Consider the following 57,671-nt stretch of genomic DNA (forward strand, 5'->3'; position numbering starts at 1 on the left):
GTAGCAGCGGGTAAAATTATCGGCGGGGAAGGACTTTAACAGTTCAATCCCGACCATTCGACAGCTTAACAGCCAAGGTTTGTCAGTTACTGTCGATCATTTAGGCGAGTTTGTGAACAGCGCCGAGGTCGCACGGGAGCGTACGGAAGAGTGCATTCAAACCATTGCGACCATCGCAGATCAGGAGCTGAACTCACACGTTTCTTTAAAAATGACGTCTTTAGGTTTGGATATAGATATGGATTTGGTGTATGAAAATATGACAAAAATCCTTCAGACGGCCGAGAAACATAAAATCATGGTCACCATTGACATGGAGGACGAAGTCAGATGCCAGAAAACGCTTGATATTTTCAAAGATTTCAGAAAGAAATACGAGCATGTGAGCACAGTGCTGCAAGCCTATCTGTACCGGACGGAAAAAGACATTGACGATTTGGATTCTTTAAACCCGTTCCTTCGCCTTGTAAAAGGAGCTTATAAAGAATCAGAAAAAGTAGCTTTCCCGGAGAAAAGCGATGTCGATGAAAATTACAAAAAAATCATCCGAAAGCAGCTCTTAAACGGTCACTATACAGCGATTGCCACACATGACGACAAAATGATCGACTTTACAAAGCAGCTTGCCAAGGAACATGGCATTGCCAATGACAAGTTTGAATTTCAGATGCTGTACGGCATGCGGTCGCAAACCCAGCTCAGCCTCGTAAAAGAAGGTTATAACATGAGAGTCTACCTGCCATACGGCGAGGATTGGTACGGCTACTTTATGAGACGCCTTGCAGAACGTCCGTCAAACATTGCATTTGCTTTCAAAGGAATGACAAAGAAGTAAAAAAGGAGAGATTATCATGACAACACCTTACAAACACGAGCCATTCACAAATTTCCAAGATCAAAACAACGTGGAAGCGTTTAAAAAAGCGCTTGCGACAGTAAGCGAATATTTAGGAAAAGACTATCCGCTTGTCATTAACGGCGAGAGAGTGGAAACGGAAGCGAAAATCGTTTCAATCAACCCGGCTGATAAAGAAGAAGTCGTCGGCCGAGTGTCAAAAGCGTCTCAAGAGCACGCTGAGCAAGCGATTCAAGCGGCTGCAAAAGCATTTGAAGAGTGGAGATACACGTCTCCTGAAGAGAGAGCGGCTGTCCTGTTCCGCGCTGCTGCCAAAGTCCGCAGAAGAAAACATGAATTCTCAGCTTTGCTTGTGAAAGAAGCAGGAAAGCCTTGGAACGAGGCGGATGCCGATACGGCTGAAGCGATTGACTTCATGGAGTATTATGCACGCCAAATGATCGAACTGGCAAAAGGCAAACCGGTCAACAGCCGTGAAGGCGAGAAAAACCAATATGTATACACGCCGACTGGAGTGACAGTCGTTATCCCGCCTTGGAACTTCTTGTTTGCGATCATGGCAGGCACAACAGTGGCGCCGATCGTTACTGGAAACACAGTGGTTCTGAAACCTGCGAGTGCTACACCTGTTATTGCAGCAAAATTTGTTGAGGTGCTTGAAGAGTCCGGATTGCCAAAAGGCGTAGTCAACTTTGTTCCGGGAAGCGGAGCGGAAGTAGGCGACTATCTTGTTGACCATCCGAAAACAAGCCTTATCACATTTACGGGATCAAGAGAAGTTGGTACGAGAATTTTCGAACGCGCGGCGAAGGTTCAGCCGGGCCAGCAGCATTTAAAGCGTGTCATCGCTGAAATGGGCGGTAAAGATACGGTTGTTGTTGATGAGGATGCGGACATTGAATTAGCGGCTCAATCGATCTTTACTTCAGCATTCGGCTTTGCGGGACAAAAATGCTCTGCAGGTTCACGTGCAGTAGTTCATGAAAAAGTGTATGATCAAGTATTAGAGCGTGTCATTGAAATTACGGAATCAAAAGTAACAGCTAAACCTGACAGTGCAGATGTTTATATGGGACCTGTCATTGACCAAGGTTCTTATGATAAAATTATGAGCTATATTGAGATCGGAAAACAGGAAGGGCGTTTAGTAAGCGGCGGTACTGGTGATGATTCGAAAGGATACTTCATCAAACCGACGATCTTCGCTGACCTTGATCCGAAAGCAAGACTCATGCAGGAAGAAATTTTCGGACCTGTCGTTGCATTTTGTAAAGTGTCAGACTTTGATGAAGCTTTAGAAGTGGCAAACAATACTGAATATGGTTTGACAGGCGCGGTTATCACAAACAACCGCAAGCACATCGAGCGTGCGAAACAGGAATTCCATGTCGGAAACCTATACTTCAACCGCAACTGTACAGGTGCTATCGTCGGCTACCATCCGTTTGGCGGCTTCAAAATGTCGGGAACGGATTCAAAAGCAGGCGGGCCGGATTACTTGGCTCTGCATATGCAAGCAAAAACAATCAGTGAAATGTTCTAAGCGGGACTAAATGGGCATCCTCCCTGCGGGGGTGTCCATTTCATCCATATACTATAAAAAAGAGGAGGAAGTGCCATAGAAAACACACAGCTGATTATTTCGATTTGTATTTATATGGCGGGAATGCTGCTAATCGGCTACTTTGCTTACAAGCGTACGTCGAATCTGACGGATTATATGCTGGGAGGACGCTCTTTGGGTCCGGCAGTAACCGCTCTCAGTGCCGGCGCTGCCGATATGAGCGGCTGGCTGCTAATGGGGCTTCCGGGCGCCATGTTTTCTACTGGTCTGAGCGGCGCTTGGATCGTCATCGGACTTTGCCTTGGAGCGTGGGCGAACTGGCTTTACGTCGCACCACGGCTGAGAACCTATACTGAAAAAGCGGGGAATTCTATTACAATTCCCGGATTCCTGGAAAATCGCTTCGGAGATCAAACAAAGCTTCTCAGACTGTTTTCGGGAATTGTCATTTTAGTCTTTTTCACGTTTTATGTATCGTCCGGCATGGTGTCCGGCGGCGTCTTATTCAACAGCATCTTGGGGATGGATTATCACACCGGCCTGTGGATTGTGACGGGTGTTGTTGTGGCATATACCCTGTTTGGCGGCTTTTTGGCAGTCAGCTGGACAGATTTTGTTCAGGGGATCATTATGTTTGCCGCACTCATTCTTGTGCCGATCGTTACGTTTTTCCACACGGGAGGAGCAGGTGATACAGTTGCTGAAATCCGCTCTGTAGATCCTGATATGTTTAATATTTTCAAAGGAACGAGCGTCCTTGGCATTATTTCTTTGTTTGCCTGGGGGCTGGGATACTTTGGCCAGCCGCATATTATTGTGCGTTTTATGGCGATAACGTCCGTAAAAGAGATCAAAAGAGCGCGCAGAATTGGGATGGGCTGGATGATTTTGTCTGCAGTAGGCGCAGTGCTGACCGGTTTGGGCGGAATCGCTTATTACCATCAGCGCGGCATGACACTGAAGGACCCAGAGACGATTTTTATTCAATTAGGGAATATCTTGTTCCATCCGATTATCACGGGTTTTCTGATTTCAGCGATTTTGGCCGCGATTATGAGTACAATTTCTTCCCAGCTGCTTGTGACATCAAGCTCTCTGGTAGAAGATTTGTATAAGTCGATGTTCAGACGCTCAGCTTCAGATAAAGAACTGGTGTTTTTAGGCCGACTGGCTGTTCTGGCTGTTTCAATTGTCGCGTTGGTTCTGGCTTGGGAGAAAAATAACACCATCCTTGGATTGGTCAGCTACGCGTGGGCGGGCTTCGGTGCATCATTCGGGCCAGTTGTACTGCTCAGTCTGTTTTGGAAACGAATGACCAAATGGGGGGCACTCGCCGGCATGATTGTGGGAGCAGCGACTGTAATCATTTGGGCGAATGCCGGTCTTTCGGACTTTCTGTATGAAATGATACCTGGTTTTGCTGCGAGTCTATTATCTGTCTTTTTTGTCAGCATATTGACGCAGGCTCCGTCACAAGCTGTCACAGACCAGTTCAACGACTACCAAGATACAATGTCGCAATAAAGATCGAAAGGAGGAGGAAGGGGCTGTCCCTTTTTCCTCTTTTCTCCTTTTAAGCGGCCATTTTTTTCTTTTGGAAACAAACGTATTTTTTTCTATACAAAAAGACCCCGTATGGATATGATTAAAGTAAAAAAAGTATAGGAGAAAAAGGTATGGAAGAGCTTTTAGAGAGAGTTTTTTCATTTTCAGATGTTGATAAGCTGATTGATTTTATTAGCTATGAACTGCAAAAGCCAGTGATACTGGAAAGCGCGGATTTCTTTTTGTTAGCCTATAATTCTTACTATATTAACCATTTTGATTCTGCCAACCAGCAGACTATTTTTTCGAAAAAGTGTCCGGTCCAGATTTTTGAGAGGTTTCTGAAGGACGGAATTATTGAAAAATTGAAAACAGAGCCTGAGCCTTTTCGCGTCAATAAAATTGAAAGCATTGGGTTAAACCAGAGGGTGGTCGTGAGTGCAAAGCACAAAGGGGAAGTCATGGGCTACATCTGGATTCAGGAGCTGGACCAAAATCTGACGGATGAAGAGCTCGACTTTTTGTACGAGACCTCCTTCCATGTCGGGAAAATTATTTATAAAACGAATAAATTGAAACAGGAAAAGGAAGAAAAAGCAGAGGATCTCATCAAACGGGCGATCTATCAGCAATTTACCTCTGAGAAGGAACTCAGACGGGAAGCTGAAAGGATCAACACCGTGCTGCCTTCCATGTTTTCAGTGGTTATCCTGCACGCCGCAAATGGGGATGGGGAAGCGGTAGAGGATTTAAAGGAAAATATCAGGTCGTACCTGAATTTACGGGATAAGGTCAGTCATGTCTTAACGATCGAATCAAATATTGTCATCGTCGTAGCGAGTTTTTCCCAAAAAAGCTCCGTCTCCTCAGCAGCTTCTGAGTTTATTAACAAGCTGTTAACACATTTTCACTTTCAAAAAATACCTACCCCTATTTATATCGGTATCGGAAACGAATATAATCACCTATTAAAACTTGGCAAGAGCTACACAGAAGCACTTGAAGTCATCAAAGCCGCAGAAATCACCGGCAATCAGGAAAACATTCCATATGAATATGCCAAACTCGGCATTTACCGCTATTTAGAAAGCATCGAACAGAAAAATGAATTTTTAGAATACGAGAATAAAGATTTAGCTTTATTAAAAGCAAAAGACGAAGAAAGCAGCACTGAGCTGCTCAAAACCTTGGAAATCTATCTCCTCAACAACTGCAAAACAAAACCAGCGGCAGAACAGCTGTTTATTCACCAAAATACATTGAATTACCGCATCAAACAGATTACTGAGATGACGTCGATCGATTTAAGCGATTTCAGAACGCGGTGCCAGCTCTATCTCGATTTGATGCTGATGAAAAAGAAATAAAAAAGAAACCAGTACTTGTACTGGTTTCGTCTTCACTTAAAATCCTCTGTAAACATACGGATCATCAGGTTTTTTAATGGTATTCCAGTCAGTTACTTTGACGACAGGGAGAGTTGACTTGAATGGCTGGTAATATTCTGAGGCCAGAGTGCCCTTAATGTGAATCCATTCATCATCCTTGATGTCCATGTCCTTCGGAAATTCCACAAGCATCCCGTACACGCCGGAATCAGCGATACAGTGAATGATGCCAAACCTTAATACGAACAGCTGATTTTTGTTAATTGCGTTTCCTTTGTAAGCAAATCCATGGAAATCTATCGTCCGTCCGAGAAATTCACCCGGATAGTTATAGATGGTTTCCATTCCTTTTAGGAAATCGTCATCGGTCAGAGAAATCTCTTTTTTGCTGGAATACTTATTAAACAGCTGTTTCATTTGTTTGTCATAGCTGTCTTGCGCGTAATAAAGGCTGGCATCAGGCCGCAAATACTGTGTTTGGGAGTAGTGATCTCCGCTCTCCATCGCCTTAAACGAGAACCCTTTTGTTTTGACAATGGATGAGTCAAGCGTTGCAATCGGGAAGAAGATGCCTGACACCAAAGGAAAAAGAAAAACAACATAAATCAAATAACGCTGATAAAATGGCTTGTTTTGTTCATGGTCATGCTTGTGATCATGGCCGCACCCGCAATCATGGTCATGGTGATGCCCGCTTTTTTCAGGCGACTTGATAAATATATACGCTTGGACGGCGGTCAGAATAGCCAGCAGGAAGATCGCAATAAAGGACAGATAGGAATATTTCATATTGATATATTTTGTTAGATTTCCTGAGGCATGCAGATGATAAAAGAAAAACGTAAATCCCATCAGCACCAATAAACGAAACATCCAATCACCCCTTTACCAGTAGTGATCCCGCTAAAACAATCACGACAATGTATGTAATCAGCAGGAAAACAAATCGTTTTTTGAAGGCCGCAAGCATCATCAATAGATTCTTAATATCCACCATTGCGCCAAAGACGAGAAAGGCGATTAACGATCCTAATGAAAATGTGCTGCTGAAGGAAGACGCGATGAACGCATCAACTTCTGAACAAAGCGACAGGACAAACGCCAGACCCATCATCACGAGGGAAGAGGATACATCATTCTGCCCGATCGCAAGCAGAGTGGATGTTTTGACATACGTCTGCATAGCGGCTGCGATAAAGGCGCCGATGATTAAATATTTCCCCACGGAGAAAAATTCATCAATGGCATGCCGCAAGGTCCCGCCCAGTTTTTGGAGCAAGGTGCCGTGATGATGATGGTGGTGCCCGGGTTCATCAGGCTTTAAAAGCTGGTTATCCTTAAATTGATAGGATAAGATGACCCCGATGATCAGCGAAACGGCGAGAGCCAGTCCGCCTCTGTAAAAGACAACGCTCCATCTATTCCCGAACGCAATATAAGTAGAAAATAAAACGATAGGATTAATGATAGGCGCGGTCAGCATGAAAGCAACCCCCGCATGCAGAGGAACTCCCTTTAACAGAAGCCGCCTCGTAATCGGGATGATGCCGCATTCGCAGGCGGGAAATAAAACGCCGGCCAGCGCACCGAATAAAACGGCGAGAAAACGGTTTTTCGGCATGATTCTTGCAATCATTTCTTCAGAAACAAACATTTGAATGATTCCGGAAAGTATGACGCCAATCAGAATAAACGGAATGGCTTCTATTAAAATGCTGATAAAAATAGAATTCAGCTGAAGAAAAGATGATTGTGCTGTCACAATAAAACCTCCGCTCATGTTAAGCTGCCTTTCTTATGATACCAGAAAAAAAGGCACTGCTTGTTTGACGGAGGAGGGGAAAGGATCGTTTCACTTTGGTTAGGATTCCAAAAAACCGAGTAGGATACTGTCTGTTTCTGCAGCTTCTTTTCCGAGCCAAATCAGGTGTCCCCATGAGTGAAGCAAACAGAGAACAGCGCCACGAATGTGCTCTTTTGCATGATGTGCATGTGACAAGTCAACCAATCCATCATAAACACTTTGCATAATCAGCACGGGACATATGATGGCTTGCAGGTCTTTTAAAGAGACAGCGGCGGTTTGTGACAAGTCAATCAGAAATCCTTCACCCGAGCGCTGCCGGCTGTTCATTTTCCGAAATGCTTCTATGTCTTTTTCATTCATCAAGGACTTGATTCGCTGAAACGGAAGCGTGCTGAATTGGGGGCTCATAGCTCGAAACATCAAACGCGGGAAAGCGTTATTCAAGGAAGAAATCAGCTTCCATATCCACTTTTCCACCGGCGGGCGGAAGAGAATTCTCCCCAATTTATATTCAGTGTCTTTTGGGGTGAGCCACTCTTTGGTGACCGCGGATTGCAGGGTCAATGTATTTACTCTTTCCGGATAATGTGAGGCAAAGCATATGCCGCTCGGCCCTCCTGCTGAGATGGCGATCACATGGACACTGTCGATTTGTAAATGATCTAATAATTTCACATAGAAACGGCAGGCGTTGGCAAGACTTTTTCCAATTTCTTTTGACGTTCGTCCATAGCCGGGCCTTGAAGGCGTAATGATGGAATACCCTTGCTCAATCAACGCTGTGTATCCGAATTCCTCGTAACAATTTGAATGCCCGCCATGCATGACAAGGATGGGGGCACCCTTTCCAGCCACTGAATATTCTAGTGTATGTCCTTCGAAGGTGATCGTTTCGACTCGTCTTTTCATCTGTTACTCCCATTTGTTTTTTGCCTATTATAGGGTTTTCAGCAATTGATCACAAGGTGAAGAAATGAATAAACACAGGCTCGTGAAATATGATATACTTTGTATTGATATTCATTCTCAATTAAAACTTTGATATAGATGTGAACGGGAGGCAGGACGGATGGCTGAGAATCAAGAGGTATATGACGTTACGATTATAGGCGGGGGGCCGATTGGGCTGTTTACTGCTTTTTACTGCGGGATGCGGGAGCTGAAAACAAAGGTAATCGAATTTTTGCCGAAGCTCGGAGGGAAGGTGTCTTTATTCTTTCCTGAGAAAATCATTCGCGATATCGGCGGCATACCGGGGATTGCGGGAAAGCAGCTGATCGAGCAGCTGAAGGAGCAGGCGGCAACGTTTGATCCTGATATCGTATTGAATCAGCGTGTGACCGGGTTTGAACGCCTGGATGACGGCACCATTGTTCTGACGGGTTCTGAAGGCGAAAAGCACTATACAAGAACTGTGATTTTGGCTTGCGGCATGGGTACACTTGAGGTCAATGAGTTTGACAGCGAGGATGCGGCCCGATATGCGGGCAAAAATCTTCATTACGGAGTGGAGAAGCTCGATGCGTTTAAAGATAAGCGCGTGGTGATATCAGGCGGCGGAGATACTGCGGTCGATTGGGCTAATGAGCTTGAACCGATTGCGGCGTCTGTGACTGTCGTTCATCGGCGTGAGGAATTCGGCGGAATGGAAAGCAGCGTGACGAAAATGAAGCAATCATCGGTGCGGGTGCTTACGCCTTATCGTCTGGAGCAGCTGAGCGGCAATGAGGAGCGCATCCAAAAAGTGACGATTTGCCATACGGAGACTGGCCAGAGGGAAGACATAGAAATTGATGAGCTGATCATTAATCATGGGTTCAAAATTGATCTCGGGCCGATGAAGGAGTGGGGACTGGAGATTGAAGAAGGCAGGGTGAAAGCTGACAGACATATGCGAACGAATCTTCCGGGCGTGTTTGTGGCGGGCGACGCGGCTTTTTATGAAAGCAAGCTGAGATTAATTGCCGGCGGTTTTACCGAAGGCCCGACAGCAGTCAACAGCGCTAAGGCTTATTTGGATCCTAAGGCCGAGAATATGGCGATGTATTCAACCCATCACAAAAAATTGGTACATAAATAAAACAGCCCTTGGGGGAAAGGGCTGCCAGCCATCAGCTGTGAAGGAGCTTTTTTTGCGTCTGTTGATTCTGAATGAAAGCTAGCAATTCATCCTGTTCTTGTACGGCTGTGAATCCATAAGCCCCGGCAGCTGAGTCATCGCCTATACAGACGATAGGAGGCCTGCTTGCTGACAATTCCGGCGAAATGCCAATTTGTTCGCCACCATTGATCAATTGCTGAACGGACAGCTTGTTCGGGCAAATGACCATGTGCAGAGGGGATTCACTGATGGTACGCTGAATCATGTGGGTGAACCGGTCATCTATGACGTTTTCATGAGTGATATAAAACGAACAGGATTCATGCTTTTGCATGAATTCCACTGCATGGCGGCTCCCGACAACAAGACATTTCTCTGAATCAGGCTGAATGGCGGTGACAAGAAACCCCCGTTTTTCAAGCTCCGTCTTTGCTTGTTCAGATGCTGTACTCAGTTTGGCTGTCAGCTGGCGGATGTCGATTTTCTGAGAAGCCAGTGCTCTGAAAAATTCACAAACTGCCCGGCGCGATGTGAAAAAAACGTCTTCAAAGGTGCCAATCTTTCGAAGAATGTCTTCATTGACAGGCATGTTTTCGGTCCGCCATTTCGGCCACTCGATGAGATCGGCGCCGGAATCGCGCAGCTTGTCTGCAAGCGGGTCTTCATCTTCGCCATGAGTCACAACCATCAAATGCCGTCCGATGAGCGGTTTGCTTTCAAACCAGCTGTGTGTTTGAAAGTTGACGATGTCTCCGATGACGATAATCGCAGGGTTTGTAATCTGGTGTTCCTGCACTTTTTGCTGAATGTTCTCAAGTGTTCCTTTCACACTCCGCTGGCGGCCCCACGTTCCCCATTGGATGACAATGACAGGGACAGAAGGCGATTTCCCGTATGAAATAAGCTGCTGGCAAATATAAGACAAGTTCTTGACACCCATGTAAAAAACAAGGGTTTGAACGCTTCGGGCCAGCCCTTCCCAGTCAAGGTTCGGCGTGCCTTTTAATGATTTATCATGCGCTGTAATCATGGCAAAAGACGATGCGAAATCCCGATGCGTGACGGGGATGCCCGCATATAGCGGCGCTGCAATTCCAGAGGTGATTCCCGGCACCATTTCATAGCGAATGCCGTGCTCATGAAGAGCATCTGCTTCCTCGCCGACTCTGCCGAATACGCTCGGATCTCCGCCCTTCAAGCGAACGACGGTTAACCCATTTAATGCTTTTTCAACCAGCAGGGCGTTAATTTCTTTTTGTTTCATAAAATGGCGGTTTGGCAGTTTTCCGCAATAAATAAACTGGCAGTCCGGTGATGCAAATTCGAGCAGCTTCGGGTTGGCGAGCCGGTCATATAAAATCACATCTGCTTCCTCGAGCGCCTGTTTTCCTTTGATGGTGAGCAGGCCTGGGTCGCCGGGTCCGGCTCCCACGAAATATACGATTCCGTTCTTCATGATCATGTCATCCTTCCGTCACTGTAAAAAATGAAGGACCACTAGAAAAGTGATCCGGTCTTTTGATCAATATACGAGATAAACATGTTCTCCTTCGATCAGCGTTTCATATGTTTTGACGCATCCGTGGTCAGGTTCTTGGACGATTCCGTCTTCTAAGGAAATTTTCCAGTCGTGCATCGGGCAGAAAACATATTGACCGCTGACGATGCCTTCTGCCAGGACGCCGCCTTTATGCGGACAGCGGTTTTCGATGGCGCGGATGCTTCCGTCTGAAAGCTTGAAAACCGCGAGCTCCTTATCTTCAATATACACTGTTTTGCCTAATTGTTCAGGCAATTCTTCAATTTTTCCGATACATACTTTTGTTACGTCTTTGTTTACCATGCCCATTCCTCCTCAATGATTGTTTTTGTCATTATGATGTGGTCACGACATTTTCAAATAATTCTTTCGAGGTTTGTTTATCCTCTAAAAAGTCTTTCCACGGATCCTTGTGGACAGAGAGTGTTTCATTCATTCGGTCGTTCAGCTCCTGCCGCTTTTCCGGATCGTTTAACACGAATTGGACATGGGATAAACCGACGCGCTCAAGCCATGCGGACGTACGCTCCAGATAGTTTGCGGTTTCCCTGTAATATTGCAGGTAAGCGCCTGCGTATTCTAAGACTTCTTCATTTGTTTTCACCTTCATCAGCAAATCGCCGGCACGCAAGTGGGTTCCGCCGTTTCCGCCGACATAAAGCTCCCAGCCTCCGTCGATGCCGACAACGCCAAGGTCCTTAATGCCGGATTCCGCACAGTTTCGCGGGCATGCAGACACGGCCATTTTGACTTTGTGCGGCGTGTTTAGCCCTTCGAATTTTTTCTCAAGCGCAATGCCCAGTGCCATGGAGTCTTGTGTGCCGAAGCGGCAGAATTGCTCGCCTACACATGTTTTCACTGTGCGGAGCGTTTTTCCGTACGCATAGCCCGACGGCATATCAAGATCTTCCCATACCTTCGGAAGGTCTTCTTTTTTCACGCCGATAAGATCAATTCGCTGGCCGCCTGTCATTTTCACGAGCGGGATCTCATATTTGTCAACGACATCGGCGATCTTGCGCAAATCTGTGGAGTTGGTCACGCCGCCGTACATCCGAGGAACGACTGAGTATGTTCCGTCTTTTTGAATATTGGCGTGCATTCGTTCATTAACAAAGCGGGATGTCCGGTCATCCTCGTATTTGGTTGGATTGATCATGCCTAAGTAGTAGTTCAGAGCGGGCCGGCATTTGGAACAGCCTTCTGGCGTTTTCCAGCCGAGCACATTCATGACTTCTCTTGTATGTGACAGCCCTTTGGCTTTGATTTCTTCTACGACTTCATCTCTCGACAATGTGGTGCAGCCGCAAATGGATTCTTTTTGCGCTGACGCATCAAAGTCTGATCCGAGCGTATGCTGGAGGATTTCTTCTACGAGTGGCTTACAGCCTCCGCATGAGCGGGATGCGCCGGTGCATGCTTTGATCTCGTCCGTTGACGAGCAGCCCTTTTCCTGTATGGCTTGAATAATCGCACCTTTTGACACGCCGTTACAGCCGCAGATGATTTCATCGTCGCTCATCGCTGCGGTTATGCTTGTGCCTGCTTGTTGGTCGAGAGGCTGTAAGATTGATATTTTTGAGGTTTCAGAGATATCGGCTTCTTTTTGAATCATAGAAAACAGGCGGTTGCCTTCGCTGCTGTCGCCGAATAAAACAGCACCGACTATTTGATTGCCTCTCAGGACGATTTTTTTATAGATGCCGTCCTGCTCATCGAAGACTTTAATCGCTTTTTTCTCTTCTGATTCGTTAAAGTCACCGGCAGAGAAAACCTCGACGCCTGATACCTTTAACTGTGTGGAGAGAACGGAGCCCTCATACGGTTTTGTTTCGATGCCGCAAATATGCTTCGCCAGCACTTTTGCCTGTTCATAGAGCGGTGCCACAAGCCCGTAGGCGATTCCTCGGTGCTCGGCACATTCGCCGACCGCGTAAATGTGCGGGATTTCAGTCTGCATATAATCGTTGACGATGATGCCGCGGTTAACCGGAATGCCGCTCTCGGCGCCGAGTGTTGTATTCGGACGGATGCCGACAGCCATGACGACTAAATCAGCTTCAATGCTTGTGCCATCTTTGAAGCGAAGGCCTTCGACACGGTCATCACCGACAATTTCTTCTGTTTGCTTTTCAAGTAAAAAGGTCATACCTTGTTTTTCTAACTCGTTTTGCAGCAGGCGTCCTGCCGTTGCATCAAGCTGGCGCTCCATCAGGAATGGGGCAAGGTGGATGACGGACACGTCCATGCCAAGATTCAGCAGTCCGCGAGCTGCTTCCAAACCAAGAAGTCCTCCGCCGATGACGGCAGCTTTTTTATATTGTTTTGACGCGGCGAGCATTGTGTCTGTATCTTTTATGTCCCGGAAAGCTGTGACGCCTTTTTTGTCTGCGCCCGGAATCGGAAGGATAAAAGGGACCGAGCCTGTCGCCAAGATCAATTCATCGTAAGGCTGGATTCTGTCTGCATCTGTGATGACTGTTTTGTTTTCCGTGTCCACTTTGATGACTGTTTCATTTGTATACAATTGAATGTTGTTTTCTTCGTACCAGTCCCAATCGTTTAACGTAATATCTTTAATATCTGTATCGCCTTGAAGCACTTTTGACAAAAGGATTCGGTTGTAATTGGGATGCGGTTCGGCACCGAAAATTGTGATCTGAAACTCGTCTTTAGCAACACTCAGTATCTCTTCAATGGCCCTTACCCCGGCCATTCCATTACCAACAAGAACTAGCTGTTTTTTTCCCATCAGATGATCCGCTCCTTATCAATGTTTTTTCCAGCGTAGCACAGCAAAAAGGAATATTTAAGATACATGTTATAAAATGTAACAAAATATACGAAAAGTTCTAAAAATTTTATGAAAAATTTAAATAGGTCTGATTCGGACGGCGCATACCTTAAAACCGGGCATTTTACAGGCTGGATCTAAGGCTTCCCCGATTAAATCATTCACATTTTGAGCGTCTGCCCAATGGATGGGAACAAAAACAGTATCTTTTCTGATTTGTTCTGATAATTTGCTGCGGACGGTGATGCTTCCCCGCGGCGATTCTATTTTTACCAGTACACGGTCCTCGATATTGTAGGTCGCTGCTGTTTGCGGATGGATTTCCATAAACGATTCAAAATGTCTCGCGGCAAGGGCGGCGCTTTTTCTTGTTTGGACGCCTGTTAAGTAGTGAGACATGACTCTGCCTGTCGTTAAATAAAGCGGATAATCGGCTGTCGGCTTCTCTTTTGGAACAGGTGGTTCGTTTGGAATCACACTTAATGCCGCTTTTTGATCCGGATGAGCAAATGATTCTGTAAACAAGCGCCCAGTTCCGGGATGATCAGATTCCGGACACGGCCAATGAATGCCGCCTTCACGTCTGAGCCTGTCGTATGAGATGCCTGAATAATCGGCAATCCCGCCTCGGCTCGCTTCTCTCAATTCATTAAAAATATCCTCCGCTGACGTATAAGAAAAGTAGCGGCCCTTGCCGAGAGCGGATGCGAGATCACAAATGATCTGCCAATCATGCTTTGCTTCGCCGGGGCATGGCCGGCTTGCTTCTCTTAATGTCACGCGTCCTTCTACATTTGTCATGGTGCCTTCATCTTCTAAGTAAGAGGAGGCAGGTAAAATCACATCTGCGTATTTCGCAGTCTCAGAAATAAACAAATCGATTGCAACAAAGAATGTCAGTTTCCTTAAAGCCTTTTTCACGAGATTCGCATTTGGGCTGGAGACAGCAGGATTGGAGCACATGAGGAACAATCCTTTGATGTCGCCGTCGTTGATTTTTTCCATCATTTCATAGGCTGAGACACCTTTTCGCGGCAGATCATCCTGATGGATTCCCCACACTTTCGCAACATGTGCCCGGTGTTGTTCGTTTTCAATAGATCGATAGCCCGGAAGCTGATCGGCTTTTTGGCCATGCTCTCTTGCACCTTGCCCGTTGCCTTGTCCGGTGATCGCCCCGTAACCTGAGTAAGGCTTGCCGATTTTTCCTGTGATCAGCACCATGTTTAAGAAGCCTTTCACAGCCGCTGTTCCATCGGTTTGCTGTTCAATCCCGCGGGCTGTAAACAGCATGCCGGACGTTTCCTTGGCAAACTTTACAGCCGCTTTTCTTATATCCACCAGCGGGACACTCGTCTGTTCGGCGATGTCATTCAGGTTCAACGAGTCAGTATGCTGCTTCAGCTCTTCGAATCCATTTGTTCGTGATTGAATAAAATCTTCGTTTGCGAGCTGTTCGTCGATGATGATTTTGACGAGACCGTTGGCAAGAGCGGCGTCTGTGCCGGGTTTGATTTTCAAATGAAGATCGGCGATTTTTGTTGTCGCTGTTTCACGCGGATCAATGGCAATGATGTAAGCTCCGTTTTCTTTCGCTTTTTCAAAATATGGCATAATCGTAGGCTGGCATTCCGCAATATTGGTGCCGGCCAGAATGATCACACGGGTGTGGGGAATGTCTGATAAGGGATTCGTTAAGCCTCTGTCCGCGCCGAAAGTTTGGTTGGCTGCGGTTGCTGCGGCGGACATACAAAGCCTCCCGTTGTAGTCGATGTATTTTGTCTGTAAGCCCACCCGTGCGAATTTCCCTAACAAATACGCCTCTTCATTTGTAATCGAGGCGCTTCCGTATACCGCCATAGCGTCATGGCCGTGTTCTACTTGGATCATTGTCACTTGGTCTTTAATGTAATTCAGTGCTTCTTCCCAGGAAACAGGCATAAACTCGCCGTTTTTCTTCAGCAGCGGCCGGGTGATGCGGGAGGAGTTCAGGGCATGCTGGTGGGCGTTCATGCCCTTCATGCATAGCCGACCCTGTGTTGTAGGATTATCAATCCCGATCGCAGTGTACTTTTTGCGCGTGACGATGGTTTGTTCCACGAGCTGCATTTTGCACTGCATGCTGCAAAACGGGCATTGAGTGTCATATGTTTTTTCTGATTGGACGTCTTGCTGTTTATCACGGAAATATCTAAGCAGTCGTTCAGTCAAAATGCCTCATCCTTTCTTATATGCACCCGTCTCTAGAGTCGGGTTTTGAATCAGTGACAGATCTGTTTGGAGGCTTTCCAGCAGCTGTGCCCTTAGGTTTTCTTCGAATAGCACTTCTCTGATATGAACGATCCCGAGACGGTCTATCCACTGATGAACTGCTTCTAAGTAATGAGCCGTTTCCCGATAATACTGGATCAGTCCTTTGATCATGCCGGCAGTGCTGTCTTCGTTCTCAGTCACGCAAAACAGAGCTCCTGAACGGGCATGAGTTCCCCGGACGCCGCCAATGTAAATGTCCCAGCCAGCTTGTGTCCGAATTGCGCCGACATCTTGCAGGGCGGCATCGGTGCAGTCTGTTTCACATGATAAGCTGATAGAAATGGGAGCGGGTAAGGGAAGCGTCTCAAGTTGTCTTTCGATTTGGGCTGCCAGCTGCTGAATCGATTGATTTTGCCCGCATGTACATGCTTTGATGCTTTGCAGCGCGTGTCGGTGTTCATTAGTGTAAACGGGCATCTTCAGGTCTTTTTTTATGTTCGGAAGATCCGCAGGCTTGATCCCGGAAAGCTTCAGCCTTTGGCCGTGAGTGATGGATACGTCGGGAATGCTGTATGCCTCAATGATGTTGGCGATGGTTCTTAGCTGCTCCGCGTTTGTCCGCCCGCCGTACATTTGCGGAATCAGGATGCATGTCTCTTCAGTGGCTGGCTCAGGCTGGACAAACCCGGGGTACAGCATTTCCAGATAGTATTGAATCGCAGGAACACAAGTACTGCATCCTTTTTTTGTTCTCCAGTCAAGCTGGTCCATCACTTCTGCCGGATTAGTGAATGGCCTGCGCTGAAGCTCAGCGATGATGCCGTCTTCTGTAAAATCAGTACAGCTGCAAAACGAAGGTGTGCCGGCGGGCTTCGTATATTCGCTGTTGGTCATGTGCCTCAAAAGGTCTTCAACGAGCGGTTTGCATCCTCCACAGGATCCAGTGGCTTTGGTGCAGTGCTTGACTTCCTCAACAGTTGTTAAGTTATTCGTGTGCACCGCGTCTTCAATCGCGCCTTTCGTCACTGTGTTGCATTGGCAAATCGTTTCACTGGAAGGCATGGATTCAAATAAAGGGCCGCTTGTCTCCGGTTCGATGATCTGCTTTTTGACAATGGAGATGTCTCGTTGTTTAAGCAGGCTGTCGAGAAGCCGCTGCTTGTCACGGGTGTCTCCGAATAAAATAACACCGGCCAGTTTGTCATCTACAAAAAGCGCTTTTTTATAAACGCCTGCTTGTTCGTCGTAGATTTTGATGCTCGTCGTGCGTTCATCCTCTTGGATCTTTCCTGCTGACCACACATCGATTCCAGCTATTTTTAAAGCCGCAGATGGTGCTGAGCCTTGATATTCCTCACATGGAACGCCGCAAATATGACTGGCGAGAGCTTTTCCCTGCTCATAAAGCGGTGCCACCAATCCGTACACCGTTCCGTTATGTTCGGCGCATTCACCAACGGCGTAGATATTCGGTTCGCTTGTCTGCATGAAGTCATTCACGATGATCCCGCGGTTCACTTTGATTCCAGCGGATACAGCTAATTCAATATTCGGTCTGACGCCGGCCGCCATGACAATCAAGTCTGCTTTTAATGAAGAGCCATCTTTAAAATGGATTCGGTCTGCCTTGGTGGCGCCGGAAATGGAGACGGTGTCTTTCTCCAGAAGAAAGGTTAGGCCTTTTTGTTCCAGCTCTGTTTGCAGCAGCCGCGCCGCTGTTTGATCGAGCTGTTTTTGCATAATGCCGGCGGAGTGGTGAATGACGCTGACATCCATACCGAGATGCTGTAAACCGACTGCAGCTTCCAGTCCTAATAAGCCGGCTCCGATTACCGCAGCCTTTTGAAAGTGCTGGGCCATGTTCATCAGCGCTTGGCAGTCTTCTATTGTCCGAAATCCATAGACACCTTTTTTGTCTGCCCCGGGGATAGGGAGAATATGAGGGGAGGAGCCTGTTGCCACAATGAATTTGTCATAAGACAGGATGCGCTTGCGATCCGTTATGACCTGCTGCTGATCTGTATCAATCTGAATAACCGTTTCGCCTGTGTAAAGCGTGATCCCGTGCTTGTCGTACCAATCCTTGCTGTTCAGTGTAATATCATCGAGTGACGCTTCACCCTGCAATACAGAGGATAAGAGAATGCGATTGTAATTGGGATGCGGCTCGCTTCCGAAAATGACAATCTCAAACATGTGGCGATTCAGCTTTAATACTTCTTCAATACAGCGGATTCCGGCCATGCCGTTTCCCGCTAACACCAATCTTTGTTTCTTCATGTATCAGACCTCCTTTGGCGAAGCTCGTAAGTTTTCTCCTATTAAAAATTATGTCACAATGCACTGTTAACGCATTAAACGTGTCACAAAAACTTACACATGTCTTTTCCAGAAAATAATGGTCCTATATCCTTGATTCAGAAAATGTAAAATAATGAGGGTCTAGAAAGGGGAATCTTATGAAGCTGTCGGAACTGAAAACTAGCGGTCATCCACTCACTTTGCTCTGTTCCTTTTTATACTTTGATGTCAGTTTTATGATATGGGTTATGCTTGGGGCGCTGGGTGTTTATATTTCTCAGGATTTTGGCCTGTCTCCTTTTGAGAAAGGGCTTGTCGTAGCTGTGCCGATTTTATCTGGATCAGTGTTTCGTATCATTCTTGGTATTTTAACGGACAGAATCGGACCGAAAAAAACGGCAGTGATCGGGATGCTGGTGACGATGATTCCGCTGCTTTGGGGGACATTCGGCGGCCGTTCCCTGACTGAGCTGTATGCCATCGGGATTCTGCTTGGCGTGGCGGGGGCAAGCTTTGCTGTAGCGCTGCCTATGGCCAGCCGCTGGTATCCGCCTCATTTGCAGGGACTTGCGATGGGGATTGCCGGAGCGGGGAACAGCGGCACGTTGTTTGCAACCCTGTTTGGCCCTCGTCTGGCGGAGCAGTTCGGCTGGCACATTGTCATGGGAATTGCGCTAATTCCATTATTGATCGTCTTTATTCTTTTTGTATCCATGGCAAAGGATTCCCCTGCACAGCCGTCTCCCCAGCCGCTCAAAAGCTATCTGCATGTGTTCGGGCAAAAGGAAACATGGTTTTTCTGCCTGCTGTACAGCGTCACATTTGGCGGATTTGTCGGGCTCTCAAGCTTTTTATCTATTTTCTTTGTTGATCAATACCAGCTGTCAAAAATTCACGCAGGGGACTTCGTTACATTATGTGTGGCGGCGGGGAGCTTTTTCCGGCCTGTCGGGGGCTTGATTTCGGATCGTGTCGGCGGCACGAAAGTTCTTTCTGTACTGTTTGTCATCGTGGCACTGTGTATGGCCGGAGTCAGCAGCCTGCCATCTCTTTCAATGGTTGTTGTTCTATTGTTTGTCGGAATGATGGGGCTCGGAATGGGTAACGGTGCAGTATTCCAGCTCGTGCCGCAGCGTTTTCGCAAAGAAATTGGCATGGTGACGGGAATTGTCGGTGCGGCCGGAGGAATCGGTGGGTTTTTCCTGCCGAACATCTTAGGATCTCTCAAACAGATGACAGGCACATATGCTATCGGTTTTATCACGTTTTCCTGTATCGCGCTGCTGGCATTTGCACTTGTGCTTGCCGCAGGCTATTACTGGAGAAAAAGCTGGAGCGCGGAAAGCAGACCGGCGGATGTTTAGGGTTTTGACGGACACGCGTTTGTGCGTGTCTTTTTTATTTTCTCTTGATTTTCAACAGTGAACCGATCAAAATAAATAGTAATTATTACGATTTGTTAGCGAGAGGAGTTTTCTGAATGAATCAACATACGCTGCTCCCGAAAAAAACGGAGCGTCTTCAATACTTTGGATCGGTCAGTCCGATCAAAGGCGAGAAACCAGTGGAAAAAGAGAAAATGAAGGACCTGCAAAATATCAGGAAGGATTATTTTTTTGATATTCAGCATGTAGGTGTCGCTAATGTGTCCCATCCAGTCACAATCACTTCTGCCATGATGCCTGCCGAGCAAACAACGGCTGCGAACTTTACAATGACTTGTAATTTGCCGAGAAATCAGAAGGGGATTAACATGAGCCGGTTAACAGAGCTGCTGCAAGTCTATCATCAAAATGGCTGGGTTCTCTCATTTTTCTCTCTTCAGCAATTTACGAAAGAGCTTGCAGAAAACATGGACATATCATCTGCCACAGTTGAAGTGAGGTTTCCGTGGTTTTTCGAACGGAAAAGCCCGAAGCTTGAGAAAGCGGGTTTGATGCATGCTGATATATTCATGTCTGTCACCTATCGCAAAGATCAGCCGTTTAAACAGCGTGCCGGCATCTCAGCAAAAGTAACGACTCTGTGCCCTTGCTCCAAGGAAATCAGCGAATACAGCGCTCATAATCAGAGGGGAACGGTCAGCATTTGGGCGGATATTCACCCGGCCGCATCGCTGCCAAGTGATGTTAAAGCTGATTTGCTTCACGCCGCAGAATCAAATGCTTCTGCGAGACTGCATCCGGTATTGAAGCGGCCTGATGAAAAAGCCGTGACAGAAACGGCCTATGAAAATCCGAGGTTTGTTGAGGATCTCGCTCGGCTGATTGCTGCAGATTTGTTTGAGCTTGAATGGGTGTCAGCCTTTGAGATTGAATGCCGCAATGAAGAATCGATCCATCTCCACGATGCCTATGCGAAGCTGTTTTTTTCGAAGGAAGTGGATAAAATATGAAACTCTCATTATTCATTATTGCAGTTCTTATGTCAGCCTGCCTGCTGTCAGCCTGCTCCGATCACACAGAAGAACACGCAAGTATCAATACAAAGAAAACGGTCGAAAACATAACGGACGTTCGAAAAACAGCAAAAACAAGCATTGATTGGACGAAGCCTTCGGGCGGAGAATACCCGGATATTAAACAGAAGCATGTCTGGATTGATGTGAATGTGAAGGAGCAGAAGGCTTACATCAAGGAAGGAAGCAACACCATCTATACAATGATGATCTCTTCTGGTCTTGATCAAACAAAAGATGATGCTACGCCAAAGGGCACCTTTTATGTAGAGCCTGAACGGGGAGAATGGTTTTTTTCCGAAGGATACCAGGAAGGCGCAGAATACTGGGTATCATGGAAAAATCACGGTGAATTTCTATTTCATAGTGTGCCAATGACTAAGGATCAAAAAGTCATCAAAACGGAAGCAGAAAAACTAGGAACGAAAGCATCTCACGGATGTATCAGGCTGACCATTCCAGATGCGAAATGGGTATATGAAAATATCCCTGAACATACAAAAGTGGTGATCAGCTGAATTGAAAACCGTTGACAAAAAGGAAAAAAGACCATACAATTTAAATCGTAACTATTACGTTTTGTGATAAATGGCTTATCATTGGCTGTGCATCTGTGAAAAAGCGGAAAGGCATCGATTAAGGATCTTGCTGTCGGCAAGGGCAGGGATTTGCGATGGGGAAAAGGATTAAACGCGGTTGGAGCCTTTACTGATTTATAAATCGGGCGGCAGCGAGAAATGAGCGCGAAAAGCTGCTCTACACCATTGTACATATGGCGAAGTATACAATTTAAATCGTAATCATTCTATTTTAATGGAGGCATTATTATGAAAAAAATTCCGGTTACCGTACTGAGCGGTTATCTAGGTGCGGGAAAAACAACATTGCTGAACAGCATTCTGCAAAATCGCGAAGGCTTGAAAATAGCGGTTATCGTAAACGATATGAGCGAGGTGAACATTGACGCGGGCTTGGTTAAGCAGGAAGGGGGCCTTTCCAGAACAGATGAAAAGCTTGTGGAAATGTCAAACGGCTGCATTTGCTGCACGCTTCGCGAAGACTTATTAATTGAAGTTGAGAAGCTGGCAAAAGACGGACGGTTTGATTATATCGTCATCGAATCGACAGGAATCAGCGAACCGATCCCGGTGGCCCAGACTTTCTCTTATATCGATGAAGAGATGGGAATCGATCTTACAAAATTTTGTCAGCTGGATACGATGGTGACGGTGGTTGATGCCAACCGTTTTTGGCATGATTATCAGTCAGGCGAAAGCCTTCTGGACCGCAAAGAAGCATTGGGGGAAGAGGATGAAAGAGAAATCGCCGACCTCTTGATCGATCAAATTGAGTTTTGCGATGTACTGATCTTAAATAAATGTGATTTGGTCAGCGAGCAAGAGCTCGAACAGCTTGAAAACGTTCTTCGTAAACTGCAGCCAAGAGCCAGGTTCATTCGTTCCGTCAAAGGAAATGTAAAACCGCAGGAGATTTTGCATACAGGGTTATTTAACTTCGAGGAAGCGAGCGGATCGGCCGGCTGGATTCAAGAGCTGACAGCAGGCCATGCGGAACACACCCCGGAAACAGAAGAATACGGTATCTCTTCATTTGTATATAAGAGACGTTTGCCGTTTCATTCTACACGATTTTACCGTTGGTTGGATCAAATGCCAAAGAACGTGGTACGTGCCAAAGGAATCGTCTGGTGCGCATCTCATAACAACCTTGCTTTGCTGATGTCGCAAGCAGGTCCGTCGGTTACGATTGAGCCTGTATCTTATTGGGTGGCGGCGCTGCCGAAGCTTGAGCAGGAGCAAGTCAAACAGCAGGAGCCGGAAATCCTGGAGGAGTGGGACCCGGAGTTCGGTGACCGCCTAACGCAGCTAGTTTTTATCGGAACTGACCTGGATGAAGAAACGATTACGAAAGAGCTTGATCAATGCCTGCTGACTGAATATGAATTTGATTCCGACTGGTCGCTGTTTGAGGACCCGTTTAAATGGAAGCTGAATCAATAGAAAAAAAGCCGTCCCCTGGGGAACGGCTTTTTTTAATGAAACGTTTGTTTAAACATAATGAGCGTATTTTTTCTCAAGGATATTCTGAAAGACCGCGGCAATGGAGCAGATGGCCCAATAAATGAGAGCGGTCAGAATATACATGGTCATATAATCAAACTCTCTGCCCCCGATGATTTTCGCATGCTGGAGCAATTCCGGCACTGTAATCATCGCAGCGAGAGATGATGCCTTGATTAAGTCGAGCAATACATTGGCAAGCGGAGGCAGCGCAATACGTATCGATTGCGGCAAAATGATGCCCCTCATCGTCTGCCAATAGGAAAGACCCAGCGAGGATGCGGCTTCCCACTGTCCTTTTTCGACGGATGAAATGGCTGAACGGTTAATTTCCGCAATGTAGGCGGCGCTGTTTAGGCTAAAGCCGATTAAAGCAGCCGTGACAGCGGAAAATTCAATGCCGATATAAGGAAACCCGAAATAAAGGATAAACAAAATCACCAATATCGGAACGCCCCGCATAAATGAGATATAGAGCTTCGCCGGCCATCTTAACAAAGCAAGCTTTGACATTCTGGCGAGTGATATGAACAGGCCGATCACAGTTCCCGCAAACATGCTTACAAAAGAGATGAGCAGTGTATACCCAATGCCTTTTATGACATAAGGGAACGATTCAATAGCCAGCTTTGTGTTGAAAATATATTCCCATTGAATGCTATTGATCATGGCGTCCGATTACAAATCAACGTCCTGAACGTCGGCATCAATTTTTTTTGATACATCTGCTTTATTGAAGAATTGTTTCGACAGTTTAGTCAAAGAGCCATCCTTGCTCATCTCTTTCAATGCTTCGTTCATCTTTTTCTGAAGTGCCTCATTGCTTTTTTTCATGACAAGGGCCTGTTTGTTCGGCATGTACTTGATGTCAGGATGAATTGTAATGTTGAGATCCGGGAATGCCGCGAGCGCAAGTGTCTGCAGGTAATAGTCGTTTAAAATGACGTCAGTGCGTCCGTTGGCAACATCTTTTAAATATTGCTCATTCGTCGCATTATCATAAATCACTTCTTTGGCGCCGTATTTTCTCGCGACCTCCATGTAGACGGTTGTAGCCGCGCCAGCCGCTTTCTTCCCTTTTAAATCCTTAAGCGTTTTAATCCCTGATAAATCGTCTTTTCGGACAATTGCCGTACCGTATGAATATTTATATGGAGTAGAAAATGCGAACTTCTTCTCGCGGTCCTTCGTCACATCGATGTCATTCGCGGCTGCGTCAACCTGTCCGCTGTTCACCGCTGTCAGCATCCCGTCAATGCCCATCTCCTTGAACTCAACCTTCAGTCCCAGGCGTTTTGCCGCTTCACGAACGACTTCAACCTCGTAGCCCGTCAGCTTATCGGAGCCAGAGTCGGTATCATGATAAGAAGTGGGATAAAGCGTACCTGATGTAGCGACTACGATTTTCCCTTTGTCCTTGATTTGCTCCCAGCCTGTATCCTTGGAATCGGCTTCATTTTTGCCGGAACAGGCTGCCAATATAAGAAAGAAAGCCATTGTGAAACTGAATATAACGGCTTTGGATTGCATGAATGATTTCACCTATAGTTCCCCCAATCTGTTAATCAACTAAAAAGATAGCATTGAACATAAGGGGTTGCAATATGTTGATCGCGTTTTCAAAAAGTTCGAATTGTGTATACAAAAGGCATAGTGGGTGTTTAATAGCGGCTATGAAGGGAATTGGTGATGAACAAAGGAGTTGTCCAAGGATGATTGCCCGACGTACCAAGGAAACACATGTGGACGTGAAGGATGCAGTAGATCCGTTATTCCTCTATGCCAATACCGTAAGAAATGGTCAAGAAGCATGAAATCGATCTTCAGAATAAATTTAAGTCTTGCTGATGCCCCTAAGGCATATGATATATTCGATGAGAAAGAAAACGGAAACATTTAAACCATAATGGGGGAGTCAAATGAATATTTACAAACCAGCCGGATTTTGGATCAGACTTGGAGCTGCATTGTTAGACTATATTATAGTCTCCGTGCCGCTTTTGCTGATCTATTGGCTGATTACAGGAAAAGACCCAAACGACAGCATGTTCATCAGTTTGGTTGTTCTACTGTATTCTATTTTGCTGCCGGTGTTTTGGCGCGGTTATCTTATCGGAAAAAGGATCTGCGGAATCAGAATCGTAAAAAAAGACGGATCACAGGTCAGTCTGTTAACAATGTTTTTACGGGTTATTGTAGCCGGCCTGGTTTACTGTATAACCTTCGGACTCGGCTTGATCGCCAGCCTGATTCTGATTGCCGTACGAGAAGACAAACGGACCCTGCATGATTTAATCGCGGGAACATATGTCACTTATGCGACACCAGGTGAAGAAGAACTTAATGCTGACGAAGAGATTAGAAAGAGCGAATAATGGTTCGCTCTTTTTATTTTTATGCATAAAAAATACAAGGCAGCAAAACATATGAAAAATAGGATTGGAGGAATAAACTGGATGAAACGAATAACCATCAACATTATCACAATGTTCATTGCAGCGGCTGTCATTTCTCTGACCGGTACAGCTGAGGCCGCTGAAAAACAGCAGCAGTCTCCCGCAAATGTTACACTGACAGATCAGCAAAAGAAAGAGATTGAACAACTGGAAGCAGAGATTCTTAAAAAGCGCAAAGACGTGATCTCAAAGTATGTACAATACGGTATCCTGCCTAAAGAAAGAGGAGAACACATCAAAAATCACTTGGACAAACACTTTGAAATGATGAAACAAAACGGCTTTGTTCCAAAGCACCATCCTCATCCGCATAAATTTGAAAAAAGACATTAAGATGGAAAGCATCCAATTGGAATTGGGTGCTTTTGCGTTATTTACAGGTAGGCAATATTAGCTGAGCTGTTCCGCGACTAACATCGAGTTGATATGAAACGCGTTTCATAGCCTATGATAGGTTTATCAAATAATTCAGGAGTGATAAACACTATGATCCACCGGCATCCAGAATCTTTTCCGAAACATTTTTTGTGGGGCTCTGCTTCTGCAGCGTACCAGATTGAAGGCGCTTGGAATGAAGATGGCAAAGGCCCTTCTGTTTGGGATGTGTTTACGAAAATACCGGGCAAAACGTTTAAAGGAACCAATGGCGACATTGCGGTTGACCATTATCACCGATTTAAAGAAGATGTCGCTCTGATGGCTGAGATGGGGTTAAAAGCATATCGATTTTCCGTCAGCTGGCCACGGGTTTTTCCAAAAGGAAAAGGAGAGATCAATGAAGCAGGTCTAGCGTTTTACGATAGACTGATTGATGAATTGCTTTCTCATCACATCGAGCCGGTTCTGACTTTATATCACTGGGATTTGCCTCAAGCGCTTATGGACGAATACGGCGGGTTTGAATCCAGAAACATCATAGAGGATTTTAATCACTACTGTATTACTCTTTATAAACGTTTTGGAGACAGGGTGAAATATTGGGTTACGTTAAACGAACAGAACTACAATTTTAATCACGGATTTATTACAGCCATGCATCCGCCTGGAGTGAAAGACAGAAAACGATTTTACGAAGCAAACCATATTGCGTTTCTGGCTAATGCAAAAGCCATCGAATCATTTAGAGAATATGTGCCTGAAGGCAAAATAGGTCCTAGCTTTGCTTATTCTCCGGCTTACCCTTTATCAAGCCATCCAGAGGATATACTGGCATTTGAAAACGCCGAAGAATTTACGAACAATTGGTGGCTTGACATGTATTGCTGGGGAACCTACCCGCAAATTCCATTCCGCTACTTGGAAAAACAGGGATGGGCGCCGACAATTGAAGCAGAGGATATGGACCTGCTCGCCAAAGGGAAGCCTGATTTTGTAGGTGTCAATTATTATCAGACGATCACCTATGAACGAAATCCGCTTGATGGTGTGTCAGAAGGGAAAATGAATACGACAGGCCAAAAGGGAACCAATCAAGAGACGGGGATACCCGGAGTGTTCAAAACGAAAAAAAATCCGCATCTGACAACGAGCAACTGGGATTGGACAATTGACCCAATTGGGCTGCGTATCGGTCTTCGCCGAATAACAAGCCGCTATCAGCTTCCAGTGTTTATAACAGAGAACGGTTTGGGTGAATTTGATAAAGTTGAGGACGGCACTGTACAGGATGATTATCGAATTGATTATTTGCGTTCGCATCTTGAGCAATGCAGACAAGCCATCAGTGACGGTGTCGATTTAATCGGCTATTGCAGCTGGTCGTTTACTGATCTGTTAAGCTGGCTGAACGGCTACCAAAAAAGATACGGATTTGTATATGTCAATCGTGATGAAGAAAGCACATCCGATTTAAAACGCTTGAAGAAAAAAAGCTTTTATTGGTATCAAGATGTCATCAAGACAAACGGAGAAAGTTTATAAAGAGTCCCTGAGAGTTATTCTCTCAGGGGTTTTTCATTACACAGAAACAGCATCAATAATATAAGTGTCGGCGTGCAAATCTGACATTTCAGCCGGCACAGTCCAACATGTCAATTGATAGTCTCCTTTAGGCAGATCAAAGGACAGTCTTTTAGACATAATGCTTTCAATATGAATTCCGTTTTCTGTGACATGAAAAGGAACAGTCACTTTTTTTTCGTAGGAGTTTACTGTTTCTGAACTGTTCAGGCGCAAAAGAATAAAGGCCTTTGTATTTCGCTGTGCCTCAAAGGAAATGGCTCCGTCTGCCGCAGCATATCCTTTTTCAATCGCTTCGTCAGTCCAATCCATTACAGGAGGTGTAGAATCCTTTTGAAATACAGTAAATTGATGATATGAAATCGAAAGTTCTTGCGGCTTCCATGATTTGATCAATGTGCTGTTCCTCCTCTATGTACTGTTTACTGAATTGTGAATAAAACCTTTGTGCCGTCTGGGTAATCGGTAAGCTGATGCCCGACCCAAGAGCCTGCTCCGCGGTTGTCAGCGGGAGAAATGTATTCTACAGAAGCTCCCTCACCGCCTTCTTTGCACATGGCCATTGGCCATTCATCTCTGTCATACCCCTTTTTGGAAGGTACGTCCTTTAATGATTGCTCGCGGCGTTCCTCAGCTCCGTCTCTGTCGATAGTGCACACCTCTGAGTGCCCCTCATTTATCGCATCCTTAATATGCTTGGCCGTTTCGGGATAACGGTCAGAAGGGAAGGCGATTGTTTCATCATATTCTTTCGTTTGAGACGTTTTTTGATCAGCTGAGAAAAAGTCTCCTTTTATCAGGCCGACAGCTGCAGCTGCTATGATGACGATGACGAGAAGTATTGTTTTTATGATGTCCGTCGTGATGTTCACCTCCCGCTTTTAAAACTGACACAAGAGTAATCCAGAAAGCATTTGGTGTAAAGGTTTAAATTTTATGTTTTACGCTCAGTTTATTGCAGAAATCGTAATTTTAGCAGAACGAAATATTTGTTTTCAGCAAAATACGATTGCCAATTTACAATAATGATAGTAAGTCATCAGCCGTTTTCGGCTTGATTAATCATTTTAAATTGGCTTATGATACCGGTAAGCTCCTCAGCTAATTGAGAAAGTGTTTCAGAAGCTGCGGTAATCTCCTCCATTGCAGCAAATTGCTCCTCTGTTAATGCAGCCGCTTGCCGGGTATTTTTAGTAGATTCTTTAATGTCGGCCGTATTGGCTGCAAAGGAATCATTTATTTGATGTGCACTGGCTGAAATGTTTGTTACAGATGCTGATAAATCACTAATCTCGGCGCTGATTTCACCTGTTGCAGCTGCAATTTCCTTAAATGCATCTCTGGTGCGCTGGATCATGGTGACTCCTTCTGCAGCTTCTGTTTTCACATGCTCAACAGATCTTGCAGACCGGTTCATATCCTTTTGTATTTCTATGATCAGTTTTGAAATCTGTCCCGCAGACTGTTGAGACTCTTCCGCTAATTTACGTACTTCATCAGCAACAACAGCAAAGCCTTTTCCTTGTTCACCGGCTCTGGCAGCTTCAATCGCTGCATTCAGCGCAAGCAGGTTTGTCTGATCGGCAATTTGGGTGATGACCGATAAAATTTGCTCAATTTGTTTAGAGCGGCCGTCTAACTGGTGTATGATTTCTCCGCTTTTCTGAATTGACTGGTGAATCGCATCCATTTGCGCCTGTACATTTGCAATTTCCTTTTGTCCAATGTCTGCTTTTGATTGCGCGAGCTGCCCTTTGTCAGCGATAGCGGCAGTATTTGCAGAAATATCCCGGATGTCTGCTGAAGCTTGTTTTAATGAGCTTTCACTGTTTTCAATTCGGGTGATCTGATCTTGGGCTCCATTTGCAATCTGCTGTACAGCTTCTGTGATTTTTTCTGAAGCTTGATTTGTTTCCTCTGCTCCGGCTGAGAGCTGCTGAGAGGCTGACGCAAGCTGAAGGGCTGATTGTTGTACGGTTTGTATGGTATCGTTCAGCTTCATTCTCATCTTATTATAATAGACGCTTAGTTCTGAAAGCTCGTCACCGGTTTTGTCTGACACCTCTATTGTCATATCTCCGTTTCCGGCACTTTCAAAGGCGCTTTTTAAAGCGTTCAGCCGCTTGTTGATTTTTCTGGTGAAAACCAAAACAAGGATGACTGATACTATAATGACGATAACAAGAACGATAGCGAATTGAGTGAAAAGTGATTGTGTAAGTGATGCTAAAATACTTTGATTAGCTCCGGTATACAGCATGCCGATGATGTTCCCATTTTGATCTTTTAACGGCATGTATGCAGTCTGATAAGAAGAACCTGCTACATCTGCTTGTCCGTAAAAACGCTTTCCTTTCTTTAAAACAGCGGCAATAACTTCAGAAGAAGCCTGGGTGCCGACAGCTCTTTCGCCATTCTTCATGACATTGGTTGCAACACGAGTATCGCCTTGGAAAATGGTAATGGTATCACCTGTTTTTTCACCAAGCAGATCAACAATATCTTCATTTCCATTGATTTGTGTTTGCCCTTTATAGAGCTTATTGTTTTTCACCTGCCAGTCGCCTGACATGACATCATCAATATATGTGCTGCTTAAAGCGAGATCACCTTTCGCTTTTTCAGTTGCCATTTGTTTCATGCTTTCTGTAATTTCTTTAAGCATCACAGTGCCAACTGATGCCGAAAACAAAAGAATCACCACGAAAACGAGGCAAAGAATTTTAGTTCCTAGCTTCATCTTAAATCGTTTTATCAACATAATTCCTCCTTTTATGATATATAGGTCATATTACTTATCGGGTTTTTGGGTTTAAAGTTTTATTTTTAAAAAATAAAACCGGCCTGATTTTCAGGCCGGTTGTGTGATGCTATTCAAGGTTTGCGTGGTGAGTGAACATAGTTTCAGAATCGAGTGCTTTTTTCTCCATGAGTTTTAAAATCACTGCATCATAAAATAGCAGCAAAGTTTGTTCAAATAATGTTCCCATTGGCTGAATGGTTTTATAGCTTCCGTTTGACTGATCTTTAGGAGAACCAGGCATTCTGATGATGAGGTCCGCTTGTTTTCCGATGCTTGATTCCGGATTGATGGTTAAAGCGGCAACAATTCCGTGTAAGCTTTTTGCTTTTGCTGCGGTATGAATCAAGCTCTTTGTCTCGCCTGATCCTGAGCCGATAATAACTAGATCTCCTTCGGCGAGCGGCGGAGTGAGAATCTCACCTACTATATGGGCGTTGAAGCCCATGTGCATCAATCTCATCGCGAAGGATTTTGCCATCAGGCCAGACCGCCCCGCACCCGCAGTGAAAATTTGGTGGGATGAAAGAATGTGATCGGCAAGCTGGTCAGCCTCTTCATTAGAAATATAAGCTGCTGAACGGTGTAACTCATTGAGAATTTCCGCTACGTATTCAGTCGTTTTCATCGGAGTTATCCTTGGGCAATCAGCTGCTTCATTTTTGAAGCTGTTTCCGCTTTATCAGCTGCGCTTGTAATTCCGCCCCCGACAATGACAAGGTCAGGCTTTTGCTGGATCACTTCTGGTAGTGTATCAAGTTTGATGCCGCCCGCGATTGCGGTTTTTGCGTTTTTTACGGTGTTTTTGATTGTCGTTAATTCTTCGAAAGAGTTCTTGCCCTCTGCTTGAAGATCATAGCCAGTGTGGACGCAGATGTAGTCAACACCGAGTGCGTCAATTTCTTGCGCACGGGTCTCGATATCTTTCACGTTAATCATGTCCACTAAGATTTTCTTCTTTTGTTTTTTGGCTTCTTCTACTGCGCCTTTAATCGTTGCGTCGTCTGTAGCCCCTAAAACGGTGATGATGTCAGCGCCTGCTTCCGACGCTTTCATAATTTCGTAGCCTCCGGCATCCATGATTTTCAGGTCTGCAAGAACCTTCAATTGAGGAAATGCTTCTTTTATTTCTTTAACGGCTCTTAGGCCTTCATTGATGACGACCGGTGTTCCGATTTCAACTACGTCGATGTATTGTTCTACCTCTTTGACAAGCTCAATGGCTTCCGGGATGTTGACGAGGTCTAATGCAAGCTGTAATTCCATTGTTGATCCACTCCCTTTTTCGAATTATTGTTCATTCTATAGGTTCCTTCTTTTGTTGAGAAGTAGGCACTTTGAAGTCAACAAGTTACTTGGAGGATACTGTGAGGAGAGACAATCAGATTTCTTTCGCTTGATTTTATGAGTGAGTATAATGAAAAAAGAGTCTGCAAAAAAGTAAGTAAGTGATGATACGTATCTAACATACAAAAAGGTTACTAAGGGGGGGATTCTATTGAGCCGGATGGACGACAAAAGGTTTAATTGTGAGAAGGAATTAACGCTTGCAGTGATTGGCGGTAAATGGAAAATGCTCATTTTATGGCATTTAGGAAAAGAAGGCACAAAACGGTTCAATGAATTAAAAACATTGATTCCTGATATTACGCAGAAGATCCTCGTGAATCAGCTGAGAGAGCTTGAGCAGGATATGATTGTTCACAGGGAAGTGTATCCAGTTGTCCCGCCGAAGGTTGAATATTCTCTGACCCCGCACGGAGAAAGCCTCATGCCTATTCTTGAAGCCATGTATGAGTGGGGGAAAGGCTATATGGAATTGATTGATATCGACAAAAATGTCATGAAAGAATCGTTGTAAGACGCTCTTCGCAAGGGTGTCTTTTTTTGCCTTTTTTTCGGTTTTTGCGCGGTACACATAGTCATGTAAAGATTGTAAATTGCATTCAGCAATAAAAAAAGATTGAACGCAGCAGTTTGGTTTAAAAATTTTTATTTTTCTGTAAATAATGTTTAGTGGAAATGATTGCGGCATCCCGCAAAAAATATTGCTGTAAATAAACTGGAATCTTTCGGCATCCCGCATGAAACTTTTCACCCATTTTTCGGTGATAAAAACATTTTTTTCATTTAAACTGAACGGTAGAAAGATAAAAAATATTGAAAACAATGAATAAATAGCCAAAATTGGTTTCTTATTAGGGTGGGGTCTTGCGGTCTTTATCCGCTTATGTTAAACGCCGCAATGCTGACTGACGGCAGCCTGCTTTAATAGCGGCCATCTGTTTTTTGATTGGAAGCACTGCTTTTTAAGTGTAGTACTTTGGGCTATTTCGGCTGTTAGTTCATAAGAATTAAAAGCTGATATGGATAAGAAAGAGAAAATGCGTTGCACATGTTCACTGCTTATAAAGATTAGGGGAGGTATGACAATATGGAAATAACTTTTTACCCTTTAACGGATGCACAAAAACGAATTTGGTACACAGAAAAATTTTATCCTCACACGAGCATTTCAAATCTTGCGGGGATTGGTAAGCTGGTTTCAGCTGATGCGATTGATTATGTGCTTGTTGAGCAGGCGATTCAAGAGTTTATTCGCAGAAATGACGCCATGCGCCTTCGGTTGCGGCTAGATGAAAACGGGGAGCCTGTTCAATATATTAGCGAGTATCGGCCTGTTGATATAAAACATACTGACACTACTGAAGATCCGAATGCGATAGAGTTTATTTCACAATGGAGCCGGGAGGAAACGAAGAAACCTTTGCCGCTATACGATTGTGATTTGTTCCGTTTTTCCTTGTTCACCATAAAGGAAAATGAAGTGTGGTTTTACGCAAATGTTCATCACGTGATTTCTGATGGTATCTCCATGAATATTCTCGGGAATGCGATCATGCACATTTATTTAGAATTAGCCAGCGGCTCAGAGACAAAAGAAGGAATCTCGCATTCATTTATCGATCATGTTTTATCTGAACAGGAATATGCTCAATCGAAGCGGTTTGAAAAGGACAAGGCGTTTTGGAACAAACAATTTGAATCGGTGCCTGAACTTGTTTCCTTGAAACGGAATGCATCCGCAGGGGGAAGTTTAGATGCTGAGAGGTTCTCTAAAGATGTGCCTGAAGCGCTTCATCAGCAGATTCTGTCGTTTTGTGAGGCGAATAAAGTCAGTGTTCTTTCGGTATTTCAATCGCTGCTCGCCGCCTATTTGTACAGGGTCAGCGGCCAGAATGATGTTGTGACGGGAACATTTATGGGCAACCGGACAAATGCGAAAGAGAAGCAGATGCTTGGCATGTTTGTTTCTACGGTTCCGCTTCGGACAAACATTGACGGCGGGCAGGCGTTTTCAGAATTTGTCAAAGACCGGATGAAGGATCTGATGAAGACACTTCGCCACCAAAAGTATCCGTATAATCTCCTAATCAACGATTTGCGTGAAACAAAGAGCTCTCTGACCAAGCTGTTCACGGTTTCTCTTGAATATCAAGTGATGCAGTGGCAGAAAGAAGAGGATCTTGCCTTTTTGACTGAGCCGATTTTCAGCGGCAGCGGATTAAATGATGTCTCAATTCATGTAAAGGATCGATGGGATACTGGGAAACTCACCATAGATTTTGATTACCGCACTGATTTATTTTCACGTGAAGAAATCAACATGATTTGTGAGCGCATGATTACCATGCTGGAGAACGCGTTAACGCATCCAGAACATACAATTGATGAATTAACACTGATTTCTGATGCGGAGAAAGAGAAGCTGCTTGCGAGGGCCGGCGGTAAATCTGTGAGCTACCGTAAGGACATGACGATACCAGAGCTGTTCCAAGAAAAGGCTGAACTGCTTTCTGATCATCCAGCGGTTGTATTTGAAGATCGCACATTGTCCTATCGAACGTTACATGAGCAATCTGCACGCATCGCCAATGTGCTGAAACAGAAAGGGGTTGGCCCGGACAGTCCTGTCGCGGTTTTGATTGAACGCTCTGAACGGATGATTACAGCTATCATGGGAATTTTAAAAGCCGGCGGAGCCTATGTGCCGATTGATCCGGGTTTTCCTGCTGAGCGCATTCAATATATTTTGGAGGACTGCGGGGCGGATTTCATCCTGACTGAATCGAAGGTTGCGGCGCCTGAAGCCGATGCTGAGCTGATTGACTTAGATCAGGCGATTGAGGAAGGTGCAGAAGAAAGCCTGAATGCAGATGTGAACGCTCGGAACCTTGCCTACATTATTTACACATCGGGAACAACCGGACGCCCGAAAGGCGTTATGATCGAGCATCGCCAGGTTCATCATTTGGTTGAATCTCTGCAGCAGACGATTTATCAAAGCGGCAGCCAAACCCTGCGGATGGCATTGCTTGCGCCGTTCCACTTTGATGCGTCAGTGAAGCAGATCTTCGCGTCGCTTCTTTTGGGCCAAACCCTTTATATCGTACCGAAGAAAACAGTGACGAACGGGGCCGCCCTTACTGCATATTATCGGAAGAACAGCATTGAGGCGACGGACGGAACACCGGCTCATTTGCAAATGCTGGCAGCAGCAGGCGATTTTGAAGGCCTAAAACTGAAGCACATGCTGATCGGAGGAGAAGGCCTGTCATCTGTTGTTGCGGACAAGCTGCTGAAGCTGTTTAAAGAAGCCGGCACAGCGCCGCGTTTGACTAATGTGTACGGGCCGACTGAAACGTGCGTTGACGCGTCTGTTCATCCGGTTATCCCTGAGAATGCAGTTCAATCAGCGTATGTGCCGATCGGGAAAGCGCTGGGGAATAACCGCTTATATATTTTGGATCAAAAAGGCCGGCTGCAGCCTGAAGGCGTGGCGGGTGAGCTTTATATCGCGGGAGACGGTGTGGGCCGAGGCTATTTACATTTGCCTGAATTAACGGAAGAGAAGTTTTTACAAGATCCATTCGTGCCGGGCGATCGCATGTACCGGACCGGGGACGTGGTGCGCTGGCTTCCAGATGGAACAATCGAATATTTAGGCAGAGAGGATGACCAGGTCAAAGTCCGCGGATACCGGATTGAGCTTGGGGAAATTGAAGCCGTGATTCAGCAGGCGCCAGACGTTGCAAAAGCCGTTGTTTTGGCACGCCCTGACGAACAGGGAAATCTTGAGGTTTGCGCATATGTTGTGCAGAAGCCTGGAAGCGAATTTGCGCCAGCCGGTTTGAGGGAGCATGCGGCCAGACAGCTTCCTGACTATATGGTGCCGGCTTACTTTACAGAAGTGACAGAAATTCCGCTTACACCAAGCGGCAAAGTCGACCGCCGCAAGCTGTTTGCACTAGAGGTGAAGGCTGTCAGCGGCACTGCCTATACAGCGCCGCGAAATGAGACTGAAAAAGCAATCGCAGCCATTTGGCAGGACGTGCTGAACGTTGAGAAGGCGGGGATCTTTGACAATTTCTTTGAAACTGGCGGACATTCATTAAAAGCCATGACCCTTTTAACAAAGATTCATAAGGAAACAGGCATTGAGATTCCGCTTCAATTTTTGTTTGAGCATCCGACGATTACGGCTCTTGCAGAGGAAGCTGATCACAGAGAAAGCAAAGCTTTTGCGGTGATTGAACCTGCTGAAAAACAGGAGCATTACCCGCTTTCATTGGCACAGCAGCGAACATATATCGTCAGCCAGTTCGAGGATGCGGGAGTCGGCTATAACATGCCAGCAGCAGCAATTCTGGAAGGGCCTTTAGATATTCAAAAGCTGGAGCGCGCATTTCAGGGATTAATCCGACGCCACGAGTCATTGAGAACATCATTTGTTCTTGAAAACAGCACGCCGAGACAGAAAATTCACGATAGCGTTGATTTCAACATCGAAATGATTGAAAGAGGCGGCCGCTCAGATGAGGCAATTATGGCTTCATTCGTTCGGACATTTGATTTGGCGAAAGCTCCGCTGTTCAGAATCGGTTTGCTGGGGCTTGAAGAGAACCGTCATATGCTGCTGTTTGACATGCACCATTTGATTTCTGACGGTGTATCCATTGGCATTATGCTGGAGGAGTTAGCACGCATTTATAAAGGCGAACAGCTTCCTGATCTTCGTCTCCAGTATAAGGACTACGCTGTATGGCAAAGCAGACAGGCTGCTGAAGGGTACAAGAAGGACCAGGCTTATTGGAAGGAAGTCTTTGCAGGCGAGCTCCCGGTGCTTCAGCTTCTGTCCGATTACCCAAGACCACCTGTTCAAAGCTTTGAAGGGGATCGGGTGTCAATCAAGCTGGATGCGGGGGTAAAGGATCGCCTCAATCGTTTGGCTGAACAAAACGGCGCCACTTTATATATGGTGATGCTTTCCGCTTACTATACGCTTTTGTCAAAGTATACGGGGCAGGATGACATCATTGTCGGGACACCGTCAGCGGGCAGAAATCACTCCGATACAGAGGGCATTATCGGGATGTTCGTCAATACGCTTGCGATTCGCAGTGAGGTGAAGCAGAATGAGACGTTTACCCAATTGATCTCGCGTGTCCGCAAACGGGTGCTGGATGCCTTTTCTCATCAGGACTATCCGTTTGAGTGGCTTGTTGAAGATTTGAACATCCCGCGTGATGTTAGCAGGCATCCGCTGTTTGACACGATGTTCAGCCTTCAAAACGCGACAGAGGGCATTCCGGCTGTCGGCGATCTTTCCTTGTCTGTTCAAGAGACCAATTTCAAGATTGCCAAATTTGATTTGACGGTGCAGGCGAGAGAAACCGATGAAGGCATTGAGATTGATGTGGATTACAGCACAAAGCTGTTTAAACAAAGCACGGCAGACAGGCTGCTTACGCATTTTGCGCGTTTGCTTGAAGATGCTGCGGCTGATCCAGAGAAGCCGATTTCTGAGTATAAGCTTCTTTCTGAAGAGGAGGCTGCTTCGCAAATTCAGCAGTTTAACCCGGGCAGAACACCTTATCCGAAAGATAAAACAATTGTTCAGCTGTTTGAGGAGCAAGCGGCGAATACGCCAGACCACACTGCGCTTCAATATGAAGGCGAATCACTCACTTATCGTGAACTGAATGAACGGGCCAATCGTTTAGCCCGCGGCATTCTTTCTCTTGGAGCTGGCGAAGGCAGAACTGCGGCTGTCTTATGCGAGCGGTCAATGGATATGATTGTGTCGATCTTGGCAGTATTAAAATCAGGTTCGGCTTATGTTCCGATCGATCCGGAACATCCGATTCAGCGGATGCAGCATTTCTTCCGTGACAGCGGAGCAAAGGTGCTTCTCACTCAGAGGAAATTAAAGGCTTTGGCGGAAGAAGCGGAATTTAAGGGCGTTATCGTGCTAGCCGATGAGGAAGAAAGCTATCATGCCGATGCGCGAAATCTCGCACTGCCTCTTGATTCTGCAGCAATGGCCAACCTGACGTATACTTCCGGAACGACTGGAACACCTAAGGGGAATATCGTGACACATGCCAATATTCTCCGCACGGTGAAGGAAACGAATTATCTCAGCATTACAGAACAGGATACGATTCTCGGTCTTTCCAATTACGTGTTTGACGCGTTTATGTTCGATATGTTCGGCTCTTTGTTAAACGGAGCCAAGCTGGTGCTGATACCGAAGGAAACCGTTTTGGACATGGCTCGCCTGTCCCGCGTCATTGAACGGGAGAACATCAGCATTCTCATGATTACAACCGCTTTGTTCCACTTGCTTGTGGACTTGAATCCGGCATGCTTGTCAACGCTTCGCAAGATTATGTTTGGCGGGGAACGGGCTTCGGTTGAGCATGTCAGAAAAGCTTTGCAAACGGTTGGAAAGGGCAAGCTCCTTCATATGTATGGACCGTCTGAAAGCACGGTTTTCGCGACGTATCATCCGGTTGATGAATTGGAGGAGCACACGCTGTCTGTTCCGATTGGAAAACCGGTCAGCAATACGGAAGTATACATTCTTGACCGTACGGGACACGTGCAGCCTGCCGGGATTGCCGGAGAGCTTTGCGTCAGCGGCGAAGGACTCGTGAAAGGCTATTACAACCGTCCAGAACTGACTGAGGAGAAATTTGTTCCCCATCCGTTTACATCCGGCGAACGCATGTATAAAACGGGAGACCTTGCGAGATGGCTGCCGAATGGCGACATCGAATTTATCGGGCGAATCGACCATCAGGTGAAGATTCGCGGACAGCGCATCGAGCTTGGAGAAATCGAACATCAGCTGCAAACCCATGATCGTGTTCAGGAAAGTGTTGTGCTTGCCGTTGATCAAGGAGCGGGAGATAAACTGTTGTGTGCTTACTATGTCGGAGAAGGAGACATCTCATCACAAGAGATGAGAGAGCATGCTGCGAAGGACTTGCCGGCATATATGGTTCCTGCGGTGTTTATCCAAATGGACGAGCTGCCGCTGACAGGGAACGGAAAAATTGACCGGAGAGCGCTGCCGATTCCTGATGCCAACGTTTCAAGAGGTGTTTCATATGTTGCGCCACGCAATGGAACGGAACAAAAAGTCGCGGACATTTGGGCACAGGTACTTCAGGCAGAACAAGTCGGCGCTTATGACCACTTCTTTGACATTGGCGGACATTCATTAGCAGGCATGAAGATGCTTGCCTTGGTTCATCAGGAACTGGGCGTTGAGCTGTCACTCAAGGATCTCTTCCAGTCACCGACGGTTGAGGGCTTGGCACAGGTGATTGCCTCTGCTGAAAAAGGGACAGCCGCAAGTATCAGCCCGGCAGAGAAACAAGATACGTATCCTGTTTCTTCACCGCAAAAACGGATGTACGTGCTTCAGCAGCTTGAGGATGCGCAAACGAGCTATAACATGCCGGCGGTTCTGCGCCTGACAGGTGAGCTTGATGTTGAAAGGCTTAACAGCGTCATGCAGCAGTTAATGCAGCGTCATGAAGCCTTGAGAACCACGTTTGAAATAAAAGATGGAGAAACGGTGCAGCGGATCTGGGAAGAGGCTGAGTGCGAGATAGCCTATTTCGAAGCCCCGGAAGAAGAGACAGAGCGGATCGTTTCTGAGTTTATTAAGCCTTTCAAAATCGACCAACTTCCACTGTTCAGAATAGGGCTTATCAAGCATTCAGACACTGAGCATGTGCTGCTGTTCGATATGCATCATATTATTTCTGATGGTGCATCTGTCGGTGTGCTGATTGAGGAGCTTTCAAAGCTGTACGACGGAGAAACCCTTGAGCCGCTCCGTATTCAATATAAGGATTATGCCGTGTGGCAGCAGCAGTTCATTCAGTCTGAGCTTTACAAGAAGCAAGAAGAGCATTGGCTGAAGGAGCTGGACGGAGAGCTGCCGGTGCTGACGCTTCCGACTGATTACAGTCGGCCTGCCGTTCAAACATTTGAGGGAGACCGCATTGCATTTTCATTAGAAGCAGGCAAAGCTGATGCTCTGCGCAGGCTTGCAAAAGAAACGGATTCCACGCTTTACATGGTGCTTCTGGCTTCATACAGTGCGTTTTTATCAAAACTTAGCGGGCAAGACGATATCATCGTCGGTTCACCTGTGGCCGGACGATCTCAAGCGGACGTCAGCCGCGTCATCGGAATGTTCGTCAATACATTGGCGCTTCGCACGTATCCGAAGGGTGAAAAGACCTTTGCTGACTATCTTAACGAAGTGAAAGAAACGGCACTCAGCGCATTTGATGCGCAGGATTACCCGCTTGAGGATTTGATCGGAAATGTTCAAGTTCAGCGTGACACAAGCAGAAACCCGTTATTCGATGCAGTTTTTTCAATGCAAAATGCGAATATAAAGGATTTAACAATGAAAGGGATTCAGCTTGAGCCGCATCCGTTTGAACGGAAAACAGCCAAGTTTGACCTCACGCTGACGGTTGACGAAACCGACGGAGGGCTTACATTCGTACTCGAATACAATACAGCTCTGTTTAAGCAGGAAACGATTGAACGATGGAAGCAATATTGGATGGAGCTTTTAGATGCAGTTACTGGGAACCCGAACCAGCCGCTTTCCAGCCTGTCACTGGTCACAGAGACAGAAAAGCAAGCGCTTCTTGAGGCATGGAAGGGCAAGGCGCTGCCTGTGCCGACAGACAAAACGGTTCATCAGCTATTCGAAGAGACTGTCCAGCGCCACAAAGACCGCCCGGCTGTCACATACAACGGCCAGTCTTGGACGTACGGCGAGCTGAATGCGAAGGCAAACCGTCTCGCGCGGATTCTGATGGACTGCGGCATCAGCCCGGATGACCGCGTCGGCGTTCTCACGAAGCCGTCGCTTGAAATGTCCGCCGCGGTGCTCGGCGTCTTGAAAGCCGGAGCGGCGTTTGTGCCGATTGATCCTGACTACCCGGATCAGCGGATTGAGTATATTTTACAGGACAGCGGCGCGAAGCTCCTCTTGAAACAGGAAGGCATTTCAGTGCCGGATAGCTTCTCAGGAGACGTCATTCTTCTCGACGGAAGCCGCACGATTCTAAGCCTGCCGCTTGATGAAAACGACGAGGGAAATCCAGAGACGGCTGTAACTGCGGAGAACTTGGCGTACATGATTTACACGTCTGGAACGACCGGACAGCCGAAGGGTGTCATGGTCGAGCACCATGCGCTTGTGAACCTGTGCTTCTGGCACCACGACGCGTTCAGCATGACAGCGGAGGACCGCAGTGCGAAGTACGCAGGCTTTGGGTTCGACGCTTCCATTTGGGAGATGTTCCCGACCTGGACGATCGGTGCTGAACTTCACGTCATTGATGAAGCGATCCGCCTCGATATCGTCCGCCTGAACGATTACTTCGAAACGAACGGCGTAACGATCACGTTCCTGCCGACACAGCTTGCGGAACAGTTCATGGAGCTTGAGAACACATCACTTCGCGTATTGCTCACTGGAGGAGACAAGCTGAAGCGCGCAGTGAAAAAGCCGTACACACTCGTCAATAACTACGGGCCGACAGAAAATACGGTCGTTGCCACAAGCGCAGAAATCCATCCGGAGGAAGGCTCGCTTTCCATCGGACGGGCCATTGCCAATACGAGAGTATACATTCTCGGCGAGGGCAATCAGGTGCAGCCGGAAGGCGTAGCCGGAGAGCTTTGCGTGGCGGGGCGCGGACTGGCACGAGGCTATCTGAATCGAGAAGACGAAACCGCGAAGCGGTTTGTCGCTGATCCGTTTGTGCCGGGTGAGCGCATGTACCGCACCGGCGATTTGGTGAAATGGACGGGCGGCGGCATCGAATACATCGGCCGGATCGACCAGCAGGTCAAGGTCCGCGGCTACCGGATCGAGCTCTCAGAAATTGAAGTCCAGCTCGCCCAGCTTTCTGAGGTGCAGGATGCGGCGGTGACAGCTGTCAAAGATAAAGGTGGCAACACAGCGATCGCAGCGTATGTCACCCCGGAATCAGCTGACATAGAAGCACTGAAATCAGCACTGAAGGAAACCCTGCCGGATTACATGATCCCGGCGTTCTGGGTGACGCTGGACGAGCTTCCGGTTACGGCAAACGGCAAAGTGGACCGCAAAGCCTTGCCTGAGCCGGACATCGAAGCGGGAAGCGGAGAATACAAAGCGCCGACGACCGACATGGAAGAACTGCTTGCCGGCATCTGGCAGGACGTGCTTGGAATGTCTGAAGTCGGTGTCACCGACAATTTCTTCTCGCTTGGCGGAGATTCCATCAAAGGAATTCAAATGGCGAGCCGCTTGAACCAGCACGGCTGGAAGCTGGAAATGAAAGATCTCTTCCAGCACCCGACGATCGAAGAGCTTACCCAGTATGTAGAGCGTGCCGAAGGCAAACAGGCAGACCAAGGCCCGGTGGAGGGCGAAGTCATCCTGACGCCGATCCAGCGCTGGTTCTTTGAAAAGAACTTCACGAACAAGCACCACTGGAACCAATCTGTGATGCTTCACGCCAAGAAGGGCTTTGATCCTGAACGGGTGGAGAAAACATTGCAGGCGCTGATCGAGCATCATGACGCGCTCCGCATGGTCTATCGTGAGGGACAGGAAGACGTCATTCAATACAACAGAGGTCTTGAAGCTGCTTCAGCTCAATTGGAGGTCATCCAGATTGAGGGCCAAGCTGCAGATTACGAAGACCGAATAGAGAGAGAAGCGGAGCGTTTGCAAAGCAGCATCGACTTGCAGGAAGGCGGCTTGTTAAAAGCAGGCTTGTTCCAAGCGGAAGACGGAGATCACTTGCTTCTTGCCATTCACCACTTAGTGGTTGACGGCGTGTCGTGGCGGATTTTACTGGAGGATTTCGCCGCGGTATATACACAGCTTGAGCAAGGCAATGAACCGGTTCTCCCGCAGAAAACACATTCATTTGCAGAGTATGCAGAGAGATTGCAAGACTTCGCGAACTCCAAAGCCTTTTTGAAAGAAAAAGAGTATTGGAGACAGCTTGAAGAACAAGCTGTTGCGGCAAAGCTTCCGAAAGACCGCGAATCTGGTGATCAGCGAATGAAACATACAAAGACAATTGAATTCTCGCTGACTGCTGAAGAGACAGAACAGCTCACCACAAAGGTGCATGAGGCATATCACACAGAAATGAATGATATTTTGCTGACGGCATTCGGATTGGCAATGAAGGAGTGGACGGGTCAAGATCGAGTAAGTGTTCATTTAGAGGGGCATGGACGTGAAGAAATCATAGAAGACCTGACCATTTCTCGCACAGTCGGCTGGTTTACAAGTATGTACCCAATGGTGCTCGATATGAAGCATGCGGATGATCTGGGCTACCAGCTGAAGCAAATGAAAGAAGATATCAGACATGTGCCGAATAAGGGAGTCGGATACGGCATTCTGCGCTATCTGACGGCACCGGAACATAAAGAAGATGTGGCGTTCTCGATTCAGCCGGATGTCAGCTTCAACTATTTAGGTCAGTTTGACGAAATGTCGGATGCAGGTTTGTTTACGAGATCAGAGCTGCCATCAGGACAGTCATTAAGCCCTGAAACAGAAAAACCGAATGCGCTGGATGTTGTCGGATATATCGAAAACGGAAAACTGACGATGTCACTGGCCTATCATTCTCTTGAATTTCATGAAAAAACAGTACAAACATTCAGTGACAGCTTTAAAGCGCATCTTCTCAGAATCATTGAACATTGCCTATCTCAAGATGGTACGGAACTGACCCCGAGTGATCTTGGTGACGACGATTTGACGCTGGATGAGCTGGATAAATTAATGGAAATTTTCTAATAGAGGTGGCATATGAGCAAAAAATCGATTCAAAAGGTGTACGCACTGACACCAATGCAGGAGGGAATGCTGTATCATGCGATGCTTGATCCGCATTCTTCCTCGTACTTCACACAATTAGAGCTTGGGATTCACGGCGCTTTTGATCTTGAAATCTTTGAGAAAAGCGTCAATGAACTGATTCGGTCATACGATATTCTCCGTACGGTATTTGTGCATCAGCAGCTGCAAAAACCGCGTCAGGTCGTGTTAGCGGAACGCAAAACAAAAGTGCATTATGAGGATATCAGTCATGCAGACGAAAACCGCCAGAAAGAGCACATTGAGCGTTACAAACAAGACGTTCAGCGCCAAGGCTTTAACCTGGCAAAAGACATATTGTTCAAGGTAGCGGTTTTCCGCCTTGCTGCAGATCAGCTGTATCTTGTCTGGAGCAATCATCATATTATGATGGACGGCTGGAGCATGGGCGTCCTCATGAAAAGCCTGTTCCAAAACTATGAAGCGCTCAGAGCAGGCAGGACACCGGCAAACGGTCAGGGCAAGCCTTATTCCGATTACATCAAGTGGCTTGGAAAACAGGACAATGAAGAAGCGGAGAGCTACTGGAGCGAGCGCTTGGCGGGTTTTGAACAGCCAAGCGTGCTCCCGGGCCGCCTGCCTGTGAAAAAAGACGAATACGTCAATAAAGAATATTCATTTACATGGGACGAAACACTGGTTGCCCGTATTCAGCAAACCGCAAATCTCCATCAAGTGACAGGGCCTAACCTATTTCAGGCCGTTTGGGGCATTGTTCTCAGCAAATACAACTTTACGGATGATGTGATCTTCGGAACGGTCGTCTCGGGACGACCGTCTGAAATCAACGGAATCGAAACGATGGCGGGGCTGTTTATCAACACCATTCCAGTGCGGGTGAAAGTTGAACGAGATGCTGCATTCGCTGATATTTTCACAGCTGTTCAGCAGCATGCAGTAGAGGCAGAGCGTTACGATTACGTGCCGCTCTATGAGATTCAAAAACGCTCAGCTCTTGATGGCAATCTCTTAAACCATCTGGTCGCGTTTGAAAATTATCCGCTTGATCAAGAGCTTGAAAACGGCAGCATGGAAGACCGCCTCGGGTTTTCGATTAAGGTAGAAAGCGCATTTGAACAAACGAGCTTCGATTTCAACCTGATTGTGTATCCGGGCAAAACGTGGACCGTCAAAATTAAATATAACGGAGCCGCCTTTGATTCCGCTTTTATCGAACGGACAGCGGAGCACCTTACCCGCATGATGGAAGCAGCTGTCGATCAGCCGGCCGCTTTTGTGCGTGAGTACGGGCTTGTGGGAGACGAAGAGCAGCGGCAAATTGTCGAGGTGTTTAACAGCACGAAAGCCGAACTCCCTGAAGGAATGGCTGTTCACCAAGTGTTTGAAGAGCAAGCGAAACGGACGCCGGCGAGCACCGCCGTCGTATATGAAGGAACCAAGCTGACGTACCGCGAGCTGAATGCAGCGGCTAACCGTCTGGCGAGAAAGCTTGTCGAACATGGGCTTCAAAAAGGGGAAACAGCAGCGATTATGAACGACCGCTCAGTAGAAACCGTTGTCGGCATGCTGGCTGTTTTAAAAGCAGGCGCCGCATATGTGCCGCTTGATCCAGCGCTTCCTGGGGATCGTCTTCGTTTCATGGCAGAGGACAGCTCCGTTCGAATGGTTTTGATCGGAAATTCTTATACAGGGCAGGCACATCAGCTGCAAGTGCCGGTTCTTACACTGGACATAGGCTTTGAAGAGAGTGAAGCGGCTGACAATCTCAACCTGCCATCCGCCCCGTCTGATTTGGCGTACATCATGTACACATCCGGTTCAACGGGCAAACCGAAAGGCGTCATGATCGAACATAAAAGCATTCTGCGCCTCGTCAAAAATGCCGGGTACGTTCCTGTTACTGAAGAAGACCGCATGGCGCAAACGGGAGCTGTCAGCTTTGATGCCGGAACGTTTGAGGTATTCGGCGCACTGCTGAATGGCGCAGCACTTTATCCGGTCAAAAAAGAGACACTGCTTGATGCGAAACAATTTGCTGCATTCCTGCGTGAGCAAAGCATCACAACTATGTGGCTGACATCACCTTTATTCAACCAGCTTGCTGCAAAGGATGCGGGTATGTTCGGCACACTGCGCCATTTAATCATCGGCGGAGATGCCCTTGTCCCGCATATTGTCAGCAAAGTAAAACAGGCATCGCCGTCGCTTTCATTGTGGAACGGATACGGCCCGACAGAAAACACGACGTTTTCAACCAGTTTTCTGATCGACCGCGAGTATGGCGGCTCTATCCCAATCGGGAAGCCGATCGGAAATTCCACTGCCTATATTATGGATGAGCAGCAATGCCTGCAGCCAATCGGCGCGCCTGGTGAGCTTTGCGTAGGCGGAATCGGTGTAGCGCGTGGGTATGTCAATCTCCCTGAGCTGACGGAGAAGCAATTTCTGGAAGACCCGTTCAGACCGGGTGAGAGAATTTACCGCACTGGTGACTTGGCAAGATGGCTGCCGGACGGCAATATCGAATTTTTAGGCAGAATCGACAACCAAGTGAAGGTGCGCGGCTTCCGAATTGAGCTTGGCGAAATTGAAACAAAACTGAACATGGCTGAGCATGTGACAGAAGCCGCGGTGATCATACGCAAGAACAAAGCAGACGAAAATGAAATTTGCGCGTACTTCACGGCGGATCGTGAAGTGGCTGTGAGTGAGCTGAGAAAAACACTGTCTCAGTCTTTGCCTGACTATATGGTCCCTGCCCACCTGATTCAAATGGACAGCCTGCCGCTCACGCCAAACGGGAAAATCAACAAAAAGGAACTGCCTGCACCGCAATCAGAAGCCGTGCAGCCGGAATACGCAGCACCAAAAACAGAGAGTGAAAAGAAATTAGCGGAGATCTGGGAAGGAATACTCGGCGTCAAAGCAGGCGTTACCGATAACTTCTTTATGATCGGCGGCCATTCTTTGAAAGCGATGATGATGACGGCGAAAATTCAAGAGCATTTTCATAAGGAAGTTCCGATAAAAGTGCTTTTTGAAAAGCCGACTATTCAAGAACTGGCACTGTATTTGGAAGAGAACGAAAGCAAGGAGGAGCAGACGTTTGAACCGATCAGGCAAGCATCTTATCAGCAGCATTATCCTGTATCCCCGGCCCAGCGGAGAATGTATATCCTCAATCAGCTTGGACAAGCAAACACAAGCTACAACGTCCCCGCTGTACTTCTGCTGGAGGGAGAAGTAGATAAAGACCGGCTTGAAAACGCGATTCAGCAATTAATCAACCGGCACGAAATCCTCCGTACATCGTTTGACATGATCGACGGAGAGGTTGTGCAAACCGTTCATAAAAACATATCGTTCCAGCTGGAGGCTGCCAAGGGACGGGAAGAAGACGCGGAAGAGATAATCAAAGCATTTGTTCAGCCGTTTGAATTAAACCGCGCGCCGCTCGTCCGTTCGAAGCTTGTCCAGCTGGAAGAAAAACGCCACCTGCTGCTCATTGATATGCATCATATTATTACTGACGGAAGTTCAACAGGCATTCTAATCGGTGATCTTGCCAAAATATATCAAGGCGCAGATCTGGAACTGCCACAAATTCACTATAAAGATTACGCAGTTTGGCACAAAGAACAAACTAATTATCAAAAAGATGAGGAATACTGGCTCGATGTCTTTAAAGGCGAACTGCCAATACTGGATCTTCCCGCGGATTTCGAGCGGCCAGCTGAACGGAGCTTTGCGGGAGAGCGCGTGATGTTTGGGCTTGATAAGCAAATCACGGCTCAAATCAAATCGCTCATGGCAGAAACAGATACGACAATGTACATGTTTTTGCTGGCGGCGTTCAATGTACTCCTTTCCAAGTACGCGTCACAGGATGATATCATTGTCGGCTCGCCGACAGCTGGCAGAACACATCCTGATCTGCAAGGTGTGCCGGGTATGTTTGTCAACACGGTGGCACTCAGAACGGCACCAGCGGGAGATAAAACCTTCGCGCAATTCCTTGAAGAGGTCAAAACAGCCAGCCTTCAAGCATTCGAGCACCAGAGCTATCCGCTTGAGGAGCTGATTGAAAAGCTTCCGCTTACAAGGGATACAAGCAGAAGTCCGCTGTTCAGCGTGATGTTCAACATGCAGAATATGGAGATTCCTTCATTAAGATTAGGAGATTTGAAGATTTCCTCGTATTCCATGCTTCATCATGTTGCGAAATTTGATCTTTCCTTGGAAGCGGTCGAGCGTGAAGAGGATATCGGCCTAAGCTTTGACTATGCGACTGCCTTGTTTAAGGACGAGACGATCCGCCGCTGGAGCCGCCACTTTGTCAATATCATCAAAGCGGCCGCGGCTAATCCGAACGTTCGGCTGTCTGATGTAGATCTGCTTTCATCTGCAGAAACGGCTGCTTTGCTAGAAGAAAGACATATGACTCAAATTACCGAAGCAACCTTTGCAGCACTTTTTGAAAAACAGGCCCAGCAAACACCTGACCATTCTGCGGTGAAGGCTGGCGGAAATCTGTTGACCTATCGCGAGCTTGATGAACAGGCGAACCAGCTGGCGCATCATCTTCGTGCCCAAGGGGCAGGAAATGAAGACATCGTCGCGATTGTTATGGACCGGTCAGCTGAAGTCATGGTATCCATTCTCGGTGTCATGAAGGCGGGGGCAGCTTTCCTTCCGATTGATCCTGATACACCTGAAGAACGAATCCGTTATTCATTAGAGGACAGCGGAGCAAAATTTGCGGTCGTGAATGAAAGAAACATGACGGCTATTGGGCAATATGAAGGGATAATTGTCAGCCTTGATGACGGTAAATGGAGAAATGAAAGCAAGGAGCGCCCATCATCCATTTCCGGGTCTCGCAATCTTGCATACGTCATTTATACGTCCGGTACGACCGGAAAGCCAAAGGGCGTGCAGATTGAGCATCGTAATCTGACAAACTATGTCTCTTGGTTTAGTGAAGAGGCGGGCCTGACGGAAAATGATAAGACTGTATTGCTTTCATCTTACGCATTTGACCTTGGCTATACGAGCATGTTCCCTGTACTTCTGGGCGGGGGCGAGCTCCATATCGTCCAGAAGGAAACCTATACGGCGCCGGATGAAATAGCGCACTATATCAAGGAGCATGGGATCACTTATATCAAGCTGACACCGTCTCTGTTCCATACAATAGTGAACACCGCCAGTTTTGCAAAAGATGCGAACTTTGAATCCTTGCGCTTGATCGTCTTGGGAGGAGAAAAAATCATCCCGACTGATGTTATCGCCTTCCGTAAGATGTATGGACATACCGAATTTATCAATCACTACGGCCCGACAGAAGCAACGATCGGCGCCATCGCCGGGCGGGTTGATCTGTATGAGCCGGATGCATTTGCGAAACGCCCGACAATCGGACGCCCGATTGCGAATGCCGGTGCGCTTGTCTTAAATGAAGCATTGAAGCTTGTGCCGCCTGGAGCGAGCGGACAGCTCTATATCACGGGACAGGGGCTCGCGAGAGGGTATCTCAACAGGCCTCAGCTGACAGCCGAGAGATTTGTAGAAAATCCATATTCGCCGGGAAGCCTCATGTACAAAACCGGAGATGTCGTACGAAGACTTTCTGACGGTACGCTTGCATTTATCGGCCGGGCTGATGATCAGGTGAAAATCCGAGGCTACCGCATTGAGCCGAAAGAAATTGAAACGGTCATGCTCAGCCTCAGCGGAATTCAAGAAGCGGTTGTACTAGCGGTTTCCGAGGGCGGTCTTCAAGAGCTTTGCGCGTATTATACGTCGGATCAAGATATTGAAAAAGCAGAGCTCCGGTACCAGCTTTCCCTAACACTGCCGTCTCATATGATTCCTGCTTTCTTTGTGCAGGTTGACGCGATTCCGCTGACGGCAAACGGAAAAACCGACAGAAACGCTCTGCCGAAGCCTAACGCGGCACAATCCGGAGGCAAGGCCTTGGCCGCACCGGAGACAGCGCTTGAAGAAAGTTTATGCCGCATTTGGCAGAAAACGCTTGGCATAGAAGCCATCGGCATTGATGACAATTTTTTCGATTTAGGCGGCCATTCATTAAAAGGGATGATGCTGATTGCCAACATTCAGGCGGAATTGGAGAAAAGCGTACCGCTTAAAGCACTGTTCGAGCAGCCGACAGTTCGCCAGCTGGCGGCTTATATGGAGGCGTCTGCTGTTTCAGGCGGCCATCAAGTACTCAAACCGGCTGACAAGCAGGATATGTATCCATTGTCATCCGCACAGAAACGAATGTACGTGCTCAATCAGCTTGACCGCCAGACGATAAGCTACAACATGCCATCTGTTCTTCTAATGGAAGGAGAGCTTGATATTTCGCGCCTGCGCGACTCACTCAATCAGCTTGTGAACCGTCACGAATCATTGCGGACGTCATTTATGGAAGCTAATGGTGAGCCTGTTCAGCGCATCATTGAGAAGGCGGAGGTTGATCTTCATGTGTTTGAAGCCAAAGAAGACGAAGCGGACCAAAAGATTAAGGAATTTATCCGGCCATTCGACTTAAACGACGCACCGCTCATTCGCGCAGCTTTGCTTCGAATAGAAGCGAAAAAACATTTGCTGCTTTTAGATATGCATCATATCATCGCAGACGGCGTCTCAAGAGGCATCTTTGTAAAAGAATTGGCGCTGCTTTACAAAGGAGAGCAGCTTCCGGAGCCGACGCTTCATTATAAAGATTTCGCCGTTTGGCAAAATGAAGCTGAGCAAAAAGAACGGATGAAGGAGCATGAGGCGTACTGGATGTCAGTTCTTTCAGGCGAGCTGCCAGAGCTTGATCTCCCGCTCGATTATGCCCGTCCGCCTGTGCAAAGCTTTAAAGGAGATACGATCCGTTTCCGTACGGGAAGTGAGACGGCAAAGGCGGTAGAAAAACTGCTTGCCGAAACCGGAACGACCTTGCACATGGTGCTCCATGCTGTTTTCCACGTCTTTTTAAGCAAAATTTCCGGACAGCGGGATATCGTCATCGGCTCCGTTACTGCCGGCCGGACGAATGCTGATGTTCAGGACATGCCGGGAATGTTCGTCAATACACTTGCCCTGAGAATGGAAGCGAAAGAACAGCAAACATTTGCGGAGCTTTTGGAGCTAGCAAAGCAGACGAACCTGTCAGCCCTTGAGCATCAGGAGTATCCGTTTGAAGATCTGGTTAATCAGCTTGATCTCCCTCGGGATATGAGCCGAAACCCATTGTTTAATGTGATGGTGACGACAGAAAACCCTGATAAAGAACAGCTTACATTGCAAAATCTGAGCATTTCACCTTATGAGGCTCATCAGGGAACTTCTAAGTTTGATCTGACACTGGGCGGATTTACTGATGAAAATGGCATTGGCTTGCAGCTCGAATATGCGACAGATCTGTTCGCGAAAGAAACAGTTGAAAAATGGAGCGAATACGTTCTGCGGCTACTAAAGGCTGTTGCGGATAACCCGAACCAGCCGCTTTCCAGCCTGTCACTGGTCACAGAGACAGAAAAGCAAGCACTTCTTGAGGCATGGAAGGGCAAAGCGCTGCCTGTGCCGACAGACAAAACGGTTCATCAGCTATTCGAAGAGACTGTCCAGCGCCACAAAGACTGTCCGGCTGTCACATACAACGGCCAGTCTTGGACGTACGGCGAGCTGAATGCGAAGGCAAACCGTCTCGCGCGGATTCTGATGGACTGCGGCATCAGCCCGGATGACCGCGTCGGCATTCTCACGAAGCCGTCGCTTGAAATGTCCGCCGCGGTGCTCGGCGTCTTGAAAGCCGGAGCGGCGTTTGTGCCGATTGATCCTGACTACCCGGATCAGCGGATTGAGTATATTTTACAGGACAGCGGCGCGAAGCTTCTCTTGAAACAGGAAGGCATTTCAGTGCCGGACAGCTATACGGGAGATGTCATTCTTCTCGACGGAAGCCGCACGATTCTAAGCCTGCCGCTTGATGAAAACGACGAGGGAAATCCAGAAACGGCTGTAACCGCGGAGAACTTGGCGTACATGATTTACACGTCTGGAACGACCGGACAGCCGAAGGGTGTCATGGTCGAGCACCATGCGCTTGTGAACCTGTGCTTCTGGCACCACGACGCGTTCAGCATGACAGCGGAGGACCGCAGTGCGAAGTACGCGGGCTTCGGATTTGACGCTTCCATTTGGGAGATGTTCCCGACCTGGACGATCGGCGCCGAGCTTCACGTGATTGATGAAGCGATCCGACTCGATATCGTCCGCCTGAACGATTACTTCGAAACGAACGGCGTAACGATCACGTTCCTGCCGACACAGCTTGCGGAACAGTTCATGGAGCTTGAGAACACATCACTTCGCGTATTGCTCACTGGAGGAGACAAGCTGAAGCGGGCAGTGAAAAAGCCGTACACACTCGTCAACAACTACGGGCCGACAGAAAACACGGTCGTTGCCACGAGTACAGAAATCCATCCGGAGGAAGGCTCGCTTTCCATCGGACGGGCGATCGCCAATACGAGAGTATACATCCTCGGCGAGGGCAATCAGGTGCAGCCGGAAGGCGTAGCCGGAGAGCTTTGCGTGGCGGGGCGCGGACTGGCACGCGGCTATCTGAATCGAGAAGACGAAACCGCGAAGCGGTTTGTCGCTGATCCGTTTGTGCCGGGTGAGCGCATGTACCGCACCGGCGATTTGGTGAAATGGACGGGCGGCGGCATCGAATACATCGGCCGGATCGACCAGCAGGTCAAGGTCCGCGGCTACCGGATCGAGCTCTCAGAAATTGAAGTCCAGCTCGCCCAGCTTTCTGAGGTGCAGGATGCGGCGGTGACAGCTGTCAAAGATAAAGGCGGCAACACAGCGATCGCGGCGTATGTCACCCCGGAATCAGCTGACATAGAAGCACTGAAATCAGCACTGAAGGAAACCCTGCCGGATTACATGATCCCGGCGTTCTGGGTGACGCTGGACGAGCTTCCGGTTACGGCAAACGGCAAAGTGGACCGCAAAGCCTTGCCTGAGCCGGACATCGAAGCGGGAAGCGGAGAATACAAAGCGCCGACGACCGACATGGAAGAACTGCTTGCCGGCATCTGGCAGGACGTGCTTGGAATGTCTGAAGTCGGTGTCACCGACAATTTCTTCTCGCTTGGCGGAGATTCCATCAAAGGAATTCAAATGGCGAGCCGCTTGAACCAGCACGGCTGGAAGCTGGAAATGAAAGATCTCTTCCAGCATCCGACGATCGAGGCGCTTACCCAATATGTAGAGCGTGCCGAAGGCAAACAGGCAGACCAAGGCCCGGTGGAGGGCGAAGTCATCCTGACGCCGATCCAGCGCTGGTTTTTTGAAAAGAACTTCACGAACAAGCACCACTGGAACCAATCGGTGATGCTTCACGCCAAGAAGGGCTTTGATCCTGAACGGGTGGAGAAAACATTGCAGGCGCTGATCGAGCATCATGACGCGCTCCGCATGGTCTTTCGTGAGGAAAACGGGGACATCGTTCAGGCGTATCAACCGATCGGTGAGAGCGAGGTCAGCTTCGAAATCGTGGATCTGTACGGCTCCGATGAAGAGATGCTGAGAAGCCAGATTAAAATTCTCGCGAACAAGCTGCAGAGCAGTCTCGATCTGCAAAACGGGCCGCTTCTAAAGGCGGAGCAATATCGCACAGAAGCTGGGGATCACCTGCTCATTGCTGTACACCATCTCGTGGTCGACGGTGTGTCATGGCGGATTTTGCTTGAAGACTTTGCTTCAGGCTACATGCAGGCTGAGAAAGAAGAGAGCCTTGTCTTCCCGCAAAAAACAAACTCCTTCAAGGACTGGGCGGAAGAACTGGCGGCATTCAGCCAATCAGCGCATCTTTTACAGCAGGCTATATACTGGTCGCAAATTGCCGCTGAACAGGTTTCTCCTTTACCGAAGGATTGTAAAACAGAGCAGCGGATCGTCAAGGATACATCATCTGTCCTATGTGAATTAACGGAAGAAGACACGAAACATCTTTTAACAGATGTTCATCAGCCATATGGAACTGAAATCAACGATATTCTTCTCAGCGCGCTCGGTTTGACAATGAAAGAATGGACAAAGGGGGCCAAAATTGGCATTAACCTTGAGGGACACGGCCGGGAGGACATTATCCCGAATGTGAATATCTCCAGAACGGTCGGCTGGTTTACGGCACAATACCCTGTTGTGCTCGACATATCTGACGCAGATGCCTCGGCTGTGATCAAAACAGTCAAAGAAAACCTGCGCCGCATTCCGGACAAAGGTGTTGGCTACGGCATTCTTCGTTATTTCACAGAAACAGCGGAAACAAAGGGCTTCACACCGGAGATCAGCTTCAACTATTTGGGCCAATTCGACAGTGAAGTCAAAACCGATTTCTTTGAACCGTCCGCTTTCGATATGGGGCGCCAAGTAAGCGGAGAATCAGAGGCGCTGTACGCTTTAAGCTTCAGCGGCATGATCAGAAATGGCCGGTTTGTGCTTTCCTGCTCCTACAATGAAAAGGAGTTTGAAAGAGCCACGATTGAAGAGCGAATGGAACGGTTTAAAGAAAACCTCCTGATGTTAATCCGCCATTGCACGGAAAAAGAAGACAAGGAATTCACACCAAGCGACTTTAGCGCCGAAGACCTTGAAATGGACGAGATGGGAGATATCTTTGACATGCTTGAGGAGAATTTAAAATAAAACGCAAGGGAATTACAGAAGGCGGGAGCGAAACATATGAGTCAATTTAGCAAGGATCAGGTTCAAGATATGTATTACCTATCGCCGATGCAGGAAGGGATGCTTTTTCATGCCATCCTGAATCCCGGCCAAAGCTTTTACCTTGAACAAATCACGATGAAAGTAAAAGGCAGCTTGAATATCAAATGTCTTGAAGAAAGCATGAATGTGATCATGGACCGGTACGATGTATTTCGTACCGTGTTCATTCACGAAAAAGTAAAAAGACCTATCCAAGTCGTATTGAAAAAACGGCAGTTCCATATAGAAGAAATCGATCTGACACACTTAACGGGCAGCGAGCAAACAGCCAAAATCAATGAGTACAAAGAACAGGATAAGATCAAGGGTTTTGATTTGACGCGGGATATTCCGATGCGGGCAGCCATTTTCAAGAAAGCTGAAGAAAGCTTTGAATGGGTGTGGAGCTACCACCACATTATTTTGGACGGATGGTGCTTCGGCATCGTCGTACAGGATCTATTTAAGGTATACAATGCTCTGCGCGAACAAAAGCCGTACAGCCTGCCCCCTGTCAAACCGTATAAAGACTACATCAAGTGGCTTGAAAAGCAGGATAAACAAGCATCACTGCGTTACTGGCGCGAGTATTTAGAGGACTTTGAAGGACAAACGACGTTTGCGGAGCAAAGAAAGAAACAAAAGGACGGCTATGAGCCGAAAGAGCTGCTCTTTTCACTGCCGGAGGCGGAAACAAAAGCCTTTACCGAGCTTGCAAAATCGCAGCATACCACTTTAAGTACGGCGCTGCAGGCAGTCTGGAGCGTATTGATCAGCCGCTATCAGCAGTCTGGCGATTTGGCCTTCGGTACAGTTGTTTCAGGGCGTCCCGCGGAAATCAAAGGCGTTGAACATATGGTCGGGCTGTTTATCAACGTTGTCCCGAGACGTGTGAAGCTGTCTGAGGGTATCACATTTAACGGCTTGCTCAAGCAGCTGCAGGAGCAATCGCTGCAGTCTGAGCCGCATCAATATGTGCCGCTTTATGACATCCAAAGCCAGGCCGATCAGCCGAAACTGATTGACCACATCATTGTTTTTGAGAACTATCCGCTTCAGGATGCGAAAAATGAAGAAAGCAGTGAAAACGGCTTTGATATGGTGGATGTTCATGTTTTTGAGAAGTCGAATTATGATCTCAACCTGATGGCTTCCCCTGGAGATGAGATGCTGATTAAGCTTGCTTATAACGAGAATGTGTTTGATGAGGCGTTTATCTTGCGCTTGAAATCTCAGCTTCTCACAGCAATTCAGCAGCTCATCCAGAATCCGGATCAGCCTGTCAGCACGATCAACCTCGTTGACGACAGGGAGAGAGAATTTTTGCTAACCGGCTTAAACCCGCCGGCTCAAGCTCATGAAACAAAGCCTCTGACGGATTGGTTCAAGGAAGCAGTGAACGTCAATCCGGATGCACCTGCGCTTACGTATTCCGGCCAGACCCTGTCTTATCGCGAATTAGATGAGGAAGCGAACCGCCTTGCACGCCGGCTGCAAAAACACGGTGCGGGCAAAGGCTCTGTTGTAGCGCTGTACACGAAGCGCTCACTTGAATTGGTGATCGGCATTCTCGGTGTATTAAAGGCGGGAGCAGCCTATCTGCCGGTTGATCCGAAGCTGCCAGAGGACCGAATCTCGTATATGCTGGCTGACAGTGCGGCAGCCTGTCTTCTGACGCATCAGGAGATGAAAGAACAAGCGGCTGAGCTGCCGTATACAGGCACAACGCTCTTCATTGATGATCAAACACGGTTTGAAGAACAGGCAAGCGATCCTGCAACCGCGATTGATCCTAATGATCCGGCATATATCATGTACACTTCCGGCACAACCGGAAAGCCAAAGGGCAATATCACCACTCATGCCAATATTCAAGGATTGGTCAAGCATGTAGACTACATGGCATTTTCTGATCAGGATACGTTCTTGTCTGTTTCGAATTACGCCTTTGACGCATTTACCTTTGATTTCTATGCTTCTATGCTGAATGCGGCACGGCTCATTATCGCAGATGAACATACGCTGCTTGATACAGAACGGCTCACAGATCTGATCCTGCAAGAGAATGTCAATGTCATGTTTGCGACAACCGCACTATTTAATCTTCTCACAGATGCGGGAGAGGATTGGATGAAGGGACTACGCTGTATATTATTCGGCGGAGAGCGCGCCTCAGTGCCTCATGTCAGAAAAGCGCTGCGGGTCATGGGGCCGGGCAAGCTGATTAACTGCTACGGGCCGACTGAGGGAACAGTGTTTGCGACTGCTCACGTCGTGCATGATATACCGGATTCCATCTCCTCATTGCCGATTGGAAAGCCGATCAGCAATGCCAGTGTTTATATTCTGAATGAGCAAAGCCAGCTCCAGCCATTCGGGGCGATCGGTGAACTGTGCATCAGCGGAATGGGCGTGTCAAAAGGGTATGTAAATCGTGCTGACCTCACGAAGGAAAAGTTTATCAAGAACCCGTTCAAGCCGGGAGAGACGCTTTACCGCACAGGGGATTTAGCGCGCTGGCTGCCGGATGGAACGATTGAATACGCCGGCCGTATTGACGACCAGGTCAAAATACGCGGACACCGGATTGAGCTTGAAGAAATCGAAAAGCAGCTGCAGGAATACCCAGGTGTGAAAGATGCGGTCGTTGTGGCGGACCGCCATGAGTCTGGCGATGCATCAATCAATGCCTACCTCGTGAACCGGACACAGCTTTCAGCTGAGGACGTGAAGGCGCACCTGAAAAAACAGCTTCCTGCTTACATGGTGCCGCAAACCTTTACCTTCTTGGATGAGCTTCCTTTAACGACGAACGGGAAAGTCAATAAACGGCTGCTCCCAAAACCTGATCAGGATCAGCTGGCGGAAGAATGGATTGGACCGCGGAACGAGATGGAAGAAACAATCGCACAAATATGGTCTGAGGTTCTCGGCAGAAAGCAAATTGGCATTCATGACGATTTCTTTGCGCTCGGAGGGCATTCCTTGAAGGCCATGACCGCCGCGTCCCGCATCAAGAAAGAGCTCGGGATTGATCTTCCAGTAAAGCTTTTGTTTGAAGCGCCGACGATCGCCGGCATTTCAGCGTATTTGAAAAACGGGGGTCCTGATGGCTTGCAGGATGTAACGATAATGAATCAGGATCAGGAGCAGATCATTTTCGCATTCCCGCCGGTCTTGGGCTATGGCCTTATGTACCAAAATCTGTCCAGCCGCTTGCCGTCATACAAGCTGTGCGCCTTTGATTTTATTGAGGAGGAAGACCGGCTTGACCGCTATGCGGATTTGATCCAGAAGCTGCAGCCGGAAGGGCCTTTAACATTGTTTGGATATTCAGCGGGATGCAGCCTGGCGTTTGAAGCTGCGAAAAAGCTTGAGGAACAAGGCCGTATTGTTCAGCGGATCATCATGGTCGATTCCTATAAAAAACAAGGTGTCAGTGATCTGGACGGACGCACGGTTGAAAGTGATGTCGAAGCGTTGATGAATGTCAATCGGGACAATGAAGCGCTCAACAGCGAAGCCGTCAAACAAGGCCTCAAGCAAAAAACACATGCCTTTTACTCATACTACGTCAACCTGATCAGCACAGGCCAGGTGAAAGCAGATATTGATCTGTTGACTTCCGGCGCTGATTTTGACATGCCGGAATGGCTTGCATCATGGGAAGAAGCTACAACAGGTGCTTACCGTATGAAAAGAGGCTTCGGAACACACGCAGAAATGCTGCAGGGCGAAACGCTAGA

General features: G+C 47.3%; 31 protein-coding genes and 2 pseudogenes (2 of these 33 running past the window's edge). 18 read left to right on the forward strand and 15 right to left on the reverse strand.

The annotated features are described in order from the left end of the window. The 4 genes and pseudogenes from putB to putR form a co-directional block, all read left to right on the forward strand. A pseudogene (gene putB / locus QF06_RS00555) lies at window positions 1-835 on the forward strand (proline dehydrogenase PutB) (it extends 78 nt beyond the left edge of the window). Between the two features lie 16 nt (window positions 836-851). Continuing rightward, the gene (gene pruA, locus QF06_RS00560) at window positions 852-2,399 is read left to right on the forward strand and encodes an L-glutamate gamma-semialdehyde dehydrogenase (protein WP_003234655.1); all 1,548 of its coding nucleotides are present in this window, start codon (window positions 852-854) and stop codon (window positions 2,397-2,399) included. Window positions 2,400-2,522: 123 nt separating this feature from the next. Beyond that, window positions 2,523-3,944, forward strand: coding sequence for a sodium/proline symporter PutP (gene putP / locus QF06_RS00565; RefSeq protein WP_010886399.1), 1,422 nt, complete (start codon window positions 2,523-2,525; stop codon window positions 3,942-3,944). 152 nt (window positions 3,945-4,096) lie between these two features. Next, window positions 4,097-5,332 (forward strand): proline utilization transcriptional regulator PutR, encoded by a 1,236-nt coding sequence (putR, locus tag QF06_RS00570; RefSeq protein WP_003234651.1) that lies wholly within the window; start codon window positions 4,097-4,099, stop codon window positions 5,330-5,332. Between the two features lie 36 nt (window positions 5,333-5,368). Here the strand turns inward: putR and QF06_RS00575 are convergent, their stop codons facing one another. The 3 genes from QF06_RS00575 to QF06_RS00585 all read right to left on the reverse strand — a co-directional run bounded on the left by QF06_RS00575 (window position 5,369) and on the right by QF06_RS00585 (window position 8,069). Then, on the reverse strand, window positions 5,369-6,226 hold the full coding sequence (locus tag QF06_RS00575; RefSeq protein WP_029317201.1) for a TIGR03943 family putative permease subunit: 858 nt from the start codon (window positions 6,224-6,226) through the stop codon (window positions 5,369-5,371). Between the two features lie 4 nt (window positions 6,227-6,230). Then, window positions 6,231-7,115 carry a permease gene (locus QF06_RS00580; protein WP_010886400.1) on the reverse strand — a complete coding sequence of 295 codons (885 nt, stop codon included), beginning with the start codon at window positions 7,113-7,115 and terminating at the stop codon, window positions 6,231-6,233. Window positions 7,116-7,214: 99 nt separating this feature from the next. After that, entirely contained in the window at window positions 7,215-8,069 is an 855-nt protein-coding gene (locus tag QF06_RS00585) for an alpha/beta fold hydrolase (RefSeq protein ID WP_015715216.1), read from the reverse strand. A 160-nt stretch (window positions 8,070-8,229) separates the two neighbouring features. Between QF06_RS00585 and ffoR the strand changes: the two genes are divergently transcribed. Beyond that, window positions 8,230-9,240 (forward strand): ferredoxin--NADP(+) reductase, encoded by a 1,011-nt coding sequence (gene ffoR / locus QF06_RS00590; protein WP_015715217.1) that lies wholly within the window; start codon window positions 8,230-8,232, stop codon window positions 9,238-9,240. A 31-nt stretch (window positions 9,241-9,271) separates the two neighbouring features. On the opposite strand, the gene cobA is transcribed toward ffoR, so the two are convergent. From cobA to nasB, 5 genes are all read right to left on the reverse strand, one after another. Then, the gene (gene cobA, locus QF06_RS00595; protein ID WP_072175233.1) at window positions 9,272-10,723 is read right to left on the reverse strand and encodes a uroporphyrinogen-III C-methyltransferase; all 1,452 of its coding nucleotides are present in this window, start codon (window positions 10,721-10,723) and stop codon (window positions 9,272-9,274) included. Window positions 10,724-10,783: 60 nt separating this feature from the next. Then, window positions 10,784-11,104 carry a nitrite reductase small subunit NirD gene (nirD, locus tag QF06_RS00600; protein WP_003246252.1) on the reverse strand — a complete coding sequence of 107 codons (321 nt, stop codon included), beginning with the start codon at window positions 11,102-11,104 and terminating at the stop codon, window positions 10,784-10,786. Window positions 11,105-11,135: 31 nt separating this feature from the next. After that, on the reverse strand, window positions 11,136-13,553 hold the full coding sequence (gene nasD / locus QF06_RS00605; protein WP_015715219.1) for an NADPH-nitrite reductase: 2,418 nt from the start codon (window positions 13,551-13,553) through the stop codon (window positions 11,136-11,138). 120 nt (window positions 13,554-13,673) lie between these two features. Then, window positions 13,674-15,806 carry an assimilatory nitrate reductase catalytic subunit NasC gene (gene nasC, locus QF06_RS00610; RefSeq protein WP_015715220.1) on the reverse strand — a complete coding sequence of 711 codons (2,133 nt, stop codon included), beginning with the start codon at window positions 15,804-15,806 and terminating at the stop codon, window positions 13,674-13,676. A gap of 6 nt (window positions 15,807-15,812) precedes the next feature. Next, window positions 15,813-18,128, reverse strand: a complete 2,316-nt coding sequence (gene nasB / locus QF06_RS00615) for an assimilatory nitrate reductase electron transfer subunit NasB (RefSeq protein WP_041850674.1) — start codon at window positions 18,126-18,128, stop codon at window positions 15,813-15,815. A gap of 179 nt (window positions 18,129-18,307) precedes the next feature. On the opposite strand from nasB, the gene QF06_RS00620 reads away from it, so the two are divergent. The 5 genes and pseudogenes from QF06_RS00620 to zinU all read left to right on the forward strand — a co-directional run bounded on the left by QF06_RS00620 (window position 18,308) and on the right by zinU (window position 22,628). Continuing rightward, a complete protein-coding gene (locus tag QF06_RS00620; RefSeq protein ID WP_041850675.1) occupies window positions 18,308-19,513 on the forward strand; it encodes an MFS transporter in 1,206 nt (401 codons plus the stop codon). A 116-nt stretch (window positions 19,514-19,629) separates the two neighbouring features. Then, window positions 19,630-20,544 (forward strand): GTP cyclohydrolase FolE2, encoded by a 915-nt coding sequence (gene folE2 / locus QF06_RS00625; RefSeq protein ID WP_041850676.1) that lies wholly within the window; start codon window positions 19,630-19,632, stop codon window positions 20,542-20,544. Next, window positions 20,541-21,125 carry a L,D-transpeptidase gene (locus tag QF06_RS00630; RefSeq protein ID WP_041850677.1) on the forward strand — a complete coding sequence of 195 codons (585 nt, stop codon included), beginning with the start codon at window positions 20,541-20,543 and terminating at the stop codon, window positions 21,123-21,125. The genes folE2 and QF06_RS00630 overlap by 4 nt, the downstream gene beginning before the upstream one ends. 117 nt (window positions 21,126-21,242) lie before the next feature. Continuing rightward, a pseudogene (locus QF06_RS20765) lies at window positions 21,243-21,407 on the forward strand (hypothetical protein). 27 nt (window positions 21,408-21,434) lie between these two features. Beyond that, window positions 21,435-22,628, forward strand: a complete 1,194-nt coding sequence (zinU, locus tag QF06_RS00635) for a zinc metallochaperone ZinU (RefSeq protein ID WP_033883103.1) — start codon at window positions 21,435-21,437, stop codon at window positions 22,626-22,628. A 48-nt stretch (window positions 22,629-22,676) separates the two neighbouring features. Here the strand turns inward: zinU and QF06_RS00640 are convergent, their stop codons facing one another. Both QF06_RS00640 and QF06_RS00645 read right to left on the reverse strand, forming a co-directional pair. After that, window positions 22,677-23,357: an amino acid ABC transporter permease gene (locus QF06_RS00640; RefSeq protein ID WP_003234624.1), complete on the reverse strand. Its 681-nt coding sequence runs from the start codon at window positions 23,355-23,357 to the stop codon at window positions 22,677-22,679. 9 nt (window positions 23,358-23,366) lie between these two features. Further along, window positions 23,367-24,230 carry a transporter substrate-binding domain-containing protein gene (locus QF06_RS00645; protein WP_080121173.1) on the reverse strand — a complete coding sequence of 288 codons (864 nt, stop codon included), beginning with the start codon at window positions 24,228-24,230 and terminating at the stop codon, window positions 23,367-23,369. 160 nt (window positions 24,231-24,390) lie between these two features. Here QF06_RS00645 and QF06_RS21680 point away from each other — a divergent pair, with 160 nt between their 5' ends. The 4 genes from QF06_RS21680 (at window position 24,391) to bglC (ending at window position 27,064) form a co-directional block, all read left to right on the forward strand. Beyond that, window positions 24,391-24,588, forward strand: coding sequence for a hypothetical protein (locus QF06_RS21680; protein ID WP_120363256.1), 198 nt, complete (start codon window positions 24,391-24,393; stop codon window positions 24,586-24,588). 19 nt (window positions 24,589-24,607) lie between these two features. Then, window positions 24,608-25,063, forward strand: a complete 456-nt coding sequence (locus tag QF06_RS00655; RefSeq protein WP_024572178.1) for an RDD family protein — start codon at window positions 24,608-24,610, stop codon at window positions 25,061-25,063. 81 nt (window positions 25,064-25,144) lie between these two features. Then, window positions 25,145-25,477, forward strand: a complete 333-nt coding sequence (locus QF06_RS00660) for a YckD family protein (protein WP_003246247.1) — start codon at window positions 25,145-25,147, stop codon at window positions 25,475-25,477. 153 nt (window positions 25,478-25,630) lie between these two features. Continuing rightward, window positions 25,631-27,064 (forward strand): 6-phospho-beta-glucosidase, encoded by a 1,434-nt coding sequence (gene bglC / locus QF06_RS00665; RefSeq protein WP_038828490.1) that lies wholly within the window; start codon window positions 25,631-25,633, stop codon window positions 27,062-27,064. A 36-nt stretch (window positions 27,065-27,100) separates the two neighbouring features. Here bglC and nin read toward each other — a convergent pair whose 3' ends face one another. The 5 genes from nin to hxlA all read right to left on the reverse strand — a co-directional run bounded on the left by nin (window position 27,101) and on the right by hxlA (window position 31,169). Further along, window positions 27,101-27,499, reverse strand: a complete 399-nt coding sequence (gene nin / locus QF06_RS00670; protein WP_021481824.1) for a DNA-entry nuclease inhibitor — start codon at window positions 27,497-27,499, stop codon at window positions 27,101-27,103. 26 nt (window positions 27,500-27,525) lie between these two features. Next, window positions 27,526-27,975 (reverse strand): DNA-entry nuclease, encoded by a 450-nt coding sequence (gene nucA, locus QF06_RS00675; protein WP_014475770.1) that lies wholly within the window; start codon window positions 27,973-27,975, stop codon window positions 27,526-27,528. 167 nt (window positions 27,976-28,142) lie between these two features. Next, window positions 28,143-29,864, reverse strand: coding sequence for a methyl-accepting chemotaxis protein TlpC (gene tlpC / locus QF06_RS00680; protein WP_021481821.1), 1,722 nt, complete (start codon window positions 29,862-29,864; stop codon window positions 28,143-28,145). 109 nt (window positions 29,865-29,973) lie between these two features. Further along, window positions 29,974-30,531 carry a 6-phospho-3-hexuloisomerase gene (hxlB, locus tag QF06_RS00685; protein ID WP_041850679.1) on the reverse strand — a complete coding sequence of 186 codons (558 nt, stop codon included), beginning with the start codon at window positions 30,529-30,531 and terminating at the stop codon, window positions 29,974-29,976. A 5-nt stretch (window positions 30,532-30,536) separates the two neighbouring features. Beyond that, entirely contained in the window at window positions 30,537-31,169 is a 633-nt protein-coding gene (hxlA, locus tag QF06_RS00690) for a 3-hexulose-6-phosphate synthase (RefSeq protein ID WP_041850680.1), read from the reverse strand. Window positions 31,170-31,401: 232 nt separating this feature from the next. Here hxlA and hxlR point away from each other — a divergent pair, with 232 nt between their 5' ends. From hxlR to srfAC, 4 genes are all read left to right on the forward strand, one after another. Continuing rightward, complete coding sequence (gene hxlR / locus QF06_RS00695) at window positions 31,402-31,764, forward strand: transcriptional activator HxlR (protein ID WP_003246265.1); 363 nt, start codon at window positions 31,402-31,404, stop codon at window positions 31,762-31,764. A gap of 573 nt (window positions 31,765-32,337) precedes the next feature. Further along, window positions 32,338-43,101, forward strand: a complete 10,764-nt coding sequence (gene srfAA, locus QF06_RS00700) for a surfactin non-ribosomal peptide synthetase SrfAA (RefSeq protein ID WP_043940047.1) — start codon at window positions 32,338-32,340, stop codon at window positions 43,099-43,101. 12 nt (window positions 43,102-43,113) lie between these two features. After that, on the forward strand, window positions 43,114-53,865 hold the full coding sequence (srfAB, locus tag QF06_RS22285) for a surfactin non-ribosomal peptide synthetase SrfAB (RefSeq protein WP_043940048.1): 10,752 nt from the start codon (window positions 43,114-43,116) through the stop codon (window positions 53,863-53,865). Window positions 53,866-53,901: 36 nt separating this feature from the next. Beyond that, window positions 53,902-57,671 carry the 5' portion of a surfactin non-ribosomal peptide synthetase SrfAC gene (srfAC, locus tag QF06_RS00710; RefSeq protein WP_041850682.1) on the forward strand. It continues 58 nt past the right edge of the window, so only the first 3,770 of its 3,828 coding nucleotides appear in the window; its start codon is at window positions 53,902-53,904; the stop codon falls past the right edge of the window.

Origin of the sequence: Bacillus sp. YP1 (assembly GCF_000877815.1) — a bacterium.
Classification (GTDB): Bacteria; Bacillota; Bacilli; order Bacillales; family Bacillaceae; genus Bacillus; species Bacillus subtilis.

Excerpts from the sequence above, each read along its gene's own strand:
- putR (WP_003234651.1), top strand. The coding sequence starts at position 4,097 with ATGGAAGAGCTTTTAGAGAGAGTTTTTTCATTTTCAGATGTTGATAAG.
- pruA (WP_003234655.1), top strand. The coding sequence starts at position 852 with ATGACAACACCTTACAAACACGAGCCATTCACAAATTTCCAAGATCAA.
- QF06_RS00640 (WP_003234624.1), bottom strand. The coding sequence starts at position 23,357 with ATGATCAATAGCATTCAATGGGAATATATTTTCAACACAAAGCTGGCT.
- hxlA (WP_041850680.1), bottom strand. The coding sequence starts at position 31,169 with ATGGAATTACAGCTTGCATTAGACCTCGTCAACATCCCGGAAGCCATT.
- ffoR (WP_015715217.1), top strand. The coding sequence starts at position 8,230 with ATGGCTGAGAATCAAGAGGTATATGACGTTACGATTATAGGCGGGGGG.
- folE2 (WP_041850676.1), top strand. The coding sequence starts at position 19,630 with ATGAATCAACATACGCTGCTCCCGAAAAAAACGGAGCGTCTTCAATAC.
- nirD (WP_003246252.1), bottom strand. The coding sequence starts at position 11,104 with ATGGTAAACAAAGACGTAACAAAAGTATGTATCGGAAAAATTGAAGAA.
- QF06_RS00585 (WP_015715216.1), bottom strand. The coding sequence starts at position 8,069 with ATGAAAAGACGAGTCGAAACGATCACCTTCGAAGGACATACACTAGAA.
- bglC (WP_038828490.1), top strand. The coding sequence starts at position 25,631 with ATGATCCACCGGCATCCAGAATCTTTTCCGAAACATTTTTTGTGGGGC.
- nasB (WP_041850674.1), bottom strand. The coding sequence starts at position 18,128 with ATGAAGAAACAAAGATTGGTGTTAGCGGGAAACGGCATGGCCGGAATC.
- cobA (WP_072175233.1), bottom strand. The coding sequence starts at position 10,723 with ATGATCATGAAGAACGGAATCGTATATTTCGTGGGAGCCGGACCCGGC.
- srfAA (WP_043940047.1), top strand. The coding sequence starts at position 32,338 with ATGGAAATAACTTTTTACCCTTTAACGGATGCACAAAAACGAATTTGG.
- tlpC (WP_021481821.1), bottom strand. The coding sequence starts at position 29,864 with ATGTTGATAAAACGATTTAAGATGAAGCTAGGAACTAAAATTCTTTGC.
- QF06_RS00655 (WP_024572178.1), top strand. The coding sequence starts at position 24,608 with ATGAATATTTACAAACCAGCCGGATTTTGGATCAGACTTGGAGCTGCA.
- QF06_RS00660 (WP_003246247.1), top strand. The coding sequence starts at position 25,145 with ATGAAACGAATAACCATCAACATTATCACAATGTTCATTGCAGCGGCT.
- putP (WP_010886399.1), top strand. The coding sequence starts at position 2,523 with ATGCTGCTAATCGGCTACTTTGCTTACAAGCGTACGTCGAATCTGACG.
- QF06_RS00630 (WP_041850677.1), top strand. The coding sequence starts at position 20,541 with ATGAAACTCTCATTATTCATTATTGCAGTTCTTATGTCAGCCTGCCTG.
- hxlB (WP_041850679.1), bottom strand. The coding sequence starts at position 30,531 with ATGAAAACGACTGAATACGTAGCGGAAATTCTCAATGAGTTACACCGT.
- zinU (WP_033883103.1), top strand. The coding sequence starts at position 21,435 with ATGAAAAAAATTCCGGTTACCGTACTGAGCGGTTATCTAGGTGCGGGA.
- QF06_RS00620 (WP_041850675.1), top strand. The coding sequence starts at position 18,308 with ATGAAGCTGTCGGAACTGAAAACTAGCGGTCATCCACTCACTTTGCTC.
- srfAB (WP_043940048.1), top strand. The coding sequence starts at position 43,114 with ATGAGCAAAAAATCGATTCAAAAGGTGTACGCACTGACACCAATGCAG.
- nasD (WP_015715219.1), bottom strand. The coding sequence starts at position 13,553 with ATGGGAAAAAAACAGCTAGTTCTTGTTGGTAATGGAATGGCCGGGGTA.
- QF06_RS00575 (WP_029317201.1), bottom strand. The coding sequence starts at position 6,226 with ATGTTTCGTTTATTGGTGCTGATGGGATTTACGTTTTTCTTTTATCAT.